Raw genomic sequence first — 54,920 nt, forward strand, 5'->3', positions numbered from 1 at the left:
TGCTCATGTTCCTCAATCAGGGCTTGCAAAACGGCACGAGCCATGAACAGGGGGTAGCGGCGGGAGTCTATATAATCGTCAGGGATGCGACACCTAGCGACCCGAACATAACGATGGAGGAAAAGGGGGCCAGGCCATTGAACCCATCGATGATGTTGACGGCATTGACAAGGGCGCCGACGCAGAGCGCGGTTACCACAATGGGTGCAATGGGGATTTGCAGCAAGAAGTCCAGAGACGGAATGTCCAAGCGAGTGACTGTTGCATTCAACAGCACAGACCCGAGCACCGCCGATACGAAGCTGCTGGCCAGCCTAATGCCGGGTTTGATACTTTTGGTCAGGTCCTCCATCAGGCCCATCGCGAATACCGGCGCGGCGCAAAGCGCCAGCAGTCCGATTGGTTGGCCGAACTCAGGCGCGCGCCGGCATAGATCAATGGATGTGAGTCCCAACGCTGCGGCAATGGCAAGGCCGCCAATGCGCGGGACCGGCTGCGTATGAAATTTTTGTACGCCTTGCAAATCCGAGTCTGCACTTGCCTGTAGGTTGGACGCATAGCGGACAATGAGCATCGCGCTAATGAAGGCTATGGCAAAGCTGAGAGAGGTGGTAAGCATGCCAATCCGGAATGGGGTTGGGGCCGAGTTGTGTTGAGGCCGGCTGAAATGTGTATGTCAGCGTAGCGGGTCAAACGTTTTTCATGTGTGGATATGTGCAAGAAGCTGCATCGTATCTAGCAATGTGGGATTTTGAAACAAATTATTTCTTGCTGCAATCGATACACGTATGGCTCATAGGATAATAACGGCTGTTTTTTGAATTTCTGAACCCCGCGCACAAAAAAATCGATGCCGGGGATGGGACTGGGGCGGCGCGGCCGTATCGGCAGCGTTACGCGAAGCAATGCCACGTATTTGGAGCAACAAAGGCTCGACCGGGCCGATGGAATTATGGAAACCGTCAATCTTGCTGAAAGCGCCTTCAAGGCCTATGACATCCGCGGCGTGGTCCCGTCTCCGCTCAGTCCGGAGTTCGCGCGTCGCCTGGGCGCGGCGCTGGCGCTGGAAGCGCAGCGGGCCGGCGTGCGGCAGGTGGTGGTCGGCCGCGACGGGCGCCTGAGCGGACCGGATCTGTCGCGGGCCTTGCAGGCCGGGCTGATGGCCGGCGGCATCGACGTGCTGGACGTGGGCATGGTGCCGACGCCGCTGGTCTATTACGCGGCCAACGTCAGCGGCACCGGGTCGGGCGTGGCGATTACCGGCAGCCACAACCCGCCGCAGTACAACGGGTTCAAGATGATGCTGGGCGGCACGACGCTGTACGGCGATGCCATTACCGCGCTGCGCGAGCCCATGGTGCAGAATGCCGGCGGCGACGCCGCCACGCCGGGTTCCCGCAAGGAATGGGACGCGGTGCCGGAATACCTGCAGCGCATCGTGGGCGACGTGAAGCTGGCCCGCAAGATGAAGATCGCGGTGGATGCGGGCAACGGCGTGGCCGGTCCGGTGGCGGTGCAGTTGTTCAAGGCGCTGGGCTGCGAGGTGGTGGAGCTGTACTGCGACGTGGACGGTACCTTCCCCAATCACCACCCGGATCCGGCCGATCCGCACAACCTGGAAGACCTGGTCCGCTGCCTGGCCGAGACCGATTGCGAGATCGGCCTGGCCTTCGACGGCGATGGCGACCGCCTGGGCGTGGTGACGAAGTCGGGGCAGATCATCTGGCCCGACCGGCAGTTGATCCTGTTCGCGCGCGACGTGCTGTCGCGCAATCCGGGCGCCGAGATCATCTATGACGTGAAGTGCAGCCGCTACGTGGCGCGGGAAGTGAAGGCCGCGGGCGGCAAGCCGCTGATGTGGAAGACCGGGCATTCGCTGGTCAAGGCCAAGCTCAAGGAAACCGGCGCGCCGCTGGCGGGCGAGATGAGCGGGCATATCTTCTTCAAGGAGCGCTGGTACGGTTTCGATGACGGCCTGTATACCGGCGCGCGGTTGTTGGAGATCGTGTCCCGCTCGGACAATCCGTCGGCCGTGCTGGAAGCCTTGCCGCAGGCCAAGTCCACGCCCGAACTGAAGATGGAGACCGCCGAGGGCGAGCAGTTCGAGGTGGTCAAGCGCCTGCAGCAGCAGGGGCAGTTCACCGGCGCGCGCGAGGTCATCACCATCGACGGCGTGCGGGTGGAATACGCGGATGGCTTCGGGCTGGCCCGTCCTTCGAACACGACGCCCGTGGTGGTGGTGCGTTTCGAGGCGGATGACGATACCGCGCTGGCCCGCATCCAGCAGGATTTCCGTACGCAGTTGCTGCGCGTCGCCCCCGACGCCAAGCTGCCGTTCTAAGGAGGGAGGCCATGCAGGAAGGGGCTCCCGCCGATCTGGCGTCCGTTGCGCCGTTGGCCGAGACGGCCGAATGGCGCGCCTTCGTCGAGGCCGCCCATCGGGCGGATCGCCGGGCGGGCACGCTGCGGGTGGTGGAGGCGGCCGGTCTGTCGGTGGACCTGAGCACCCAGGCGCAGTCCGACGAACTGGCGGCGGCCGGCGCAGCGCTGCTGGCCGCCCGCGACTTCGAGGCTGCGCGCGCGCGGCTGCTGGAAGGCGGTATCGCCAATTGCACGGAAAATCGCGCGGCCTGGCACACCGCGCTGCGGGCGGAAGAGCCGCCCGGGCGCGTGGCGGGCCGGGTGCTGGCCGAGCGCGACCGCGTGCGCGCCTTCGTGCGCCACGTGGACGCGGAAGGGCGCTTTGACAGCGTGGTGCACATCGGCATCGGCGGCAGCGACTGGGGCCCCAAGCTGGTGGTGGCCGCGCTGGGCTACGCGGGTACGCGCAGGCAGATGCGCTTCGTGTCCAATATCGATGGCCATGCCATCGAGGCGGGCCTGATCGGGCTGGACCCCAGGCGCACGCTGGTGGTGGTGTCGTCCAAGTCGTTCAACACGACCGAAACACTGCACAACGCCGACTGTGCGCTGCGCTGGCTGCGCGAGGCCGGCATCGCCGATCCGTGGGAGCAGGTGGTGGCCGTGACGGCCAATCCCGACGCGGCGCGGGACATGGGCGTGGCGCCCGAGCGCACCTTCACGTTCTGGGACTGGGCCGGGGGCCGCTATTCGGTCTGGTCGGCCATCGGGCTGCCGATCGCGCTGGCCTTGGGCGCCGAGGCGCTGGACGGGCTGCTGCAGGGCGCGGCGGCGATGGACGTGCATTTCGCCACGGCGCCGCTGGCCGCGAATGGGCCGGTGCAATTGGCATTGGCTGGATTGGCCAACCGCAACGCGTTCGGCTATGCGTCGCTGAACATCGCGCCCTACGACGCGCGGCTGGTCCATCTCGTGCCCTATCTGCAGCAGCTGGAGATGGAGTCCCTGGGCAAGTCGGTCGACCTCGAGGGGCGGCCGGTCACGGTGCCGACTGGGCCCGTGGTCTGGGGCATGCCGGGCACCGATGGCCAGCACACGTTCTTTCAATGGCTGCACCAGGGGCCGGAAGGCGCCCCGGTGGATTTCATCATCTGCCGCGAGGCGGATCATCCCTATCCGGAGCACCATCGGCTGCTGGTGGCCAATTGCCTGGCCCAGCGCGAGGCGCTGTTGCGCGGCAAATCGGCGTCCGTGCTCGAGGCGGAACTGGCGCCCGAGGAAAGCGACCCGGCGCGCGCGGCCTGGCTGGCGCGCCACAAGATGCATCCCGGCGGCCGGCCGTCTACGCTGATCGTGCTGCCGCGCCTGAGCGCGCATGCGCTGGGGGCGCTGCTGGCGCTGTACGAGCACAAGGTGTTCGTGCAGGGGCTGGTGTGGGGCATCAACCCCTACGATCAGTGGGGCGTCGAATACGGCAAGGTCCTGGCCTCGGGCATCGCCCGGGAACTGGCCGGCAAGGCGCCGGCCGGCGGCCACGATGCGTCCACCGCGTACTGGGTGGCGCAGTGGGGCAATGGCGGGATGTAGGCAAGGCGCTCGCTTTCGGCTATCGTGAAACCATTGTGTTGCGAGAGAGCGTATGAAACCCTCCGAAGCCTTGGCCTTGAACCGCGCCGCGATCCGGCGTGTGGTCGAGTCTCATCGCGCCCGCAATGCTCGTGTATTCGGCTCCGTACTGCGCGGGAAGGATACGGCTAGCAGCGATCTGGACATCCTTATCGATCCGACGCCGGAGACGACCCTATTTGATATCGGTGCGATCCGACACGAGCTGGGCAAGCTGTTGGGTGTGCCAGTGGATGTTCTCACTCCCAACGCGCTGCCGGATCGTTTCCGGGCCAAGGTGCTCGCGGAGGCTCGCCCGGTATGACTCGTGACCAGCAACGCTTGGTCGACTATCTCACGCATATCGTAGAAGCCATCGAACGGATCAACTGCTACACCGGCGGCATGGACGAGGGTGCGTTTCTGCGCGACAAACTCGTGCAGGATGCGGTGATTCGCAATTTCGAGATTATCGGCGAGGCCAGTAACAACATCGAAAAACGCTATCCCGAATTTGCAACGGCGCATCCGGAATTGCCTTTATCGTTTGCCTACCAGATGCGCAACGCTCTTGCTCATGGCTATTTCAAGGTCGATTTTGAGATTGTCTGGAAGACGATCCAGCGCAGTCTTCCAGGGTTGCTCGTTCAAATTCGCGAGGCCTTGACCAGTATCCTTGGCCGGGACATTGAAGGAATGGGGCCATGACGGCCCAGGTGGATCGGGTCCTTCTTACCAGTTAAAGCCCGCTCTTTCCTCTCAATCCAGCAGCGCGGGGTCCCAGGCGTGGACGACCTGGCGCTGCTCGCCCAGGCCGGGAATGCCCAGCGTGACGACGTCGCCCGCCTTGAGGTAGACCGGGGGCTTTTGTCCCAGCCCGACGCCGGGCGGGGTGCCGGTGGCGATCAGGTCGCCGGGTTCGAGCGTGGTGAAGCGGCTGATGTAGCTGACCAGGAAGTCCACGCCGAAGACCATGTTGCGCGTGCTGCCGTCCTGGCGGCGTTTGCCGTTCACGTCCAGCCATAGGCGCAGGTCCTGCGGGTTCGGCACTTCATCGGCCGTCACCAGCCACGGGCCGATCGGGCCGAAGGTGTCGCAGCCCTTGCCTTTGTCCCATTGGCCGCAGCGCTCGAGCTGGTACTCGCGTTCCGAGACGTCGTTGATGACGCAGAAGCCTGCGATATGCCGGCGGGCATCCGCGGGGTCGACGTAGCGGGCGCGCGTGCCGATGACGATGCCCAGTTCGATTTCCCAATCGGTCTTGGTGGAGTCGCGCGGCATGACGATGGGGTCGTCGGGACCCTGGATGCAGCTATTCCATTTGGCGAACAGCACCGGTTCCTGGGGGACGGGCTGGTTGGACTCGGCCGCGTGATCGCTGTAGTTCAGTCCGACGCAGATGAATTTCCCCGTGCCGCGGTAGGGCGCGCCCAGGCGCGTTCCGGCCGGGACGATGGGCAGGTGCTCGGTGTCCAGCGCGCGCAGGCGGCCGAGCTCGGCGGGAGACAGGGTGGCGTTGGTGATGTCGTCCAGATGCGAGGACAGGTCGCGCATCGTGCCGCGCGCATCCACGAGGCCGGGTTTTTCGCGGCCCTTGGGGCCATGGCGTAGAAGTTTCATGGGTGATGGATGATGGGTTGCGCCGGCGCGGTCAAAGCGCGACGCGCGGAATGTGGGCCTGTTCGATGACGCCGGCCCATTTGCGGATTTCCTGGCGCGTCTTGTCTTCCAGTTCCTGTGGCGTGGAACTGGCGGCGATGGCGCCTTGCGCATTCAGCTTTTCCTTGACGGCCGTATCCGACAGGGCAAGCGCGGTTTCGCGGGCGAGGCGATCGACGATGGCGCGCGGCAGGCCGGCGGGGCCTACCAGCGCCGTCCAGGTGTAGGCCTCGAAGCCGGCCATGCCCGATTCGACGAAGGTGGGGACGTCGGGCAGCGAAGACAGCCGCTGGTCGGCGCCGATCGCAAGCGCGCGCACCTTGCCGCTTTTGATGTGCTGGTAGGAGGCGAGCGCATTGTCGAACATCACGGAGACCTGTCCGCTGATCAGGTCGGCCAAGGCCAGGCTGCTGCCTTTGTACGGCACGTGCACGATGTCGAGTCCCTGCTGGCTCTTGAGCAGTTCCATCGTCAGGTTCGGCGGGGAGCCCACGCCGGGCGAGGCGTAGTTCAGCTTGCCCGGGTTGGCCTTCACCCATCGAATGAATTCCGCCAGGGTCTTGGCCGGGACCGAGGGATGCACGTTCAGTACCAGCGGCAGGATGGACGTGAGCGAGATCTGCGTGAAATCCTTCAGCGGATCGTAGGGCATGCGTTCGAACAGGCTGATGTTGACCGCATGCGGGCCGTTGCCGGTCAGAAGCAGGGTATAGCCGTCCGCGGGGGCCCGGGCGGCGGCTTCCTGGCCGATGATGCCCGAGGCGCCGGCCCGGTTGTCGACGATGAAGCTCTGGCCCAGCGACGCGGACAGCTTGTCGGCCAGGATGCGGGCGATGATGTCGGTCGCCCCGCCGGCGGGGAAGGGGACGATCATGCGTACCGGCCGATTGGGCCAGCTGTCTTCCTTGGCCTGCGCGGCCTGCATGACGGGGGCGATGGCCGCGGCAGCCGTCAGCCCGAGAAGAGTTCGGCGTTTCATGATGGCGGTTTCCTTGGAGGTTGCGGCGCGGTCCGCGTCAATGCCCGGCAGGGCGATAGAACGGCGCATCGCCCTGGATCGTCGTGCGCCGCATCAGCCGGCGGTAGGTATTGTCGAAGTCGGTGGCCCGGTGCATGGTCGACCGGTTGTCCCAGAAGACGAGATCGCCCGGCTGCCATTTGTGGCGATAGACGAAGGCGGGTTGGGTCGCGAAGTCGCTCAGTTCCACGACCAGGCGCCGGCCGGCATCGTCGTCCATGCCTTCGATGCTGCGGGTCAGGCCTTCGCCGACGTACAGCGCCTGCCGCCCCGTGGAGGGATGGGTGCGCACCAGCGGATGCGCGACGGGCGGCGTCTTGGCTTCTTCTTCCGGCGTGAGCGGCTGGCGGTGGCTCAGGTAGGTGCGGTAGTGCCACGGATAGTCGTGGATGCCGCGCAGGCCGGCCAGGCGCTGCCGTTCTTCGGCGGGAAGCGCGTCGTAGGCGGCGAACATGCTGGCGAACTCCGTATCCGCGCCTTGCGGCGGGCATTCGACCCCGTACAGCAGCGAGCCCATGCTCGGACGGGGCAGGAACGACATGTCGGAATGCCAGAGCATGCCCGCGCGGTCGGCGCCGATCTTTTCCCCTTTCTCGTTGGTGATGTTGGAAAGAATGGTGACTTCCGGGCAATCGGCCATGTTGAAGCGATTGACCACGTGGCCGATCAGCGGACCGAAGTGCGCGCTGAAGTCGCGGTGGGCGGCGGCGGGCAGGTCCTGGTCCCGGAAGATCACCACGCCGTGCCGTTCCCAGGCGCTGCGGATGTCCGCGACGGCGTCTGCGGGGATCGGCCGGGACAGATCGGCGCCCACGATCTGGGCGCCGATGTGCTCGGTGAGCTTGCGGACGGTAAGGCCGCTGGCGGTGCGATAGCTGTCTGCGAAATTCGTCTCGTCCATCATGTCTCCTCGTTTTGTTTGATTGTCGACAATAAATGGCCGTGATGTCAATCTAGGGGTTTTCACTGAAAATTAAGGGATCAAATGCGCATCAGGATGAATTCGAAGATGCATTCCGATTTATTGTGTTGCTTTGTCGACAATGAGCCCGACGTGCGGCGCTGTCAGGCGGCGAGCACGCTCAACGCATAGGCCAGGTTGTCCTGGACCAGTTTTTGGCCGCAAAGATTGGCGCCGGCATGGTCCTGCCTGCGCAGCGCATCGAGCAGCCTGCGCCAGTTGTCCAGCGACTGTTCGCGACGAGTGGCGGCGGACAGGCCGAGGTTAGTGTAGCGGGCGATCTGCAGCGACATCTGGTTCAGCATGCTGGCCAGTTTCCTGTTGCCGCAGTGTGCGCAGATCAACTGGGCCATGCTGGCGGACAGCGCGGCATGCTCCAGCGCGCGCGCCTGTTCGTCGGTGCCTTCGAGCGTGGCCATGCGGGCCAGCGTATCGTCCAGGCGGCGCAGGTGGGCCTCGGTGCGGGACCGGGCGAAAAGATCGCACGCGACGCCCAGCAGCGCGGCACGGATCTGGTAGATCTCGACCATTTCGTCGTGGCTCAGCGCGGTGACCTTGGCGCCGTGCCGCGGCTGTATGGACACCACGCCGTCGCGTTCGAGAATGCGCAGGGCCTCGCGCACGCTGCTGCGGCTGACCCCGAAGTAGCTTGCCAGCGGGATTTCGCGCAGGCTGGCGCCGGGCGCGATCTCGTTCTTCATGATCGCTTCGGCGATGGCTTCGGCGACCTGTTCGGGCAGGCTCGTGAGATTGGGGGGAGACCGTAGCAGCAGGGAGTCGAGAGCCATGAAGCAGTTCGCTGGAGAGGGAAAATGGGGGCGGTCCAGCCGGACGTATCTCCGGGACTGCACACCGGGGTATTGTCCAATAAATCAGTGTGAGAGGGCTTGCCGATGCTGAGCGAGCTCGTTTTCTGCTAGGCCAGTTGCACGTCCAGTCGCCGGCCGAGCTGCCGCAGTGCTGCTTCCACTGTTTCTATCTTGGACGAATGACGCAAGTCGAGAAGGCGGTCTATCTGCGGCATGTGCATGTCCATTTTGTGCGCCAGTTCGGTCTTGCGTATTCCCTGGACGATCATTTCATTGGCCAGGAGGACCTTCGCGGTGACGAGCGCGGGCAGGAGGATGGATTCGTCTTCGCGTCGGCAGATCGACGGCATCGGAATGGGACGTTTCTGATCGAAGTAAATTTCCAGGGCAGCCTCCAGCGCTTCTTTTGCGTTGAGGCGGGCTTCCTCGGGAGTGTCTCCGACAGTCAGGGCTTCCGGTACGTCGGGAAACTGGACAAGAAGTGTTCCGTTCGTGTCGGGTATCAGCGTATAGGGATACTTCAACATGACAGGCTCCGGCGGATTACTTGAGTCCCAATTGCTTCTTGATGGCTTCGACCAACCCCTTGCCGATTTCTCTTGCTCCATGATCGGGAAAAATCGTGGACTTTCCGTTCAGGGTGATGCGGTAGTGGCTGCTGCCGCTGCGGTGCCGTTGAAATACGGCGCCCTGATCTCGCAGCCATTTCCTGAATTCGGAGTATTTCATTTGAGGGCATCTTGAGAGAATACAACAAAAATGTTGTGCGAAATCTTGAATCAATTGTGAGTCGAGGGGCCGCAGGTGCACAAGGGTACGGGTGGGGGTTTTATGTCCCATGCCAGGACGACGAAGAGCAAATTCAGGATGCGAGTTCCGCGTCTGGTTGATGCCTGCCCGCACCGGTTAAAATCCGCCCTTTCCACGCAGCCGGTTTCCCGCCGGCTTCCGTCCGTGCCCCGAATTCTCCTCGTCAAGACCTCGTCCATGGGCGACATCGTCCATGCGCTGCCCGCCGTCTCCGATATCGTCCGCCACATGCCGGACGCGCGGATCGACTGGGTGGCCGAAGAGGCATTCGCCGCCATTCCCGCCCTGCATCCGCGGCTGAACGCCGTCATTCCCGTGGCGTTGCGCCGTTGGCGCAAGGCCTGGTGGTCGGCGTCGGTGAAGGCCGAGCGCGCGGCCTTTCGCAAGCGGCTGCTCGAACATCGGTATGACGCCGTGATCGACATGCAGGGGCTCTGGAAGTCGGCGATGGTGGCGCGCATGGCGAATGGGCCGCTGCACGGCTGCGACCTGCGCTCGGCGCGCGATCCTTTCGCTTCCTTTTTCTACCGCTATCGCTACCGGGTGGTGTTCGAGCAGTCGGCGGTGGTGCGCATGCGGGAACTGGCCGCGTTTTCGTTGGGATACGAGCTGGCGGGGCCGCCGGATTTCGGCATTCGCGCCGAGCCGCCCGCGGGCCTGCCTGCCCGCTATGCCGCCATCATGCCGTCGGCCAGCCGGCCGACCAAGCTGTGGGCCGAGACGTCCTGGCGCACGGTGCTGGAGCGGCTGGCGGTGGCGGGGCATGCGCCGCTGGTGTTTGCCGGCACGGAAGACGAGGCGGCCCGGGCGCAGCGCCTGATCTCCGGCATACCCGGTGCCCGGGCGCTGCCGCGCATGGGGCTGGCCGAGGTGGCCGGCGTGCTGGCGGGCGCATCGGTGGTGGTGGGGCTGGACAGTGGGCTGACGCATCTGGCCGGTGCGCTGGGGCGGCCCACCATCGGCATCTATGCGGACTACGATCCGGCGCTGGCGCCGGTGACCGGCTCGGCCTATACGGCCAGCCTGGGCGGGCGCGGGACGCCGCCCTCGTGCGAACAGGTGCTGGCGGCCGTCGGGCAGGCCCTGCCGGCCGAGGCGGCCGTGTCCGGAGCGGTACGTTGATGCGGGGCGCGGTGCTGCAGGCCGTGTATTCGTCGTTGTGGCGGCTGGCCACGCCCTTCCTGTTGTGGCGCATCTGGCGCCGCGCGCGGCGCGAGCCGGTGTATGGCGTCCACCCGGCCCAGCGCTTCGGTTTCTATGGCAGTGGCCGGCATGCGCCGGCGCGCGGCGGGTTCCGGGCCGCGCCGGTCTGGGTGCATGCGGTTAGCCTGGGCGAGACGCGGGCGGCGCAGCCGCTGGTCCGGGCGCTGCTGGATCGTGGCCTGCCGGTGCTGTTGACCCACATGACGGCCACCGGCCGTACCGAAGGGGCGCGCCTGTTCGAGCAGGACATCGTGCAGGGCCGGTTGCGCCAGGTCTGGCTGCCTTACGACATGCCGGGCGCCGTGCACCGCTTCTACCGGTATTTCGCGCCGCGCTGCGGCCTGCTGGTCGAGACCGAGGTCTGGCCCAACCTGGTGGCGGGCGCGCGGCGCTATGCGGTGCCGATCGCCCTGGTCAGCGCGCGGCTGTCGGCCTCGTCGGCGCGCAAGACCATGCGGGTGGCCAGTCTGGCGCGCCGCACCTATGGGCGCCTGGATGCGGTGCTGGCGCAAACCCGGGCCGATGCCGAACGGCTGCGGCAGGTGGGCGCGCGCGATCCGCAGGTGGTGGGCAATCTGAAGTTCGACCTGCAACTGCCCTACGATCTGATGCAGGCTGGCGCCGCCTGGCGCCAGCGCCTGGGTCGGCCGGTCATCGCCTGGGCCAGCACGCGCGAGGGCGAGGAAGAGTCCATCCTGGCGGCGCTGCGCGACATGCCCCGCACGAAGGGCGGACAGGCGCCGCTGGCCGTGCTGATTCCCCGGCATCCCCAGCGGTTCGACGAGGTGGCGGCCATGGTGCTGGCCTCGGGCCTGTCCATGCGGCGCCGCTCGTCCATGCCCGGCATGCCGTTCGGTCCGATCGATCCGGACGCCGCCGTGCTGCTGGGCGACAGCCTGGGCGAGATGCCTTTCTATTACACCGGCGCCGACGTGGCCATCGTGGGGGGCAGCTTCGCGCCGCTGGGCGGGCAGAACCTGATCGAAGCCGCTGCCTGCGGTGTTCCGGTCATCGTCGGTCCGCATACCTTCAATTTCGCGCAAGCCTCGGAAGATGCGATCGAAGCGGGCGCCGCATTGCGCGCGGACAGCGCCCAGGCGGCCTGGCGGCTCGCGCTGGAACTGATCGACGACAGCGACCGCCGCGCCGGCATGCGGGCCGCCGCGGGCCGGTTCAGCGCCACGCATACCGGCGCGACGCAGCGGGTGATGCGGGCGGTGGGGCCCTGGCTGGGGTGAGGGCGGGTTTCGGCCGGTTATCTCCGCCGTGAATGGCGGTCGGCGTGCTTGCGACATAGTTCGCTGAAGTGCGCGGTACTGGCGTTCAAGGAACGGCCTCGCAGCGTGACGGTACAGATGCGTCGTCGCGGCCGCACCGCGCGGGTGAACGGTTTGACGGCCAGGCCGTTCAGATTGAAAGACACTGTGGACGATCGCGGAAACACGCCGCAGCCCAGGCCCGCCAGGATCAGTCCCAGCATGGTGCCGACGTTGTCGACCTCGAACGCGGGGCGAAAGACTTCGCCGCGTTGCAGGTAAGCCTCGTCAATGATGTGGCGCACGCCGCTGCCGCCTTTTTTGGCGATATGGCCGGTGTTGCGCAAGTCGTCCCAATCGATGGAGCGCTTGCTAGCCAGGGGATGCGACGCGCTGCACAACACCACCAGGTCGTCGATCATGACTTCCTGTTGCACGAGATCGTCGGCGTCGTCGCGCCATGCCGTCAGTGCCAGATCCACGCTGCGGTTCCGCACCATTTCCACCGCGTTGTCGGCCAGGACATCGTAGAGGGTCAATTCCACGCCGGGCCGCTCTTTCCTGAATGCTGCGATCGCAGCGGGCAGGAAGCTGCCCGCCAACGAAGGCGCTACCGCGAGCGCAAGCGTGCCGCGCTCACCCGAGACGAAACGCTGGATATGCGCCAGGCCGCTATCGACGTTCTCCATCAGCGATGCAGCCACGGCGGCGAACTCGATCCCTATGGGCGACAGGGCGACCGTGCGCGTGTCGCGGTCGAACAGGCGTGCGCCGATGGTCTCTTCCAGCCGCCGGATGTTTGCACTAAGCGCGGGTTGCGACAGGTGCACCAGATCGGCCGCCTTGCTGAAGCTTAGCGTGCGGGTGACCGCGAGAAATGCATCGAGTTGCCGGAGCGTGATATTCATTACTTGAATGAATAGGTATATAGAAAAATGAAAATTCAAGAATGAAAGGCACTTTACTACGATAGCTCCGACGATGTTGATCGAGTCCATATCGGAGACCAATTTCATGAGCGCCGTTTCATCCTCTCGGACCGCACAATCTGCCGTTTCCGTCGTGCCTGTCGGGGCGGCATTGGGAGCCGACATCGTCGGCTACGACATGCGTCGTCCACCCACGCCCGAAGAGCTGGCTGTGATCGAGCAGGCGTGGGCCGATCATCTGGTTTTGCGGTTTCGCGGCCATGCCGGGCTGGAGACAGAGCAACTGATCGCTTTTTCCCGGAGCCTGGGGCCGTTGGACAAGCGGCCCGTCAAAGGGGCCATCCGCGGCGGCATCAACGATCTGCCGCTGGAGGTCAATGTCATCTCGAATATTGTCATCGATGGCAAACCCATTGGTGGGCTGGGGGCGGGCGAAGCGGAATGGCACTCGGACATGACCTATAAGGACCAGCCGCCCAAGGCCAGTTGCCTGTTCTCGCTGGAGATTCCCGCCGACGGCAGCGGCGGCACCAGCTTCGCGAACATGTACAAGGCATATGACGGGCTTCCGGAACCGCTGAAGCGGCGAATCGAGACGTTGAAGTGCGTGCACGATGCCAGTCGCAACAGCACCGGCGAACTGCGTCAGGGCTATGTCGACGTGGATGATCCACGCAAGACCGTGGGCGCGATCCATCCGGTCGTGTCGGTCCATCCGGTGACGGGGCGCAAGTGCCTCTTCCTGGGGCGGCGTCGCAATGCCTATCTGGTTGGCCTGTCGTTGGAAGAAAGCGAAGCCCTGCTCGACGAATTGTGGGCGCGGGCGACGCGCCCGGAACTGTGCTGGACACAGCGCTGGCAAGTGGGCGACGCCATTCTGTGGGATAACCGGTGCACCATGCATCGGCGCGACGCCTTTGATCCCGACAGCCGCCGCCTGATGTACCGCACACAGATCAGCGAGCGAGCACAGACTGTCTGACCCCGCGTGCGAAGAACGACTATTGCCGACATCAAGGAGACATTTCATGACTACACGGGTCCGTGGCCGGGGGCCTGCCGGCGTCCGCTCGCAATGGTGGACGGGCGGGCGCAGCGGTTTGGGCGTCCGGAACTCCGATCGTCTGTTCTGCGCCGTGCTGGTCGCTTGCGCCGTCCCGGCGGGGGCGGGTGCCCAGGACGCCTATCCGGCGCATACCATCAGCATGACCGTTCCCTTCGCGCCAGGTGGTCCGACAGACGTCTTTGCCCGCATCCTGGCCGAGAGGTTGGGACAGGAGCTCGGGCAATCCATCGTCGTCCTGAATCGGGGCGGCGCAGCCGGCAACATCGGCGTAGCGCAAGCAGCGCGTACGGCGCCGGACGGCTACAACCTGCTGTTCGGCACCGCGTCCATCGCCGTTGCGCCGTCGGTCTACAAGAAGCTCAACTATGACGCACTGACGGATCTGCAACCGGTCGCGCTGCTGGGGTCGTGTCCCGCCCTGGTGCTGGTTTCGCCTGATGGGCCGAATTCCGTCGAGCGACTCGTGTCCATGCTCAAGGCGGCACCTGGCAAGTACAGCTATGCCACGTCCGGTTACGCCAGCGCCACGCACCTTGTCACCGGGTTCTTCAACCACAAGGCCGGCATCGATGCCTTCGTCGTGCCCTACACGGGTTCAGGGCCCGCTCATCAAGGCATGATCGCCAAGCGGCATCTCTACACGTTCGAAACGGCCAGTTCGGCGATGCCGTTGGTGCAGGGGGGTACGCTCAAGGCCATCGCGATCGCGTCGGATCATCGCTCGCCCATCCTGCCCGACGTGCCGACCATCGAAGAGGCCGGTATCTCCGGTGTGAACGCTTCGACCTGGAACATGGTGTTCGTCCCGAAGGGAACGCCGGCGGGAATCGTAGACAAATTGAACAAGGCGATCAACAAGGTCCTGTCCGACCCCGCCACAGTCACCAAGCTGAAGGGGCTCGCCATCGAAGTGACATCGGATTCGACGCCGGCTTCATCGGAAAAATATCTGAAAAGCGAAATCACTCGCTGGGCGGATATCGCTCGGATTTCGGGGATTCAGCCGAATGAATGATGCCGATCGGGAGCGTGCATGGCCATCGATGCCGTAGTCGTCCGTCAAATTTCTTTTCCGCTGATCCAGCCCTACAAACTGTCGAACGGCCCCAAGCTCTTGTTCGATCCCTATCTCGTCGAAATCCGGTCCGGCGAGTCGGTGGGTTGGGGCGAATGTATGGTTTCGGTGGGGTACACGAACGAGTCCCGCGAGGATTCCTGGCGCGCGGCGCTGGCCATCGCGCCGCTTTTGCCGGGTTGCGAGGTGGAGGTGGCGCGCGAGCGCGTCGCCTCCCGTTCGATCGCGCTGCCCGGCATGCGCAGCGCCTTTTACGGTGCACTGGACATGCTGCGTGGAAACGCACTGCTCAGGACTACGCAGGATCGCCGCGTACCTTTGTTGGCGCCGTGCCAGGAGAGCGAGATAGGTGCCCTGCGCGACGAAGTGGAAGGGCTGCTCGGACAGGGATTCCGGACGCTCAAGGTCAAGGTCGGATTCGACTGGCAAGACGATCTGGCGCGTGTGGAGCGTATCCAGTCAGTGGTGGGCGCCCGCGCGAGCCTGCGTCTGGACGCGAATCGCGGTTTCGATCTGGCCGCGGGCATTGCGTTCGCCAGCCGGTTGGATCCCACCGGCATCGAATTGTTCGAGCAACCCTGCGCGGCCGACGATTGGGAGGCGAACGCCGCCGTTGCGGCCCGCTCCACGGTGCCGCTGATGCTGGACGAGTCCATTTATGACGTCGGCGATATCGATCGTGCCGCCAAGCTGCCGAATGTCGGTTTCGTGAAGTTGAAACTCAAGAAAATCGGTAGCGTGGACCAGTTGCAAGCAGGGCTCGAGCGCATTCGGAATCTGGGGATGACACCGGTGCTGGGCGATGGCGTGTCACTGGAGATCGCCTGCTGGATGGAGGCGTGCGTGGCCGTGCATGGCATCCGCAATGCGGGCGAAATGAATGGCTTTCTGAAGGCGCGTAGCCGTCTGCTGGAAAATCCGCTCGTTTTCGACCGCGGCGACATCGTGCTGCCCGCCGGCTATTGGCCGCAGGTGGATCATGATGCGCTGGCCCGGAACACCGTCCGGCAAGCGTCGTTCTAAGAAAATCTTGGAGAGGTACGGGCGTGCAAGCGCGGAAGGTGATAGGCGGCCCACTAAGGCAGGGGCCGGAAAGCGTTTTCTGCCCGATGGGGGACGTGTCTATGAGCGGAGCTTAGGGCTCGCCTCTATGCTGCATCCCCGCCGCCGCTTCTTCCAGGCAGGCGATCATCAACTCCGCCCCGGGCGTCAGCCCTCGGTTCCGATTCCATAGCACGCCGCGCGGCCGCATCAGGTGCGGGAAGCTTAGCGGCAGCACCGCCAGCGGTTCCGACGCGTCGGCCGCGACGGCACCGGCCATGACGGCGATGGCGTCGGTGACGTGCAGGTAGGCGCACGCCAGGTGCGTGGACAGGGTCTCGACGTAGTTGTTGGGCAGTGTCATGCCGTGTTCCTCCAGCGTGCGCTCCAGCGGCGCGCGCAGGATGCTGCCCGCCGGCGGCAGGATCCACGGGTAGGGTTGCAGGTCGGACCATTTCAGGCGCCTGCGGCGGGCCAGCGGGTGCTGGTGCCGCGTCATGAGCTGCACGGGGTCGTCCAGCAGTTCCCTTTCCTCGAAGCCGTCGGCGGCGCTGCGCAAGGGCAGCCGGCCGACCACGAGGTCGACGCGGCCCTGCCAGAGTTCGGGCAGCAGGGTCTGGGCGGTGCCTTCGGTGACCAGCACGTTGGTGTGGGGGGAGCGCTGCTTGAGGATGGCGATGGCCTGCGGAAGCAGCATGGAGGTGGCGGCGGGGAAGGCGCCGATGTGGATCTTGCCCACCGCGCCCGAGCTGAGCGAGTTGAGTTCGTCGCGCGCCTGATGCAGTTCGGTCAGCAGGGTACGGGCATGGCGCACCAGGCATTCGCCGTAGGCCGTGGGGCGCAGGCCCTGGGCGGTGCGGGTGAAAAGCTCCAGGCCCAGGCCTTTCTCGAGTTCGGCCAGGGCCTTGGAGACCGCGGGCACGGTGACGTGCGAGCTTTCGGCCACCTGCTTCAGATTGCCGTGGTCGTACAGCGCGGTGATGAGTCGGAGGTGGCGTGCCTTCAAGTTGATCTGGAGATACCAGTCGATCTGCGTCATGCCGCCCCCCGGGGTAAGGTCCGTTGCCGGTTGTCCAAGCGGGGGGATTTTACTCAACCGGCACCGGTGTGCCGCATCAACCCAGCGCGCCGGTGACGTCGTCGAACAATTCGTCCACCGTGAACCGGCGTGGAATGATCTTCTGTTCGTACGACCACTCGATGGCCATCTCCAGGCCCTTGCGGTTGGCTTCCAGGCCCAGCGGCGGCAGGGTCTCCAGCGCGGCGGCCGGGGCAAGCGCGCGGCTTTCCGAGATCATCCGGTAGATCTCGCGCACGGCCTCGGGATGCTTGCGGGTGACGTCCTGGTGGACGGCAAAGACGTGGTTGATGGGCACGACGCCTTCGCGCTGGTACCAGGCTTTGGCGGCCACGATGGGTTCCGGGACCAAGGTCTGCACCCGCGGGTCCTTGGGCATGTCGTTGCCGAGGATGGCGGCGGCCAGTTCGCCGTTCAGCATCATCTCGGGAATCGACGACCCCTTGGGCAGCATGTGGCAATTGGGCGGGTCGCGGTATTCGGCCAGGTGGGATTCGTCCACGGTGTACCACTCGACCTTGTTGGGATCGACGCCGTATTCGTGCTGCAGGATGCCGCGCACCCACAGGCCGGTGGTTTGCGCATAGGTGCGCACGCCCACCTTCTTGCCTTCGATGTCCTTGGGGTCGAGGTGGCCGAGTTCCTTGTTGAAGCCGACGCAATGGTGCTGGAAGCGGCCGACCATGGGCGCGGGCAGGATCACGAACGGCTTGCCGTAGGCCTTGGCCTGGAGGTAGGTGACGATGGCCAGTTCGCCCGCGTCGAAGGCGTTGTCGCGGATCATCGGCTTGAAGCCGTCGTGCGCGGTCTTGGGACCGCAGAAGTCGAGCCGGACGATGTCCGAGGCGACGCGGCCGTCCTTCATCGCCGCGGCCACGGGAGAGTCGGCCAGGTTGGTTTTCAGCGTGACGTGCGTGGCGTGTGCGGTGGTCATGGGGTCAGTCCTTCAGCACGGGGTAGAGCTTCTGCGCGGTGCCGGCCATGATCCAGTGCTGGTCGGCGGCGGGCAGGAAGGCGATGTAGTCCTTGAGCGCCTTGACGATGTCGGCCAGGCTGTCCTCGGCGGCGGGGAAGTTGGAGCCCCAGGCGATGCGGTCGGCGCCGAATTCCCGGACCACGCGGCCGAAGAAGGTCTCGGGGGTGGCCTTGCCGGAATACGCGGACTCGGTGTTGCGGCTGCTGAGCTTGAGGTAGAGGTTCTTGAAGCGGGCCAGGTCGAACAGGTGCTGGGCGCCGGCATAGGGCGGGCCGCTGCTGATGTCCGGCTTCATCATGTGGTCGACGATGGCAAGGGTCTGGGGGAAGGCGGTCAGGAGTTTCTCCAGGGCGGGGATGGCGGCCTTGGTGATCTGCACGCACACGGGAATGCCCAGTTCGCCCGCCAGGCTCCAGGCGGGGTGCAGGGCGGGATCTTCCAGCGTGGGCGCCTGGCCCGGCATGGTGCTGCCGGTGGTGAAGACGCGCAGGCCGGCCAGGCCGCGTCCGCGCCAATAGCGGATTTTCTGCGTGGCGTCGGGGGCGAGCATGTCGACCGAGTAGACGCCGGCGTAGCGCTTGGGCTGCGCGGCGATGGAGTCGGCCACGTAGGAGTTGTCGAAGCCGTAGGTGGTCGAGGAATGGACGATGGCGGCCTTGTCGATGCCGACGGCGTCCATGGCGGCGGCATATTGTTCGAAGGTGACGGGCCGGGTGGCGGACCAGCCCGAACGTTCGCCGCCCAGCGGGTCGAGCGGGTAGCGGGTGGTGTCGGGCGAGATGATGTGCGGATGGATGTCGATCAGGCGTGTGGTCATGGCGGTGTCGAGCAAGAAATAGGTGTCGTCGGGGAGTCGCGCGGGGTCAGGCGCCGACGTCGATGAACATGTCGTCGACGGCGTAGCGCTTCTTGAGCAGGCCCTGTTGGCGGCAGTAATTCATCATGGCCTCGATGGACGGCCGGTTGGCCTCGATGCCGTAGGGCAGGGGGTCGCCCACGATGCGGCCCATGGCGCGGTAGTGCTCGTCCTTGTCCGACACCGATTCGCCGGCGGCGAGCTGGCGCAGGTAGATGTTCTTCGAGGCCAGGAAGGCGTCGTACAGGGCCTTGCCCACCCACGGGTGTTTGGCCAGCACGTCGTCCTTGACGGTGATCAGGCCGTGCACGGGATAGATGCCGGTCTTGCGGTACCACTCGGCCTCGAGCCGGTCGGCGTCGGGGAACATTTCGAGGTATTCCGGCGGCTTGATCCGCCCGCCCGCCTGCCAGCCGTCGGCCGGCGCGCCGGCGCGGCCGATGCCGGCGTTGTCGGTGAAGGCGGCCGAGAGGTAGCCGCTGGCCATCAGGTCCACCAGCGATTTGCCGTCCCTGGCCTGTTCGACGTTGGGCGGCAACTGGAGCGAGGAGACGTGTTCCTCGTCGTCCACCACCCAGGTGATGCGCGCGTTGTCGACGCCGTAGTCGTTGGTCAGGATGCCGCGCGTCCAGATGCCGGTGGTGACCGAGTAGGCGCGCACGCCCGCGCGCTTGCCTTCGAGGTCGCGCGGTTCGCGGATGCCGGCATCGTCGCGGTAGACCAGGCCGGCATGGTGGAAGCGGCGGAAAATGAATACGGGCAGCGCCTTGAACGGGGCGCCGGCCTCGCGGGCGATCATGTAGGTGGCGGGGGCCATTTCGCAGACGTCGAACTCGACGTCGCGCACCATGCGCCGGAAGGCCGCGATGATGGGCTTGATCTCGACGAAGTCCGGCTGGACGCCGTCGATGGAGACGTCGCCGCGCTTGAGCGCCGCGGTGTGGCCGTAGGTGGCGATGGCGATTTTCAGGGGCAGGGGTTGCTTGGATGTCATGGCTGCTGATTGGAGAGAAAGCGGGAAGGTGTGTCAGTTATCCCAGGACGCCGCGGATCCGGCTTCGCCGGTCCGCCAGCGTCGCCCCCTGGGGGGCGCCCGAAGGGCGTAGGGGGGGGTCATATCTCGCTGTAGACGTAAAGGAGACCGGCGGCTTCCAGGCCCTGGCGCATGTTGGCCACATCCAGCGACAGCTCGCCGGCCAGATAGCGCTTTGGCGGTACGCTGGCGCGCCAGCTCCAGCGTGCGGGCGATCTCCAGGCGCGGCACGACCACCACGCCGTCGTCGTCCGCCACGATGGCGTCGCCCGGGTTCACGTTCATGCCGGCGCACACCACCGGCAGGTTGACGTGGCCCAGCGTGGCCTTGACCGTGCCGCGCGCCGAGATGGCGCGCGACCAGACGGGAAAGCGCATCTCGGTCAGCGTGCGCACGTCGCGGCAGCCGGCGTCGATGACCACGCCCTGGACGCCGCGCGTCTTGAGCGAGGTGCAGATCAGGTCGCCGATCATGCCGTCGGTGTTCTCGCACATGACGCCGACCACCAGGATGTCGCCGGGCCGGCATTGTTCGATGGCCACGTGCAGCATCCAGTTGTCGCCCGGCGCGGTCAGCGCGGTCACGGCGGTTCCGGCGATGCTGGCGCCGGCGTAGATGGGACGCAGGTACGGCGCCATCAGGCCGGCGCGCCCCATGGCCTCGTGCACGGTGGCCACGCCGTGCGTGGCCAGTTCGGCGATGAGGTCCTGCGGGCCGCGCGGGATGTTGCGTACGACGACGTTCTTCATGTTGCCCTCGGTCAGTTGATGGGGATGTTCGCCTTCTCGATCACCGCCTTCCATTTGGCGATGTCGGCCTTCATCAGGGCGCGCGACTCGTCCACGCCCAGGGCGTAGGGTTCGGAGTTCATCTCGCGCAGCTTCTGCGCGACCTCGGGCGAGTTGACGGCGGCCACGAAGGCCCGGTTCAGCTTGTCGATGATGGCGCGCGGCGTGCCCTGGCGGATCGACACGCCGTTCCACGACGCCACCACGTAGCCGTCCAGGCCGCTTTCGGCGGTGGTGGGCACGTCGGGCAGGTTGGGGTTGCGGCCGTCGGCCGCGATGGCCAGCGCGCGCACCGCGCCGCTCTTGATCGAAGACAGCATGGGTGGCACGAAGTCGAAGCCCACGTCGATGTCGCCGGAGCGCACGCCGGTCAGCAGCGCGGCACTGGTCTTGTAAGGAATGGTCTCGGCCTGGATGCCCGCCACCGACTTGAACAGCTCGGCGCCCAGGTGCTGGCTGGAGCCGACGTTGGTGGTGCCCAGGCTCAGCTTGCCGGGATTGGCCTTGGCATAGGCGATGAGCTCCGTAAGATTGCGAAAACGTGAATCGGGCTTGACCGTCAGGATCAGGTTGAACCGGGACAGGGTGGCGACCTGGGTGAAGTCGTCCACGATGCTGTAGGGCAGGTCCTTGACCAGCGTCTGGGTGATGGCCGTGCCGTTGCCGCCCTGCACGAGCGTGTAGCCGTCGGCGGGGGCCTGCAGGCCGGCCTGGAACGACTGCACGCCGCCCGCGCTGGGCTTGTTGTCGATCACGATCTGCTGGCCCAGGATCTCGCTGACCTTTTGCGTGACCACGCGCGCCGTCAGGTCGCCGATGCCGCCGGGGCCGTAGGGCAGGTACATCCGGATCGGCCGATCCGGATAGTCGGCCGCGGCGGCGGGAGCGATGGCGCCGGCCGACAGTGCGGCGGCGAAGAGGACTGCGGCGTACTTCGGAATTCGCAATGCGGGGAGTGTCACGGCTCGTCTCCTTGTCCCGGCGTTCAGGGGGCGCCGATGTGGATGTCGTACTGGCGAGGATGGTTGCATGCGAGGCCCCGCCGGGTCTATTGAGTAAAACTTCCGCGGGGTTGAGCAGATGGTTAAGACGGTCTGGCGAAACGGCCTTGGTTGAGCGTTTCCTCAAGTCACCGGAAGCATTACTCAATGGATGCGCGCGCCTTGCTGTCGGCAGAATGCGGGAATGCCTGCGCGGGCCGATGCCGGCCCGGCCACGACTCACGACGACAGGAGCAAGGAGTCCGCATGATCATCGATTGCCATGGGCACTACACGACCGCGCCCGAAGCCTTGAACGAGTACCGGCGCCTGCAGGTGTCGGCCTGCGAATGCGGCAAGTGCGAGATCTTCCCGCGCCCCGTCATCTCGGACGACCAGATCCGCGAAAGCCTGGAGACCAAGCAATTGCGCATCCAGCGCGAGCGCGGCACCGACCTGACGATCTTCTCGCCGCGCGCGGTCGGCATGGGCCACCACATCGGCGACCAGCAGACCAGCAGCGAGTGGGCCATCGTCTGCAACGACCTCATTCATCGCATCTGCCAGCTGTACCCGGACAATTTCGCCGGTGTCTGCCAGCTGCCGCAGAGCCCGGGCGTGGAGCCGGCCAGGTGCATACCGGAGCTGGAGCGCTGCGTGAAGGAACTGGGCTTCATCGGCTGCAACCTGAATCCCGATCCGACGGGCGGGTACTGGAAGGATCCGCCGCTGCACGACAAGTGGTGGTATCCGCTGTACGAGAAGATGGTCGAGCTGGACGTGCCGGCCATGATCCACGTCAGTGGCTCCTGCAACCCGCATTTCCACGCGACGGGCGCGCACTACATCAATGGCGATACGACGGCCTTCATGCAGTTCCTGACGTCCTCGCTGTTCAAGGATTTCCCGACGCTCAGGTTCATCATCCCGCATGGCGGCGGCGCGGTGCCGTATCACTGGGGGCGCTATCGCGGGCTGGCGCAGGACATGGGCCTGCCGCCGCTCAAGGAACTGCTGCTGCAGAACGTGTTCTTCGATACCTGCGTCTACCATCAGCCGGGCATAGACCTGCTGCTGAAGGTGATCCCGCCCGAGAACATCCTGTTCGCGTCCGAGACCGTGGGTGCGGTGCGCGGCGTGGACCCCGAGACCGGCCATCATTTCGACGACACGCGTCGCTACATCGATGCCGCCGGCCTGGGCGAGGCCGACAAGGCCAGGATTTATTCGGGCAATGCCTACCGGGTGTACGGAAGGCTGAGGAAACGCGGGTAGTGCCTTGGCCGCCGCGTGGCCCTAGCGTAGCAGCGCGTTGACCTGGCGCACGTCGTCTTCCGACAGGATGCCGGAGGCGGCCTTCAGGCGCAGGCCCGACAGCAGGGCGTCGTAGCGTGCCTTGGCCAGGTCGCGCTCGGTGGAATAGAGCTGCTGCTGGGCGTTCAGCACGTCGATGTTGATGCGCACGCCCACTTCGTAGCCGGTCTTGTTGGCATCCAGCGCGCTGCGGCTGGAGACCTGCGCGGCCTCCAGCGCGCGGACCTGGGCCAGCCCCGCGTTCACGCCCTGGAAGGCGACGCGGGTGTTCTGGATGGCGGCCCGGCGGGCGACCTCCAGGTCGTTGCGGGCCTTCTCGGACAGCGCGACGGCCTCGTCCACCCTGGAGGTGGTGCCGAAGCCGGCGAAGATGGGTACCGAGACCTGCACGCCCACCGAGCGCGTGGTGTAGAAGTCGTTGACCACCGTCTGCCCGACCAGCCCGCGCGTGCGCGCCACGTTGGCGGCCAGGTCGACCGAGGGGTAGTGGCCGCTCTTGGCGATTTCTATGCCGCGCTGGGCGATCTCGCTGTTCAGCGTGGCCTGGGCGACGGCCAGGTTGTTGGCGGCGGCCTGTTCGGTCCAGGCCTCGATCCGGGGCGGCTGCGGCGCCGGCACGTTGACCGCGGGCGGCAGCTTGGCGAGGTCGCCCGCTGGCGTGCCGATGATCTGCTGCAGCGCGCCGATGCGGACCGCCAGGTCGGATTCGGCCTGGATTTCCTGGGCCTGGGCCAGGTCGTAGCGCGCCTGGGCCTCGTAGGTGTCGGTGATGGTGGCCGTGCCGATCTCGAAGTTGCGCTTGGCCGATTCCAGCTGTTCCGAGATGGCGATTTTCTGGGCGCCGATGAAGGCCAGGTTGTCCTGCGCCGCCAGCACGTCGAAATAGGCCTGCGCCACGCGCAGGATCAGGTCCTGGCGCCCCTGGGCGAGCTGGGCTTCGCCGACGGCCAGTTGCAGCTTGGACTGCTCGTAGGTCTGCCAGCCCGACCAGCGGAACAGCGGCTGGATCAGTTGCAGCGTATAGCTCTCGTTCGTGTAGGTCACGCCCGGCAGGCGCGTCGTGGAGGCCTCGGCCCGGCTGCCGGCCAGCGAGATGGCCGGCAGCAGCGAGGCGCGCGCCTGGGGCAGTTTTTCAAGCGTGGCGGTATAGGCCGAGCGCACCGACGCGAAGGTCGCGTCGTTGGCCAGCGCCGCCTGGTAGGCCTGCTCCAGGTCCAGCGCCGCGACCGCGGGAACGAAAGCGCAGGCGCCCAACAGCGCGCACAGCGTCTGGACGTAGTACGGCCTGGCGCGCATGGGCACGAAGCTCCGCTTAGAACTTGAACTTGGAAACGGTGACGCCGCGCAGGGGCTTGACCAGGGTTTCGAACAGCGAGGTGGTCTCGAAGCTGGCGGCCGTGGTCCGGGTGATGAGCAGGGTGGTCATGACCGGCGCCTGGCCGACGATGATGGCCAGCCGGCCGCCCACGCGCAACTGGTACTTCAGGCTGTCGGGCACTTCGGGCACCGAGCCGGTGACCAGGATGGCGTCGTATTCGGTCGAGCCCCAGCCCTTGCTGCCGTCGCCGACCTGGACCGTGGCGTTGGCGATGCCGGCGCGCTTGAGGTTGGCCTGGGCGAAGGCGGCCAGCTTGGGCAGGATCTCGACCGACGTCACCGTCTGGGCCTGGCTGGCCAGCAGCGCCGTCTGGTAGCCCGAGCCGGTGCCGATTTCCAGCACGCTGTCGGTGGGCTTGAGCGCGAGTTCCTGCAGCAGGCGCGCTTCGACCTTGGGGGCGAGCATGCATTCGCCGCTGTCGTAGTCGTCGATCCGCAGCGGGATCTCGGTGTCGGCGAAGGCAAGGGTGCGCAGCGCGGGCGGCACGAAGTCCTCCCGCTTCACCTTGAACAACAGTTCCAGCACCTTGGGGTCGAGGACGTCCCAGGGGCGGATCTGCTGTTCCACCATATTGAAGCGGGCGTGTTCGACGTCGGGAAGGGAAGCAGCGTTCATGGCAGGACTTGGCAGGAAAACGTAACAAAACAAACCATTCTAACCGGCTCAGAACGGCTTGGCGACCGTCGTTGCGTGGCGGACCTCGGGCGGCTTGGCGAAGTAGCTGCCCACCAGCGCGCGCCAGGCCTTGAAGTCTTCCGAGCCCCGGAAGTGCACGGTGTGGTCTTCCAGCGTTTCCCACTGGACCACGAGCAGGTAGGCGTTGGGGTCTTCCAGCGTCTGGTGCAGTTCCATGCCGTGGCAGCCCTTCGCCCGCTGGAACAGCGGAGCGGCTTCCTGGACGCCGGCCTCGAATTTTTCCTGGGTGCCGGGCTGGATTTCGATGTGCGCGAGTTCGTAGATCATGGTTGGCCTTCCACAGAATGGTCTGCCATGTTACCCGCGTTCGCGCGGGCCGGACATGCCGGCGCGGGGCGGGCCGGCGGGCGGACTATACTGGCGGCGTGCGTCGCCCGGGGGGCGGCGCGTTTCGTTTCCAGAGGATCGCCATGTCTGCCGTTCGTCCCATTCCCAAGGCCCTGACCATCGCGGGCGTGGACCCCTCGGGCGGCGCCGGGGTGCTGGCCGACGTCAAGGCCATGAGCGCCCTGGGCGCGTACGCCTGCGGCGTCATCGCGGCGCTGACCGCGCAGAACACCCAGGGCGTGACGGGCGTGCAGCCCGTCGATCCCGCCTTCGTCGCGCAGCAGATCGACACGCTGTTCGCCGACGTGCCCGCCGACGCGGTCAAGATCGGCATGCTGGGCAGCCGGCCCGTCACCGAGGTCGTGGGCGAGCGGCTTGCCCACTGGAAGCCGCCGCACGTGGTGCTCGATCCCGTCATGATCGCCAAGAGCGGCGACGCCCTGCTGGCGCGCGACGCCATCGGCGCGCTGCGCGAAGCGTTGATGCCGCAGGTGACGATGATCACGCCCAACCTGCCGGAGGCCGGCGTGCTGCTGGAGCAGCGGCCGGTGGAAACCGTCAAGGAAATGCGGCGCGTGGCCGAGCGGCTGCGCGAACAATTGGCCCACACCGGCCAGCGCTGGGTGTTCCTGAAGGGAGGGCACCTGCCGGGCGACATGGCGATCGACCTGCTGCACGACGGCGACCGCATGATCGAGCTGGCGGCGCCGCGCATCGACACCCGCAATACCCACGGCACGGGCTGCACCCTGTCGGCCGCGCTGGCGGCGCTGCTGCCGCAGGCGCAGGACGTGCCCGAGGCGGCGCGCCGGGCCAAGCACTACCTGACCGAGGCCATCCGCCACGCCGACCGGCTGGGCGTCGGGTCGGGGAACGGGCCGGTGCATCACTTTCACGGGTGGTGGTAGCGGCTACGCTCCCGGCACGGGAGCGGCCGGCGCGTCCGCCCCGGGGGGCTGTTCCTGCGCCCGCAGCCGGATCGGCCGGGTAAGTAAGCTTATGACTGGATCAGCCCGGTCATCGGCGAGCTGGGCGAGCCGCTGTACAGCTTCTTCGGCATGCGGCCCGCCAGGAAGGCTTCGCGTCCGGCTTCCACGCCTTTCTTCATTGCGCTGGCCATCAGCACCGGATCCTTGGCCGCGGCGATGGCGGTGTTCATCAGCACGCCGTCGCAGCCCAGCTCCATGGCGATCGCCGCATCCGAGGCCGTGCCCACGCCCGCGTCCACGATGATGGGCACGTTGGCCTGGTCGATGATCAGCCGCAGGTTCCACGGGTTCAGGATGCCCATGCCCGAGCCGATCAGCGAGGCCAGCGGCATCACCGCGACGCAGCCGATTTCTTCCAGCATGCGGGCCTGGATGGGGTCGTCGGTGCAATACACCATGACCTTGAAGCCGTCCTTGACCAGCGTTTCCGCGGCCTTCAGGGTTTCGGGCATGTTCGGGAACAGGGTGTGCGAGTCGCCCAGCACTTCCAGCTTCACCAGATCGTGTCCATCCAGCAGTTCGCGCGCAAGCCGCAGCGTGCGCACAGCGTCGTCGGCGGTATAGCAGCCGGCGGTATTGGGCAGGATGGTGTATTCGCTGGGCGGCAGGTAGTCCAGCAGGCTGGGCTCGCCGGCGTTCTGGCCGATGTTGGTGCGGCGGATGGCCACGGTGACGATGTTGGCGCCGCTGGCGTCGATGGCGGCCTTGGTCTCGTCGAAGTCCTTGTACTTGCCGGTGCCCACCAACAGGCGGGAGGAGTAGGTCTTGCCGGCAAGGGTGAATGTGTCTGTCATGGTTGGATCCTGAAATCTCTATCGATCATGCCCCGGCCACAGCCGTGGCATTACGTTGCTTCAACCGGCTTGGCCCGGCAGGCGGCGCAGCGGCATTGGGCCGGCCGCGATTCGGGCGGGATTCGGGGAAGCAAGGGCGAAACTGTTTGAGCGCGGCAGTAGGGACAGTCCGGGGGACTGTCCCCGCGCGAGTTTTTCGCCCGCCCCGAATCCCGCCCGAATCGCGGGAAGTCCCGGCGTAGCCGGGACCCGGACCTCTGCCGCTGCGCCGCCTGCCGGGCCGAGCCGGTTGCGTCAGCAAGAAACGCTCTCAATGCAGTGTAACCAAGGCGGCTTACGACCGGTGATAGATCTCCGCCCCCTTCTTCACGAACTCCACCGCCTTCTCCTGCATCCCCTTGTTCAGGGCCTCGGCCTCGCTGACGCCGATCTGCTCCGCGTATTCGCGCACGTCCTGCGTGATCTTCATGCTGCAGAAGTGCGGTCCGCACATCGAGCAGAAGTGGGCGACCTTCATCGAGTCCTTGGGCAGGGTCTCGTCGTGGAAGTCCTTGGCGGTGTCCGGGTCCAGGCCGAGGTTGAACTGGTCTTCCCAGCGGAATTCGAAGCGCGCCTTGGACAGCGCGTTGTCGCGGATCTGCGCGCCGGGGTGGCCCTTGGCGAGGTCGGCGGCGTGGGCGGCGATCTTGTAGGTGATGATGCCGTCCTTGACGTCCTTCTTGTTGGGCAGGCCCAGGTGTTCCTTGGGCGTGACGTAACAGAGCATGGCCGTGCCGTACCAGCCGATCTGCGCCGCGCCGATGCCGGAGGTGATGTGGTCGTAGCCGGGCGCGATGTCGGTGGTCAGGGGGCCGAGCGTGTAGAAGGGCGCTTCGTGGCAATGCTCGAGCTGCAGGTCCATGTTTTCCTTGATCATGTGCATGGGCACATGGCCGGGGCCTTCGATCATGACCTGCACGTCGTGCTTCCAGGCGACCTGGGTCAGTTCGCCCAGGGTGCGCAGTTCGGACAGCTGTGCTTCGTCGTTGGCGTCGTAGATCGAGCCCGGACGCAGGCCGTCGCCCAGCGAGAAGCTGACGTCGTAGGCCTTCATGATCTCGCAGATTTCCTCGAAGCGTTCGTACAGGAAGCTTTCCTTGTGGTGCGCCAGGCACCACTTGGCCATGATGGAGCCGCCGCGCGAGACGATGCCGGTCATGCGCTTGGCGGTCAGCGGCACGAAGGGCAGGCGCACGCCGGCGTGGATGGTGAAGTAGTCCACGCCCTGTTCAGCTTGTTCGATCAGCGTGTCACGGAAGATTTCCCAGGTCAGTTCCTCGGCCTTGCCGTCGACCTTCTCCAGCGCCTGGTAGATGGGCACGGTGCCGATGGGCACGGGCGAGTTGCGGATGATCCACTCGCGCGTTTCGTGGATGTGCTTGCCGGTGGACAGGTCCATGACGGTGTCGCCGCCCCAGCGGATGGACCACGTCATCTTCTCGACTTCCTCGGCGATGGAAGAGCTGACGGCCGAGTTGCCGATGTTGGCGTTGATCTTGACCAGGAAGTTGCGGCCGATGGCCATCGGCTCGATTTCCGGGTGGTTGATGTTGGCCGGGATGATGGCCCGGCCGCGCGCGACTTCGTCGCGCACGAACTCGGGCGTGATGCGCGCGGGGATCGAGGCGCCGAAGGACTGGCCCGGGTGCTGGCGGCCCAGCAGCTCGGCCAGGCGCTGGCCCTGCGGGCCGCTGGCGCGCAGGGATTCGATGTATTGCTCGCGCCGCAGGTTTTCGCGGATGGCGACGAATTCCATTTCCGGCGTGACGATGCCGCGGCGCGCGTAGTGCATCTGCGTCACGTTGGCGCCGGCCTTGGCGCGGCGCGGGGCGCGGTGCAGGTTGAAGCGCAGCTCGGCCAGCTTGGGATCGGCCAGGCGCTCGCGGCCGTAGGCGCTGCTGGGGCCGTCGAGCTGTTCCGTGTCGCCGCGTTCGGCGATCCAGTTCTCGCGCAGCGGCGCCAGGCCCGAGCGGATGTCGATCTTGACGTCGGGGTCGGTGTAGGGGCCGCTGGTGTCGTAGACGGTGATGGGCGGGTTCTTTTCGCCGCCGAACATGGTGGGCGTGTCGGCCTGCTCGATCTCGCGGAAGGGCACGCGGATGTCGGGGCGCGAGCCCTGTTCGTAGACCTTGCGCGACTTCGGCAGCGGCTGGATGGCGGCCTGGTCGACCTGGGCCGTGGCGGCGATGAACTTGGGATTGGCGTTCATGGAAGCTCCAAGAAAAAGGTTTCCGGAGCCGAACGAAGGAAGGGATTTTCCGGATGGCCCCCGGGGACGTCCGTGCACGGACTGGGGGGACGGCCTGGGGCCGCATGCCGGGAACGCGAGGTTCCGCCGGAAAACGCTCCCTGCATCGGCATTATCCGTACAGGTGCTGAGGGTGTCATCTCAACCCACGCCGAACCGGCGATGAGTACCCCTGCGTCACGGGCGTAAGTATAGGCCGGCGGCGGTCAATGTCCAGCGCGCGTTTCTTGCGCGTTGCACCATGAAGCGTGTCAGGACCGCAGGCCCGGCCTGGCCGACTCGGCCAGCAAGCGCTCCTGCACGCGCTGGGCGGTTTCCATCACGTGCTTGCGCATGAGGCGCGCCGCTTCGTCGGCCTGCAGGGACACCGCCGCCTGGAACAGTTTTTCGTGTTCGTTCTCGCGGCCCTTGCGGTACTCGGCCGTGATGCGGGAGTAGCGGCGGTAGTAGGTGGAGGCTTCGAACATCTGGTTGCAGTAGTCGATCATCCAGCGCGAGCGGCAGCCGGCGATCAGGGCGGTATGGAAGTCCCGGTGCGCGGCTTCCCACTCGGGATTCTCGTGGGGGCCGTCCTTGCCCTTCAGATAGCGGTCCAGCCGCGCCAGGCGGTGGTAGGCCTGGACCAGTCCCTGGACCCAGGTCTGGTCCGCGTAGTCGATGGACGCTCGCAGGGCGATGTCGTTGAGCCAGGACCGCGTGCGCGAGAGCTCTTCCAGGTGCGCGCCGCCGAAGTTGGGCACGGCGAAGCCGCGCCGGTCGTGCTGTACGACCAGGCCCTCGCGCGACAGCCGCGTCAGCGCCTCTCGTAGCGGGGCGAGGCCGACGTCGTAGCGTTCGCTCAACTGGCGGGTGCCCAGCTTCTGGCCGGGCGCGTAATGGGCGTCCACGATGTCGCGCCGCAGACGCTCGTAGGTCTGCGAGGCGAGGGTGGCGGGCACGATGCGGCCGGCGGGAAGGGCGTCGTCGGGTTCCAGCATGATGGTCGAATTTTATCGATAAATCATACACAGCCGGGAATGGCGGCTGGTGCCAAGCATATTCGGGTTTCTCCGTGGTTTTTCTTTTCTTTTGTGATCGATAAAAATAAAAAAGAAATGTTTTTTATCGATAAAAAAGGAGGAGCGATGAAAACGATCCGATGGTGGTGCCTGGCCGCGATGATGGCCCTGGGCCCGCTTGCCCATGCGCAGGCGCCTTATCCCTCGCATCCGATCCGGGTGGTGGTCCCGTTCGGGGCGGGCGGGACGCCGGACACCGTGGCGCGGCAACTGGCCGCGGAGATGGACAAGCGGCTCAAGGTACGCGTGGTGGTGGACAACAAGCCCGGCGCCAATGGCGTCATCGGGGCGGCCGACGTGGCCAAGGCCGCGCCCGACGGCTACACCCTGCTGCACGTGACGACCTCGTTCGTCATCAATCCCCATGTCTACAAGAAGCTGCCCTACGACATCGGCAAGGACTTCGTGCCGGTGGTGAACGTGGCGACCGGCACGGGCTACCTGCTGATGGTCAATCCCGCGCTGCCCGTGCGCACGGTGGCCGAGCTGGTGGACTATGGCCGCAAGGCCGCCAAGCCGATCACGTATTCGTCGCCCGGCATAGGCAACACCTTGCACCTGGCGGGCGAGCTGTTCGCCGCGCGCGCCGGCATGAGCATGCTGCACGTGCCGTACAAGAGCGCCTCGCAGGCGCTGAACGCGGTGGCGGCGGGCGACGTGGACATCATGTTCATTCCGCCCACGATCGCGCTGCCCTATGTCCAGTCGGGCAAGGTGCGCACGCTGGGCTTCACCGGCGAGCAGCGCACGCCCGAGTATCCGGATGCGCCGACCATGGCGCAGGCGGGCGTTGCCGACTTCGTGCTGCCGGCGGCCTGGCAGGGCCTGTTCGCGCCGGCCGGAACGCCGCAGGCGGCGATCGACACGATCGCGGCCACCGTGCGCGACATCGTTGCCCAGCCGGCGTTCGCCAAGATGCTGCGCGATGGCGGCTATGAACCCGACCCGCGCGCCGGCCAGGCGTTCGCGGAACTGGTGCGCGCCGATTCCGCCCGCTACGCGGAAGCCGTCAAGCGCGCCGGTATCGAAGCCCAATGATCCGATGACCATGACCGAACGAGGGAACGACATGGATGTATTGAACCTGCACGCCGGCGCGACCGAGATCCATCCGCCCGCCGGCTTCCTGCTGCCCGGCGGCAAGCGCATAGGCGTGGTGTTCCGCATGGCCTACGAGTGGTGGTCGGACGGCGCGTGGCCCGGCATCGGCCCGATGGGCAATCCGCTCAAGGGCGGCATTCCCGACCTGAACGCGGTCGGCTGGGCCGAGTACGGACATCGCCGCGGCGTGCACCGCGTGCTCGAGGCGCTGGCGCGCAACGGCGTCCGGGCCTCGATCCTGGTGAGCGGGATCATGGCCGAGCGCTATCCGGAAGAGGTGAAGGACATCGCCCAGGCCGGCCACGACGTCGTCGCGCATTCGTACGCAATGGACGTGATCCCCGCCTATCTGGACGAGGCGCAGGAGCGCGACAACATCCGCCGCACGACCGACCTGATCGCGGCGGCGACGGGCACGGCGCCGCTGGGGTGGATCAGTCCGCGCGGCACGCCCAGCCACCGCACGGCGCACCTGCTGGCCCAGGCCGGCTATCTCTGGCATGGCGACACGCTGAACGACGACATGCCCTACCTGGTGGATTTCGGCGACCACGCGATCGTGGCCGTGCCCGGCACCATGGAAGTGAACGACCTGCCGCTGGTGATGCGCCATGGCCAGCCGCCCAGCGCCATGGTGGACATCTTCGAGGACTGGCTCGACTACGTCCGCAAGTGGGAACGCACGCCGCAGAAGATCGATCCCACGGTGCATGCCCACGTATGCGGGCGCCCGGCCGGGATGGCGGCGTTCCAGCGGCTGCTGGAGATCGCCACGGCGGCGGACGACATCTGGATAGGCACGCGCGCCGAGCTTGCCCGGCACCTGATGCAGGCCATCGGCCGCCCCGTGCCGGCCCACCAACAGCCATAGGCGGAAGACTCATGGATCTGCAGATTCGCGGCCGCAAGGCCATCGTGTGCGCGTCCACGCGCGGGCTGGGGCGGGCTTGCGCCGCCTCGCTGGCGCGCGAAGGCGTGCATGTCGTGATCAACGGCCGCTCGCCGGATTCGGCGGCCGCCGCCGCCCGGGAGCTGGCCGCCGAAACCGGCGGCGCCGTGCGCGCGATCGCGGCGGACATCAATACCGACGCGGGCCGCGCGGCGCTGGTGTCGGCGTGCCCGGACGCCGACATCCTGGTGACGAACAACGAGGGGCCGGCGCCCGGGCGCTTCGTCGACTGGGAGCGTGAAGACTATCTGCGGGCGATCGAGGCCAACATGCTGGCGCCCGCCCTGCTGATCCGCGCGCTGTTGCCCGGCATGCGGGCCCGGAGATTCGGCCGCATCGTCAACATCACGTCGGCCATGGTGAAGTCGCCCAGCCCGGCCATGGGCTTGTCGACGTCCGCGCGCACCGGCCTGACGGCGTTGTGCAAGGCCATCTCGCGCGAGGTGGTGGCCGACAACGTCACCATCAACAACCTGCTGCCCGAGCGTTTCGACACCGACCGCCAGCGCTTCATGGCCGAGCGCATGGTGCGCGAGCAGGGCCTGGGTTATGAGGAAGCGCGGCAGCGCATCGTCGATACCATCGCGGCCGGCAGGCTGGGGCAGCCGCGGGAGTTCGGCGATGCCTGCGCCTTCCTGTGCAGCGCGCAGGCCGGGTATCTGTCGGGGCAGAACCTGCAACTGGACGGAGGATCGTATCGCGGCGTGTTCTGAGTAGGCCAGGCCGCCCGGTTTTCATCACAGGATCCTGTGATGCGCCGGGCGGCGCGATTTTCGAGAATGCCGACATTGCCTATTCATTCAGTAAGGAGTCGAGCATGTCGAAATCGTTGACCGCACTTTGCACCGCCTTGATGGCGGCATCGCTGGCCGCCTGCGGGGGAGGCGGCGGCGATGACTCGGGCGGCGGTGGCGGAGGTGGCGGAGGTGGCGGCGACAGCAAGACGCTCAGCGAGAAACAGATCTGGTACGGCCACGAGACGGCGTTCTCGGCCGTGTCCCTGCACCAGGCGTTCGAACCCATGCTCGAGAACGGAATCGTCATCGGCCGAGACGGCACGCCAGAGTGCCTGGACGGCGGGACGGTCTCGGGCGTCTGGACCGATGCGGACGACAGCGGCACCCTGTCGGCCGGGGACTCGGTGGCGTTGACCATGAACGACTGTCGCGTGTCCGACAACGGTATTCCGTTCACGGGCAAGGCGACGGTCGATTTCGACGAGGTGGACGGAGACCTGCTGGAAGAGGAGTCGGACTGGACGCTGGGCGCCAGGGTCACGCTGGGTGAGGGCGCGTCCTTCGACGGGACGTCCGCGGCGGGAACGGCATCGGTGAAGGCGTCCAACGACGTGAGTTCGGCCGAACCCAAGGGGCAGCGCGCCGAGTTCGATATTCCCGCGATCGTCCTGACCGAGGATGGCGGTGCCGTGACGATGAAGTTCAAGGACTACGCCGTGGCCGTGGCCTACGATCCCACGACGGATGCCGATACCTATTCGCGCATTTCGTTCTCGGTCAGCGGCTCGGATCCCGTGCTTGGCCCCGACTATGCCTACGACGCGAGCATGACCGAGACGGTCCGCTTTTCGCATGAGGCGGGTGGTTTCCTGGCGGGGGCGTTCGCCACGAAGACCGCGGCCGAAACGATCACCACCCGCTTCCAGGCGAATGGCAGCGCGCCGGGTACGGTCACCTTCTCGTCCAGCCTGGGCGGTAGCAAGACGATGACCTACCGGGAGTTCGACGACCTGTAATCGCGATCAGTCCCCCGGCGTCAGCAGGCCCAGGTGTCCCATCAGCCGGACCAGGTCTGCCTGCCGCCGGGTCTGGGTCTTGTCGAAGATCGAGCGCAACTGCGTGCGCAGCGTGTTGAGCGAAACGCCCAGGGTTTCGGCAACGGTGGGCAGCGGGTCGTCGTGCTGGGCCAGGTGATGGGCCAGGCGGATTTCCGCCGGCGTCAGCCGGAACAGGGTGCGCAGCAGCGTGCCCCGCGGGGTGGGACGCCATTGCGGCCCCTGCGCGGCGACCAGCGCCAGGGCGTCGCCGCCGCGCAGGTCTTGGGTGAGCGGACATGGCAGGACGATGAGCCGGCCGCCGTCTGGTAGCGCGAGCGAGCCGGCCGAGGGGGCCTCGGCGCCGTGGCCGCAGGCCCTGTCCAGCAGCCGGCGGATGGGCTGGGGCAGGCTGGAGGCGCGGGCGCCCAGGGGGCAGTCGGGCTGTTGCCGCCAGATGTCGCCCAGGTGGTTGGACTGCACGATGCGGCCGCGCGCGGAACAGACCAGCAGCGGGAAGCCGAGCCGGTCCAGCATGTGCCGCAGAAGCAGCGATTCGGCTTGTTGCTGGCGGAATCGAAGTTGCAGGTGCAAGGCGGTGCGCAGATGGGGCAACACGGCATGCATCAGCCGGGTCTCATCGTCGTCCAGCGGCGGACGGCCGTTTTCCCTTTGCACGGAAAAGGTGTACATGCGCTCTTCGTCCTGTCCCAGCGGGAGCAGGGCATAGGTGCCCAGGCCGTTCGGCTTCAGGAACTCCTGGTAGAAGGGTTCGCGCTGCAGGCGCGCCTGGCCATGGAATTCGTAGTCCAGGTAGATGCGGCCCGATGCGAGCAGCGACGATGCCGCGCGGCCAGGGTCCAGGTCCTGCATTTCGTTGAAATGCGCGATGACCTTGGGCGGCAGGCCGATGAGCTCGTCCAGTTCCAGCGAGTCCGTCGGCACGTGCAGGGCCACCTGACCGGCGCTGGCCGCGCCGAGCGACAGGCTGATGTCCCGCAGCGACTGCCGCCATTGGTCCTCCGAAAGGACGCCGTCATAGAGCCGCTCCAGCAAGTGGAGTGCAGTCCCTTTCGTATCCATCGGTATATCTATTCTGTGTCCGGGGCGGACCGCCGCGGCCGCAGATGCCTGGCGGAATTCCCGGGATGTGTCGAAGGGTAACGGTCACCATAGCCGCAAACGAGAGGCATGCGCAACTCGTGCGGTTCTACACCGGGCTGCCCAGTTCCCCCAGCCGCCCCGCGATCATGTCCACGCAGGCCCGGACGATGGGATCGGTCTGGTCGACATATTGGAGGCTGGCCTCGTCCGGCGCCTGCCGGCGAACGATGAACAGCGTGATGTGCATGCCCGGGTCGGTGATGGGGCGCGCGACGACCTCGCCCCGCTCCAACTCGCGGACGATGGCGCCCAGGGGCATGACGGCCGCCGCCGCGCCGCGCAGCACCAGGTCGCGCTGGCTGGTGATGGAGTGCGTCTCGCACTGGATGAGGGGCTGCGTGCCTTTCTCGAAGGCGCTGGCTTCGACCAGCCGGCGCGCGACGTCGCGTTCGTTGCCCAGCACCAGCTCGTGCGCCAATACTTCGTCCATGGTGACGGGGCCGCAGGAAGGCGCCAGGTCGGCCCGGACCGTCAGCAGCAGCCGTTCCTTCAGCACCGGGGTCGTGGACAAGCCGGGGTGGGGCGATACGGAATAGGCCAGCGCGGCATCGATGTCCTTGCGCTCGAGCGCGTCCACCAGCAGGAAGCTCGGGTTCTCGTACAGCTGCAGGTCGATGTGGGGGTACCGGCGCTTCAGGGTCAGCAGCAGGTCCGAGCCGATCAGCAGCATGGTGCTGGAGGTCAGCCCCAGGTTGAAGCGGACCGGCGCGGCCTGGTCGGCGCGCCGTACGTCATCCTGAGTCCGTGCGACCAGCTCGAAGATCTGGCGCGACCGTTCCAGCAGCAGGCTGCCGGCCGGCGTCGGATCCACGCCGCGCGAATGCCGCGACAACAGCGGAACGCCCAGGGCCGCCTCGAGCTCGCGCATATGGGTGCCCAGGGCCGGCTGGGCGATGTGCAGCTGTTCCGCGGCGCGGGTGATGTTTCTCGTCTCCACGACCTTGGCGAAGTATTCGAGTCGCTTCAGCGTGATCATAGGCGGCAGGCATGGGGGATTCCGCCCTATAGTAGGCCGATTCCGCCGCGGCCGGCACCGCGGCGGAAGGTGGCGAGCTATTGGGTGCCGGCCAGCCCCGCCCGCTGGACCATGCCGCCGAACCGGTCGATCTCTCGCCGCATGTAGTCCCCGTACTCGGCCAGGACGCGGCCGTCGGGGACGATGCCCAGGTCGGCCAGTTTGCGCCGCACGTCGGGCTGGGCCACGGCGTGGCGGGCGGCTTCGGCCAGTTTGCGCAGGTGTTCGGGCGGCGTCCCGCGCGGTGCCAGCAGGCCGATGTCGGCGGTGAATACGTAGCCGGGCAGGCCGCTTTCCTCCAGCGTCGGCACGTCGGGCAACTGCGCGACGCGCGCCTTGCTGGTCACGCCCAGCAGCCGCAGGCGGCCCGCCCGCACCAGCCCTTCTATCGAGGGCAGGCCGGCCAGCAGCATGTCGGCCGTCCCCGCCGCGACGGGGGCGGAAGGCTGTTCGCGGAACGGGACATGCATGATGTCGATGCCGGCCGAGCGGCGGATCTCCTCGAACATGACGTGGTGCAGCGAACCGATGCCTATGGTGCCGTAGGTGAGCTTGCCCGGAGCGGCCTTGGCCTGTGCCACCATCTCCCGGAACGAGTTGGCCTTCAGCGAGGGGCCGGCCGTCAGGAACAGCTGGGCGGCGCCCAGGAAGGCGATGGGCTCGAAACTGTCCATGCCCTGGTAGGGCAGCTTCTTGTACAGCGTGGGGTTGATGGTAAGCGGGCTGGAGTCGGCCACCAGCAGGGTGTAGCCATCGGGATTGGCCTTGGCCACCGATTCCAGGGCGATGATGCTGCCCGCGCCGGTCTTGTTCTCGACGGCGATGGGCTGCCCCAGCGAGGCGGACATGTGCTGGCCCACCAGGCGCGCGATGACGTCGGGCACGCCGCCGGTGGGCGCGGCCACCACCATCTTGATCGGACGGCTGGGAAACCCGGCGTCGGCATGGCCAGCGGCGGGAGCCATCGCCAGCAGCAGGGCGGCGAATAGAGCTGGCTTTTTCATGTCAGGCCTCCACCGGTTGCGCGATGCGGGAAAGATGGGCGATGACCTCGTCTAGCGGGACGACGTCGCCGTACTTCGCATCCATGTCGAGCAGACTCTGGCGATGGGCCGCGCCGGAGCGGTCGCCCACGGCTTCGGGCGCGACGATGGGGCGGAAGCCGCTCTGCACCGCGTCCACCACCGTCGCCCGCACGCAGCCGCTGGTGGTGCAGCCCGTCACGATGACGGTATCCACGCCTTGCGAGACCAGGCGCGCGGCCAGGTCCGTGCCGGCGAAGCAGCTCGCGTATTTCTTGGACATGATGGAGTCGCCATCCACCGTGTCCAGGCGCGGATCGAGCCGGACGTTGTCGCTGCCTTCCAGCAGGCTGGCCATGCCGCCCATCTTGCGCTGCCAGACGCCGGCGTCGGACAGGTCGGCCCGGTAGCCCACCGTGAAGAAATGAATGGGCGCGCCGATCCGGCGGCATGCGGCGACGAGGCGGTTGGTGGCGAGCACCGCCTGCTTCAGGTCGGCGCCCAGGGGCTGCGCCGGGTCCGTGAAGCCGCGGATCATGTCGACGACGATCAGCGCGCAGTGGCGCCCGAAACCGATGCGGCGCCCGAAGCCCTTTTCCTTGAACAAGGGGTCGTCGATCTGCAAGTCCTGGTCCATTTCTCCTCCATGGAATGTGAACGGCCACTCGGTGGCTCTGGAGGAGAATTGGACCGCGCGGGAGGCGGCCCTGTCCAAGACGGGTTTCGGCTGGAAGCCATACGTGCGGGGTATGGCTGGCGCCGGCGGCTAGAACTTGTAGGTCGCGCTGGCGATGATGCTGCGGCGCGCGCCGTACCAGCAATCCCCGCGCGACAGGCACGTCGCCACGTAGGTCTTGTCGGTCAGGTTGTTCAGGTTGAGCGCGTAGCGCCAGTGGTCGGTCTCGTACGAGACCATGGCGTCGAACAGCGTGACCGATGGCGTGGTGGGGGCCACGCCATCGCGGAACGAGCTCATCCAGCGCACTCCGGCTCCCAGCGCGAAGCCGTTGACGCCACCCAGCGCGAAGCGCCACTTGCCCCAGGCCGCGGCCTGGTGGCGCGGCATGCCTTCGAGCGACTTGTCCAGGTCGATGTAGTTGTAGTGTGCGATCAGATCGAAGCCGCGGGTGATCGCGCCGCGATACTCGAGCTCCAGGCCTTTGGTCTTGGTCGCGCCCACCTGGATGGAATAGAGCGGATTGGCCGGATCGCCCGCCAACTGGTTCTTTTCCTTGAGCTGGTAGACCGAGGCGGTGGCCATCCGCCGGCCGTCGGCCGACTGATGCTTGACGCCCAGCTCCCACTGTTCGCCGCGCAGGGGCTTGAAGCGCGCGCCGTCCTTGTCGGTGCCCGGCACGGGCGTGAAGGATTCGCTGTAGTTGATGTAGGGCGCCAGACCGTTGTCGGCCACGTACATCACCCCCAGGCGCTTGGTCGTGGCGTTGTCTTTTTCGTCGGCGCTGCCCGCCAGTCCGGCGGTTGTTCGATCGTGGCGCACGCCCGCGGCGACGATCCAGTGCTTGCCTATCTTCATCTGGTCCTGCAGGTACAGGCCCGCCTGGCGCAGCGTATAGCGCGGCTCGTCGGTCAGCACGGGCGGCGTGTAGTTGCCGTAGACCGGATCGTAGGCGTCGATGGTGCCGCCGTCTGCGGCGCCGCTGCGGCGATCGCGGCGGTAGCGGGTCCAGTCGAAGCCCAGCAGTACCTGGTGCTGCACGATGCCGGTCTGCAGCTTGCCGGTCAGGTGCTGGTCCAGGGTGTCGATGCGCACCTTGGTAAGCGCGTCGTCCGCGTAGCGGCCGATGCGGCGCTGGTTGATCGGGTCGGCGGCCCAGCCCCCGGGTTCGGTGAACGAGTCCGCATAATGCGTCAGGTAATCCACCTTGTTGTTGGCATGGCGGAAACCCTGGCTGAAGGACCACTGGTCGTTGAAGCGGTGCTCGAACAGCCAGCCGAACGAGGTGCGGCGCGAATCGTAGCGATCATGGCCGGGTTCGCCGATGAAGCGGCTGGTGGGGATCCTGCCGTTGGGATTGTCGGTGCGCATGCCCGACCACGGCATGAACTGCGCGGTCGAGCCGCTTTCATCCTTCTGCCACAGGCCTTGCAGCGTGAGCGAGGTGGACGCGCCGGGGCGCCACGTCAGCGAGGGCATGACCAGGCTGCGGTTGTCCTTCACGTAGTCGACCTGCGTGTCGGCATCGCGCTTGAGCGCGACGAGCCGGTACAGCCACTGCCCGTCAGCCGTCAGCGGCCCGGTCAGGTCTACCTGGGCCTGCTTGCGGCCGCGGTTGCCCAGTTGTATGCCCGCTTCGCCCTGGAACTCGGCCTGCGGGCGCTTGCTCACCATGTTGATGATGCCGCCGGTGCTGCCCTGGCCATACAGCATGGCGGCGGGACCGCGCAGCACTTCCAGGCGCTCCAGCGTATAGGGCTCGGTGCGGGTGGTGCTGGTGTAGTAGTCGTAGTGCTGGCGCAGGCCGTCCAGGTACAGGGTGGGCTCGGTGCCGCGTATGCGGACCGAATCGGCGCGCGAGTCGATGCCATAGGCGTCCGATCGCACGCCGGCCGCGTAGCCCAGCGCGTCCTGCAGGTTGGTGGCTCCCTGGTCCGTCAACTGGTCGCGCGTGACCACCGTGACCGACTGCGGCGTCTCGTGCAGCGGCGTGTCTGTCTTGGTGGCGGTGGCCGAACGCTTGGCGGCGTAGCCGTAGACGGGCCCGCTGGCGGTCTCGCGCTCGGGAGTGGCTTCGACGCGGATTTCCTGCAAGGTGGCCGGTTCGGTGGTCTGCCCGAGCAGGGCGCCGGGAAGCGTGCCCAGCGCGGCGGCCAGGCCCGCGCGGCGCAGTGGGGTGGAGAAGGGTGGCATGGGGTGCGATTTCCGGTGGCTATGGGGAATAAATTTTTTAATGATAATTATTATCAATTCTATTTCAATAGTGAATTTGTAAACGCCGGAGTGGTCGGCACAAGGTGCCCAGACGAAAAAAAAGCGGCCTGGAAAGGCCGCCCGGGTCAGGCGTGGCAAGTGCCCGGCGCGAGGCCGGGCCGGCCGTCACGGTTTGGCGTTGGGGAAGAACAACTGCTGGCCGTCGATCTTGTAGCTGGCGATGGTTTGCTGGCCGGCGGGGGAAATGACCCAATCCACGAACTTCTGCGCGGCCGCGACCTTGACGTGCGGATGCTTGGCCGGGTTGACGACCATCACGCCATACTGGTTGAAGAGGCGTTCGTCCCCTTCCACGAGGATGGCCAGGTTGCCCCGGTTCTTGAAGCTGAGCCAGGTGCCGCGGTCCGACAGCACGTAGGCGCCGGTGGACGAGGCCATGTTCAGCGCGGGCCCCATGCCGCAGCCGCAAGCCTTGTAACCGCCGCCCTTTTTGTCGTCCAGGCCGGCCTCCTTCCAGTAGCGCAGCTCGGCCGAGTGCGTGCCGCTCTTGTCGCCGCGGGAAATGAATTCGGCGTTCGCCGCCGACAGCTTCTTCAGCGCCTGGACGATGTCCTTGCCCTTGACGCCGGCGGGGTCGGCGGCGGGGCCGATCAGCACGAAGTCGTTGTACATGACCGGATAGCGCTTCACGCCATAGCCCTCGGCGATGAATTTCTCCTCGGCGGCCTGGTCGTGCACGAACAGGACGTCGGCATCCCCGCGCCGACCGGTGTCCAGCGCCTGCCCCGTGCCTTGCGCGACGACCTTGATGTCGATGCCGCTGGCCTTCTTGAAGGCGGGCAGCAGGTGGGCGAACAGGCCGGACTGCTCGGTCGAGGTGGTCGAAGCCATGACGATGGTTTCGGCGGCCGCGGGCAGGCTGGCCAGGGCGGCGGCCGCGGGCAGCAGGCAGCCCAGGACCAGCGGACGCAGGCGGTGGAAGAGCTTCATATTTTTTCTCCTTTGACGAAAAGACCGGCTTCCTCGGGCAGCGGCCCGTTGAAGAAAGCATGGACGGGAAGGTCCGCCAGGACGCGGCCCCTCTCCAGATAGACCACCCGGCTTGCCAGGCGCTTGACCTGGCCCAGGTTGTGGCTGCTGAACACCATGGTCATGGTGCGTCCCGAACGCGGCTGCGCGAATTCCTGCATCAAGGCTTCCACTTCGCGCTTGGCGTGCGGATCGAGATTGGCGGTGGGCTCGTCCAGCAGCAGGGCGTCCGCGTCCATGGCCCACGCCTGGGCCAGGGCCACCCGCTGTTGCTGTCCGCCGGACAGCGCCTTGGCGTTGCGGCCGGCCAGTTCGGCCATGTCGACGCGCGCCAGCGCGCCCATGGCGGCCTGCCGCGCCCGGCGCCAGCCCATGCCCCGCAGCCACAGCCCCAGCGCGACGTTGTTGCGCACCGAGGTGCGCATCATGTGCGGCCGCTGGAACACCAGGGCCTGTCGGTTGCGCGGCAGACAGGAAACGGTGCCCGAGGAGGGAGCGAGCAGGCCATGCAGCACGCGCAGCAGCGTGCTCTTGCCGCTGCCGTTGGTGCCGACCAGCGCGACGCGTTCCCCCGCATGAATGGACAGGTCGACATCGTGCAGCGCGCGTACCGGCCCGTAGTGCAGGTCGACGCCGCGCAGCGAGAACAGGACCGGGGCAGGGGCCGGCGCCCGCAGGTCCGGCACGGCCGGGAGCGCGGCATCCGTGTCGACGCCCAGGGGCATGATCGAGGCCGCGCGCTTCATGCGGCCGGGTCCGGCATGCGCAGCCAGGCGGACAGGCCCGCGTCGCGCCGTTCGCGCCAGCGGCGCACCAGCGAGATCAGCGTGTTCAGCAGCAGGACCACGGTCAGCAGCACCATGCCCAGCGCCACGGCCAGCGGCAGGTCGCCCTTGCTGGTCTCGAGCGCGATGGCCGTCGTCATGACCCGCGTATAGCCTTCGATGTTGCCGCCGACGACCATCACGGCGCCCACTTCCGAGACGGCGCGGCCGAATGCCGCGATGAGGATGGTCAGCAGCGCGAAACGCTCGTCCCAGGTCAGCAGCAGCCCGCGCATGAAAGTGCCCGCGCCCAGCGAACGCAACTGTTCGCCATGGCTGCGGTCGGCATCCTCGACCGCCTGCCGCGTCAACGCCATGACCACCGGCAGCACCAGGATGGATTGCGCCACCACCATGGCCTGGAACGAGAACATCCAGCCCAGAAAGCCCAGGGGGCCCGAACGCGACAGCAGCAGATAGACCAGCAGCCCCACCACGACGGACGGCAGCGCCAGCATGGTATTGAGCAGCGTCAGCACGGCCCCCCGCCCGGGGAACCGCGCCACCCCCAGCCATGCTCCCAGCACCAGCCCGGCGGCACAGGCCAGCAGACAGGCGCAGGCGCTGACCGCCAGCGACAGCCGGACGATGTCGAGCAGGACGGGATCGAGAGAAGTGATAAGGCGCAGCGCTGTGCCCGCGCTTTCCGCAAGAGTGTTCATGCCGTCTTCAAATGTGCCGCCCCAGCGTAACGGAGTGCGACAGCCGAAGCGATATGAAGCAGCGTGCATAGGTGTCCCACCCCCAAGCGGCCTTTGGCCGCTCCCCCTCAAGGGGGCGGCGCTGGCGGACCGGCAGGAGAGCCCACCCCACGCGGCCTATGGCCGCGCCCCTCAAGGGGCGGCACTAGCGGACCGGCAAAGCCGGATCCGCGGCGCCCTGGGTCTAGTACCCGTTTCTTGGTACGCCACACCGTTGCTACCGCTGGCAGCCAGCGAAGCACCGGCGCCACAACTCAAGACAGCGGTACTAGACCCAGGATGCGGTGGATCCGGCTCCGCCGGTCCACCCGCATCGCCCCCTGGGGGGCGCGCGAAGCGCGTAGGGGGGGGTCATATATACTCCTTCAGTGCATCAAATCGAACTCTCCTACACCTTCGGCGTACTGCGCGCCAACGCCGCCTCCATCCGCAATCCGCTGATGGACCTGCTGCATGCCATACGCGAGCAGGGTTCGATCTCGGCCGCCGCCAAGGCCCTGGACCTGTCCTATCGTCACGTCTGGGGCGAGCTCAAGCGCTGGGAAAAGAGTCTCGGGCACGCGCTGGTGGTCTGGGACAAGGGCCAGCCGGCCCGGCTGTCCGAGTTCGGCAACAAGCTGCTATGGGCCGAGCGGCAGGCGCAGGCGCGCCTGGCGCCGCAGATCGGCGCCTTGTACGCCGACCTGGAGCGCGCCTTCGCGGTGGCGTTCGACGATGCCGCCCACGTGGTGGCCCTGCATGCCAGCCATGACGACGCACTGGCATCGCTGCGCGAGCACGCCGTGGCCAGCGACAAGCTGCACCTGGACATACGTTTCACCGGCAGCGTCGATGCGATCAAGGCGTTGAACGAGGGCCGGTGCGTGATGGCGGGGTTCCATGTCCCCGCCGATTCCCCGCCGGGGTCGTTGGCCGAGCGCACGTACAAGCCGCTGCTGCGGCCCGGGCAGCACAAGATCATCGGCTTCGCGCGCCGCAGCCAGGGGCTGATGGTGGCGCGGGGCAACCCGCTGGGCATTGTGTCGCTGGCCGATCTCGCGCGGCCCGCTGTGCGCTTCGTGAATCGTCCGCTGGGCACCGGCACGCGGGTGCTGCTGGATGAACTGCTGGCCAGGCACGACTTGCCTGCGTCGGCCATCCAGGGCTATGCTCACACCGAGCCATCGCACGCGGCGGTGGCGCATGCGGTGGCCTCGGGCGCCGCGGACGCGGGCCTGGGCATCGAGGTCGCGGCGCGGGCCAGCCGGCTGGATTTCATCCCGCTGGTGTCCGAGAACTATTTCCTGGTGTGCCTGAAATCCACGCTGGAGCTGCCTTCGACCCAGGCCTTGCTGGGCATCCTGCGCAGCGAGTCCTGGCAGCGCAAGCTGGCGGCGATGCCGGGGTACCAGCCGCAGCAAAGCGGCGAGGTGTTGTCGATGCGGCGCGTGCTGCCCTGGTGGAGTTTCCGCACGCCCAAGGCCGGCAAGCGCGCCTGAGCCCGCGCGGTCAGGCGCCCTGCGGCGCGGTGCGTGCGGGGCGCGGCGCCGCCGCCAGTTCCGGCTGCAGCGTCAGGCGCCAGGGCGCCGTATAGCAAAGGAAATGCTTGTTGGTGGCCCGGCCGATCGCGCACAGGCCCAGCCGCTCGGCCAGCTCGTAGCCCATCTGCGTGATGCCGCTGCGCGAGACGACGATGGGGATGCCCATCTGCGCCGCCTTGATGATCATTTCGCTGGTGAGCCGCCCCGTGGTGTAGAACACCTTGTCGTCGCCCGCCATCCGGGCCGGGTCCTGCAGCCACATCCATCCGGCGATGGTGTCGATGGCGTTGTGGCGTCCCACGTCCTCGACGAACATCAGCATGCGCTCGCCCTGGAACAACGCGCACCCGTGCACGGAGCCGGCGGACTTGTAGGTGGTTTCCTGCAGCCGTATGGCATCCAGCAGGCCGTAGAGCTGGCCCTGGGTGAGACGCGCGTCGCCGGGCAGGCGGATGTCGTCGATCTCGTCCATCAGCCCGCCAAAGACGCTGCCCTGGCCGCAGCCGGTGGTGACCACGCGCTGGGAGGTGCGGGCTTCCAGGTCCTGGATGCCGTCGCGTGTCTGCACGGCCGCCGCCTGGACTTCCCAATCGACCGTGACCGCCTCGACCTCGTCTATCGAACGCACCAGGCGCTGGTTGCGCAGATAACCCAGCACCAGCAGTTCGGGCATGGCGCCCAGGGTCATCAGCGTGACCAGTTCACGCTTGTCGACGTAGACGGTCAGCGAGCGCTCGGCCGGGATGGAAACCGTATCGCGTATGCCGTGTTCGTTGACGACGGCGATCTCGCGCGTCAGCGGGGCACGGGCATCGGTCAGGAAAGGACGGTGGCGGGGCGATGCGGTCACTGTTTGGGCGTGGCGGCGTCGGGCGCGGCGGTGTTGTGCGGCGCCTTGGCCGTTTCCGAAGGAGAGTGCGCGCCTGCGGCCTCCAGCGGCTTGGCTTCGGGCGGCGTGTAGACGAACGGGCCCGGATCGGCGCAGGGCGGCGTGGACGCGGATGCGTGGACGGGCTTGCCGGCGGCGCGCGCGCTGGCGAAATAGGCGGCCGCGGCCTTGTCCTGCGCCTGGCAGAGCTTGTAGCCGTCGACCTTGGCGGCCCAGGCCGTGCGGGCGGCCGCTTCGGCCGCCTTGGCCTGGGCCTCGGGGCTGGGTGGGGGCAGCTTGGCCAGGGAGGCGGTGGAGAAGACGGCCAGCAGCAGCGCGAGGGCGGTTTTCATGCAGGATCTCCTGGTCGGGGCCGGCGGTTCAGGCGTTCGCCGGCCGGGTGTCCGGCTTCTTCTGGGCGGGCTGGGTGCGCTGGGCGGGGATCTTGCCCGCCTGGATGTCGTTGTACCAGAGTTCGTGGTGCTCGCGGGCCCAGGCCTCGTCCACGTAGCCGGTCTTCATGGCCTTGTAGGCGCCCTTCATGCCTATGGTGCCCAGGTAGATGTGGCCCATGAACATGCACATCATCAGGATGGTCGCCACGGCATGGACCATGTGCGCGACCTGCATGGTGCCGCGGGTGTAGACCAGGCCGGGGATGACCCGGTCCAGCACCAGCCCGGACCCGATGACGATGAAGCCCAGGAACAGCACGCCGCCCCAGAACACGAGCTTTTCCCCGGCGTTGAAGCGGCCGGTGGGGATGTGCTGGCCGTTGAACAGTCCGCCGCCCTTGCGCAGCCAGACCATGTCGTCGCGCGTGGGCAGGTTGTCGCGGATGAAGGTGAGGAAGACCACCACCAGCGAGACCGCGAACAGCGGCCCCACGAAGTTGTGGGCGGTCTTGAGCAGCCAGGTCATCCAGCCGAACAGGGCACTGCCCATGATGGGCAGCAGGAAGAACTTGCCGAAGGCCATGATCAGGCCCGAGACCGCCAGGATCACGAAGGCGATGGCGTTGACCCAGTGGGCCGCCCGTTCGAAGTACGTGAAGCGTTCGATCTTGCGGCCGGTCTCGGCGCCGTGGACGGTGAGCGGGCCCTTGGTGAAATAGAACAGCGCGATGGCCACCAGCACGATCAGCAGCAGCGAGCCGCCGTAGGGGATCAGCCAGTTGTTGCGCACCTGGCGCCAGGCTTCGCCGGCCGAGGTGTATTTCGAGCCCGGGTACTGCACGAAACGCTGGATCAGCACGCCGGCTTCCGGAGCTTCGCTGCGCGGCAGGCTGCTATAGCCCGGCTGCCCGGAGTTGACCAAGCGCCAGTTCGGCGCGTTGTTGCCCGGCTGGACCTTGGCGCGTTCGGCGTTGGTCTGGTCGGCATAGCCCGGGTCCTGGCTGGCGTCGGGCTTGACCTCGAAGATGTTGGCGCTCTGGATGGCACCCATCGAGGTGCCGGCGGGGGGCTGCGCGGCATCCGCCGCCTGGGCGGCGGGGGATCCCAGCATGGCGCCGAACAGCGCCAGCGCGGCAAGTAGCGACCGTAACATGGCGACCTCCGGTCAGTTCACCCGGGTGTATTCGTTCTGGCCTTGCTGGGCCCGGGTCTTGAGTTCCTGCTCCCAGCTGTTCCGGTCGCCCGGCGACCAGCCCGGCGCGGTGAAGGCCGAGACGCCCGTGCCCTTGTACGCGGGCTCGCCGTTCTGGACCTTGCCCTGGTAGAGCGACTGGTCACGTTCGGTACAGGCGGCCGTGCCGAAAACGAGCAGGACGGCGAGAAAGATGCTGGCTTTCATCACTTGCCTCCGGTGTTCGTGCCGCCCGGCTGCGGGTTCTGCGGCGGCTGGCCGGCCTGCTTGGAGCCGTAGGCCGTGCCCCAGCCCCAGACTTCGGCGCCCTTGCCGCGCGTGACCACGCGGGTGCGGAAGATGTCGGCGATCACGTCGCCGTCGCCGCCCAGCAGCGCCTTGGTCGAGCACATCTCGGCGCAGGCGGGCAGCTTGCCCTCGGCCAGCCGGTTGCGGCCGTACTTCTTGAACTCTTCCTCGCTGCCGTGGGCCTCGGGGCCGCCGGCGCAGAACGTGCACTTGTCCATCTTGCCGCGCACGCCGAAGGTACCCTGCGAGGGGAACTGCGGTGCACCGAACGGACAGGCGTACGAGCAGTAGCCGCAGCCTATGCAGGTGTCCTTGTTGTGCAGCACCACGCCTTCGTCGGTGTGATAGAAGCAGTTGACGGGGCAGACCGCCATGCAGGGCGCGTCGCTACAGTGCATGCACGCCACCGAGATGGATTTCTCGCCCGGCACGCCGTCGTTCAGCGTGACCACGCGGCGGCGGTTCACGCCCCACGGCACCTCGTGCTCGTTCTTGCACGCGGTGACGCAGGCGTTGCATTCGATGCAGCGCTCCGCATCGCAGATGAACTTCATTCTGGCCATGGCGCGCTCCTTATGCCTTCTCGATGTTGCAGATGGTGGTCTTGGTTTCCTGCATCATGGTGACGCTGTCGTAGCCATAGGTGGTTGCGGTGTTGACCGCCTCGCCGCGCACGATGGGGGCCGCGCCCTCGGGGTAGTAGGCCAGGAGGTCCTTGCCCTGCCAGCGGCCGGCGAAGTGGAAGGGCATGAACGCGGTGTCCGGCCCGACCCGTTCGGTGACCAGGGCCTGCACGTTGAGCCGTGCGCCGGTGGGCGTGACGACCCAGCAGCGCGAACCGTTGGTGATGCCGCGCTCGGCGGCCGCCTTGGGGTTGATCTCGACGAAGCTCTCCTGCTGCAGCTCGGCCAGCCAGGGGTTGGACCGGGTTTCGTCGCCGCCGCCCTCGTATTCGGTCAGGCGGCCGGACGTGAGGATGATGGGGAATTTCTCGTACAGCTTGTCCTCGACGTTCTTCTGCTGCAGCGACTTGTACAGCGTCGGCAGGCGCCAGAAGGTCTTCATGTCGTCGTGGGTGGGGTACTTGGCGACCAGGTCGGGACGCGTGCCGTAGATCGGTTCGCGATGCTGCGGGATGGGATCGGGGAAGTTCCACACCACCGCGCGTGCCTTGGCGTTGCCGAAGGGGTGGCAGCCGTGGTTCTTCATCACCACGCGGATGATGCCGCCCGACAGGTCGGTCTTCCAGTTCTTGCCCTCGGCCGCCGCCTTCTCGGCGTCGGTCAGTTCGTCCCACCAGCCGAGCTTCTTCATCAGCACGTGGTCGAATTCCGGATAGCCGGTGGGGATGTCGGCACCCTTGGAATGGGAGCCGTCCTCGGCCAGCAGGTTGACGCCGTTGCGTTCCACGCCGAAGTTGGCGCGGAAGTTGCCGCCGCCGTCCATGACGTGGCGGGAGGTGTCGTACAGGTTGGGCGAGCCGGGGTGCTTGAGCTCGGGCGTGCCGAAACAGGGCCAGGGCAGGCCGAAGTAGTCGCCCTGGATGTCGTAGCCGGTTTCCTTGTCGACCACGCTGCCCTTGGCGCGCAGGGTCTTGACGTCGAAGGCGTGCATCAGCCGCATGTGGGCCTTGAGCCGTTCGGGGCTCTGGCCGGTGTAGCCGATGGTCCAGTTGCTGCGGTTGATCTCGCGCAGGATGTCCTCGATCACGGGCTCGTCCATGCCCTTGACCTTCTGCATCTTGTAGTTCTTGCACAGCTCGGCGCCGAAGCCGAGTTTTTGCGCAAGCTGGTACATGATCATGTGGTCGGTGCGGCTCTCCCACAGCGGCTCGATGACCTTCTCGCGCCATTGCAGCGAGCGGTTCGAGGCGGTACAGGAGCCGCTGGTCTCGAACTGCGTGGCCGCGGGCAGCAGGTAGACGGCGCGGTTGGGGTTCAGGTCCTCGCTCTTGCCGGGCATGGCCGCCATGGCGGCGGTGGCCGAAGGGTAGGGATCGATCACGACCAGCAGGTCGAGCTTGTCCATGGCCCGCTTCATTTCCAGGCCGCGCGTCTGCGAGTTGGGCGCGTGGCCCCAGTAGAAGACGGCGCGCAGGTTGGAATCCTGGTCGATGACGTCGTTCTTTTCCAGCACGCCGTCTATCCAGCGCGAGACGGTGATGCCCGACTTGGTCATCATCGCCGGCGAGGCGTAGCGGCTCTTGATCCAGTCGTAGTCGACGTCCCAGACCTTGGCGTAGTGGCGCCACGAGCCCTCGGCCAGGCCGTAGTAGCCCGGCAGCGAATCGGGGTTGGGGCCGACGTCGGTGGCGCCCTGCACGTTGTCATGGCCGCGGAAGATGTTGGCGCCGCCGCCTGAGACGCCGATGTTGCCCAGCGCCAGCTGCACGATGCACGAGGCGCGCACCATGGCGTTGCCGATGGAGTGCTGGGTCTGGCCCATGCACCACACCAGCGTGCTGGGACGGTTCTCGGCCATGGTCCTGGCCACTTCGTACACCGTGGCCTCGTCCACGCCGCAGACGTCCTGCACCTTGTCCGGCGTCCACTTGGCCATGACGTCGGCCTTGACCTGGTCCATGCCGTAGACGCGGGCGTCGATGTACTTCTTGTCTTCCCAGCCGTTCTTGAAGATGTGATAGAGCACGCCGAACAGGAAGGCGACGTCGGTGCCCGAACGGATGCGGATGTACTTGTCGGCCTTGGCGGCGGTGCGGGTGAAGCGCGGATCGACCACCATGACCTTGCAGCCGGTTTCCTTGGCGTGCAGCAGGTGCAGCATGGACACCGGATGGGCCTCCGCGGCGTTCGAGCCGATGTAGAGCGCCGCCTTGGCGTTCTGCATGTCGTTGTACGAGTTGGTCATCGCGCCGTAGCCCCAGGTGTTGGCGACGCCGGCGACCGTGGTCGAGTGGCAGATCCGAGCCTGGTGGTCGCAGTTGTTGCTGCCCCAGAAGCTCATGAACTTGCGCAGCAGGTAGGACTGCTCGTTGTTGTGCTTGGACGAGCCGATGACGTAGACCGAGTCCGGGCCGCTTTCCTTGCGCAGCTGCAGCATGCGGGCCGAGATTTCCTCGAGCGCGGTGTCCCAGCTGATGCGCTGGTACTTGCCGTCGACCAGCTTCATCGGATAGCGCAGGCGGTGCTCGCCGTGCCCGTGCTCGCGCACCGAGGCGCCCTTGGCGCAATGCGCGCCCAGGTTGATGGGCGAATCGAACACGGGTTCCTGGCGGACCCAGACGCCGTTCTCGACCACGGCGTCGATCGCGCAGCCCACCGAACAGTGGGTACAGACGGTGCGCCGGACCTCGACCTTGCCCTTGCCGGTGCCGGCCTTCTGGTCGCCGTCGGCGGCGCCGGCCTTCCTGACCAGGCCGAGCTGCGTGGCCGCGAGCCCCGCGCCCACGCCCAGGCCCGAGCGGCGCAGGAAGGTGCGGCGGTCCATGGTGGGCAGCGCGTGGGCCATGCCGCGGCGCAGGCTGTGGACGAACGAGGAAGAGGATGCGCCGGAGTCGCCGGCGCCCGTTTTCTTGGTCAGCAACATGCCGTGCTCCGGTGGTTAGACCAGCGTGGACTTGTAGTAGCGCTTGACGTGGTCGGTCACGCTGTAGCCGCCGCCTCGTTCGGGGGCGGGCTTGGCGTCTGCCTGCGGGGCCGGATCGGGGCGCAGCGAGGGCGCGACGGCCGCCCCGACGGCGGCGGCGCCGGCGGTGGCGGCACCCACGAAGAAACCCCGGCGGGATAGGTTGGCGGCGGTCTTGGGCATCTCTGTCTCCGTTGGGGCTGGCAGATATGAAGTGCTGTGCATACTGTACCCCCGGTAACCAGTTACAGGCAATGCCGCCAGCCGCGCCACGCCTCGGGTATACCCTCGACCGTAGCCCGGTCAGGGCAGCATGTCGAAGCCCTGCGCCTCCACGCTGGCGAAGGCCCGCGTGAATTCGCCCAGCGCCGCGTAGAAGCGGGCGCGCGGGTGGGCCGACAGGGCGTCGCACATGGCGGGCACCCACGGCAGCAGGTGGTCGCCGAAGAATTTCCGCTGATTGGCGAGATGGCACTGTCCGGCGTCGTCTCCGGCGATCAGGTAGCGCATGACCTCGCACAGGTAGGCGATGTGATCCTCGGTCTCGGGCATGGCCGGATTCCGGGCCAGGCCCAGGGCGGCCAGGTCGTTCCTCAGCGCGATCAGCGATTTTTCGTTCAGGAAGCCGTTCAGGTAGTGCGACCCGTACAGGTAGACCTCGGGCTTGCCCAGGCCGCCGAACAGCGTTTCGTACTCGTCGCGCAGCGACGGATCGTCGGCGGCCCGGGCCGCGGCCACGAGGTCGCGCCACGGAGCTTCCAGGAAGGCGCCCGCCATCGGCGCCTCGGTGGCCGCCGCGCGCAGGCCGGCCGCGAAGTCCGGATCCGGCGGGGCGTAGAACAGGCGCGCCAGCACGCCGTACAGCTCGGCGCGGGCGATTTCCTCGTCGAGCGAGGCCGAGCCGATGTCGGCGGGGGAAATGGAAGCGTTCATAGATCGGTGATGCGCGTTTCGTTGGCGCCGGAGTACAGGTCGATCACGCGGCAATCGCCGCACATCTTCAGCCGTTCCAGGCCGGCGCCCTGGAACATCGGGTGGCCGCTCAGCCGGGCCAGCATGGCTTCGATCGCCTTTTGCGTGCCGAAGGGCTTGCTGCAACGCACGCAGTGGTAGGGGGCCGTTTCGTTCAGCACGCGCGGCCGGGTGCGTTCGGGCGTGGAAAGCAGGCGCGGCACGAGGGCGAGCGCGTCCTCGGGACAGGTCTCGACGCACAGCCCGCACTGCACGCAATTCTTTTCCAGGAAACGCAGCTGGGGCGCGTCCGGATTGTCGAGCAGGGCGCTGGACGGACAGGCGCCCACGCAGCTCATGCACAGCGTACAGGCGTCCTTGTCGATGGCCAGGCCGCCGAGGGGCGAGCCGGTGCCCGGCGGGCCGCCGGGCAGGGCAATCTCGTCGCGTGCGGCCGGGGCGTGGGCGATCAGGTGGTCCAGCGCGAGGTCCAGCGTGCTGCGTTTCTCGCGCACCATGGCGAAGCGCGCCGGCGCGGCCGGCACCCCGGGACGCCGCGCCGCCAGCTCCCGCAGCGCCGCGTCCAGCGCCTGCGGCGTATCGGGGCGCAGCAGGTGCAGGTGCGGTCCCGCATAGCCCAGGCCGTCGAGGATGGCCTGGCCCACCGCGAGCTGCGCGGCCAGGTTGTCCAGGTACTGCGGCGCTTCCTCGGCCGTGGCCAGGATGGCGACCTGCGAGGCGCCCAGCGCGACGGCGCCCAGCCACGCTTCCAGGCCGAGGCTGGCGGTGTGCCAGACTCCCAGCGGGATGACGTTGGCGGGCAGGCCGTGGAGCCTGCCCAGGCTGGCGTCGCGGCCCAGGCGTTCGACCATCGCGCGGCCGGCCTCCTGGCTGTGCACCAGCAGGACCGGGGCCTGGCCGCCGGCCCGCGCATAGGTGGACAGCAGCGTGCGCAGCACCGCGCCCTGGTCCGTCATGCGCGGATAGGCGTAGGTGATCGCGCCGGTCGGGCAGGCGGTGGTACAGGCGCCGCAGCCCACGCACAGGTTGGGATTGACCTTGATCTGCTGGCGCGCCTTGTCGCTTTCGATGGCGAGGGCCGAGCAGATGTCGACGCAGGCGCGGCAGCCTATCGTGTCGTTGCGGCTGTGCGCGCACAGCGATTGCTTGTAGTCGAAGAACTTGGGCTTCTCGAATTCGCCCACGAGCTCGCGCAGGCGCAAGAGCGGGGCCGGGTCCGCGCCGTTCCAGGCGAAGTAGCCCTGCGGCGGCGCATGCTGCGCGAACAGCGTGCCGCCACCCAGCTCCAGGACCAGGTCGAAGCGCGCTTCCTGCCGTTCGGGGGCGCGGGCGAAGTCGATGGCGCCCGCGGTCGTACAGGCCGCCATGCAGGCGCGATGGTCGCGGCACCGGGCGCGGTCGATCTGGTAGTCGAGCCCTATGGCGCCTTCGGGACACGCGGCAAGGCAGGCATTGCAGCGCGTGCACAGGTCGAGATCGATGGGGTTGTCCTGCACCCATGCCAGGTCGAATGCGCCCAGCCAGCCTTGCAGCGATTCCAGGCGGCCCGCCAGCACGGGATGGCGCCGTTCCTGGCTCGCGTCCGCCGTGCCCGGGCCGCGCGCGAAGATGGTGACGTCAAGCGTGTCCGCCAGCATCGCCGCGGCGCGTTCGGCCTCGTCCAGCGGGCCGACGATGAGCAGGCGCCCCGCGCTGCGATAGCTGACGGTGGGGACCGGTTCGGGGTCCGGCAGCCGGGCGGCCGCCAGCAGCGCCGCCAGCTTGGGCGTGGCTTTCGGGGCCTCGCGGCTCCAGCCTCCGGTCTCGCGGATGTTGACGAAGCGCACGGGGGCGACGGCGGCCTCGGTGTGCTCGCCTATCTGCGCGAACAGGCGCTTCTCCTGCGTACAGGCGACGATGACGGAAGCGGTGCCCGTGACGGCCTGCTGGAACGCGCCGGCCTCGTGGCGGCAGAGCGTGGAGTGCAGAACCAGCTTTTCGTCCAATGCCGCGCCGAGTGCATCGGCGTCCAGGGGCATGGTGTTGTTGCAGTCGCAGATCAGTGTGGGCATGGGCGCTCGAGGGAGCCCGGCTACCTGGGAGGATCGGGCTCGGGAAAGTCGAAATGCGTCTGGCCGTCGCTGGGCGCTTGGCCTGTGGATGCGCCAGACTCTAGCACGGAACCCCGCGCGCCATCATCGGCCGGCTCCTTGCTTGCGGGGGCGTGGCCGGGCGCCGCATCGCCCGCAGGCGGGGCGGGATCGTCCTGGACCAGGGCCAGCACGCGCGCGCTCACCATCTGCCTGAGCGTGGATGCGGGCAGCTTCTCGGGCGAGGAATAGTCGTCGATGTAGACGTCCAGCCCGTCCATGACGTTGTAGTGCGGGTCGGAGAAAAGTTTCTTGAGCGCGGCCAGCTTGACGTCGGGCTCGACCGCCGGCCGCATGAAGGGCGAGAAATCGGAGTCATGCGTCAGCGCGGCCAGGTCTTCCCGCGTCGGGGCGGGCGCTGCCTTGGCGGCGGTGTCCGGCGCCTGCGCCGCGCCGGCGTCGTGGGCCTCGCCCTGGGGATGGTCCTGCGGATGCGTGGACGGCGCGGCGGGCACGCCCGGCGAGGCCTCGAGCGGCCCCGGCTCGGCCTCGGGAGCGGAAGCGGCGTCGACCGGCCGTTCGTCCCCCATGCCTGCCCGCGACCGGGCCTTGCGCCGCGACCAGCGGCCGAGGAAGCCTTCGCCGTCGCCGCTCATGGTTCTTCGCCGTGCTTGCGCCGGCCGGTGCTGACCGACGCCGGGTTGCCGAAGCGGTCCTGCAACGGCACGAAGCTGACCGGGCGCCGCTTGCGCTTGGGTTCGGCCACGTAGTGTTCCACCACGAAGGCCCGCAGCCAGCCCACGACGTCGGCGGGGGCGGGCACCTGTTCGACCGTTTCCTGGGCGTCCAGCAGCCGGCCGGCGTGGTAGTAGCTGAGCGTGACCAGCTCCGGTCGCGCCAGCGGTTCATCGTCCGGGCCCGCCGCTTCCTGCATGCGCCACATCACGAACCAGCAGGGCGCCTCGGTCGTGGCGTTCAGGTAGTAGCCCTCGGCGTCGTCCTTGAACAGCTCGACCGCGAAGCCGGGATGCAGCCACAGTTCGCCGTGCGCGTCCTGGCGCAGCCGGTGGGGCGCGCCGCCGAACGCCGGCTCGTCGGCCACCACGTCCGCCAGGGTCCACCGCCAGGGCTGCCACCGGCTCATCGGGCCGTGGACCCGCTCCTTGCGCATGATCACGGCGACGTCGATGCGGGGAGCCTGGCTGGTCATGGCGGCC

At 67.1% G+C, this 54,920-nt stretch carries 54 protein-coding genes and 1 pseudogene; 16 read left to right on the forward strand and 39 right to left on the reverse strand.

Going from position 1 to position 54,920, the window contains the following annotated elements; all coding sequences use genetic code 11:
- Positions 1-67 precede the first annotated feature (67 nt).
- The gene (locus ABD104_RS26360; RefSeq protein ID WP_343928496.1) at positions 68-619 is read right to left on the reverse strand and encodes an MraY family glycosyltransferase; all 552 of its coding nucleotides are present in this window, start codon (positions 617-619) and stop codon (positions 68-70) included.
- A gap of 333 nt (positions 620-952) precedes the next feature.
- Between ABD104_RS26360 and ABD104_RS26365 the strand changes: the two genes are divergently transcribed.
- The 4 genes from ABD104_RS26365 to ABD104_RS26380 are packed head-to-tail and all read left to right on the forward strand — an operon-like array spanning position 953 to position 4,674.
- Positions 953-2,341: a phosphomannomutase/phosphoglucomutase gene (locus ABD104_RS26365; RefSeq protein ID WP_343928497.1), complete on the forward strand. Its 1,389-nt coding sequence runs from the start codon at positions 953-955 to the stop codon at positions 2,339-2,341.
- A gap of 11 nt (positions 2,342-2,352) precedes the next feature.
- On the forward strand, positions 2,353-3,948 hold the full coding sequence (pgi, locus tag ABD104_RS26370) for a glucose-6-phosphate isomerase (RefSeq protein WP_343928498.1): 1,596 nt from the start codon (positions 2,353-2,355) through the stop codon (positions 3,946-3,948).
- Between the two features lie 52 nt (positions 3,949-4,000).
- Positions 4,001-4,291: a nucleotidyltransferase family protein gene (locus ABD104_RS26375; protein WP_343928499.1), complete on the forward strand. Its 291-nt coding sequence runs from the start codon at positions 4,001-4,003 to the stop codon at positions 4,289-4,291.
- Positions 4,288-4,674: a HepT-like ribonuclease domain-containing protein gene (locus ABD104_RS26380; RefSeq protein ID WP_343928500.1), complete on the forward strand. Its 387-nt coding sequence runs from the start codon at positions 4,288-4,290 to the stop codon at positions 4,672-4,674. The genes ABD104_RS26375 and ABD104_RS26380 overlap by 4 nt, the downstream gene beginning before the upstream one ends.
- 51 nt (positions 4,675-4,725) lie before the next feature.
- Here the strand turns inward: ABD104_RS26380 and ABD104_RS26385 are convergent, their stop codons facing one another.
- From ABD104_RS26385 to ABD104_RS26410, 6 genes are all read right to left on the reverse strand, one after another.
- Positions 4,726-5,586, reverse strand: a complete 861-nt coding sequence (locus tag ABD104_RS26385) for a fumarylacetoacetate hydrolase family protein (protein ID WP_343928501.1) — start codon at positions 5,584-5,586, stop codon at positions 4,726-4,728.
- 31 nt (positions 5,587-5,617) lie between these two features.
- Positions 5,618-6,604 (reverse strand): Bug family tripartite tricarboxylate transporter substrate binding protein, encoded by a 987-nt coding sequence (locus tag ABD104_RS26390; protein ID WP_165404521.1) that lies wholly within the window; start codon positions 6,602-6,604, stop codon positions 5,618-5,620.
- A gap of 37 nt (positions 6,605-6,641) precedes the next feature.
- Positions 6,642-7,544 (reverse strand): TauD/TfdA dioxygenase family protein, encoded by a 903-nt coding sequence (locus ABD104_RS26395; RefSeq protein WP_343928502.1) that lies wholly within the window; start codon positions 7,542-7,544, stop codon positions 6,642-6,644.
- A gap of 164 nt (positions 7,545-7,708) precedes the next feature.
- Positions 7,709-8,392, reverse strand: coding sequence for a GntR family transcriptional regulator (locus ABD104_RS26400; protein WP_343928503.1), 684 nt, complete (start codon positions 8,390-8,392; stop codon positions 7,709-7,711).
- A gap of 128 nt (positions 8,393-8,520) precedes the next feature.
- On the reverse strand, positions 8,521-8,940 hold the full coding sequence (locus ABD104_RS26405; protein ID WP_343928504.1) for a type II toxin-antitoxin system HicB family antitoxin: 420 nt from the start codon (positions 8,938-8,940) through the stop codon (positions 8,521-8,523).
- A 16-nt stretch (positions 8,941-8,956) separates the two neighbouring features.
- Positions 8,957-9,142, reverse strand: a complete 186-nt coding sequence (locus ABD104_RS26410; RefSeq protein WP_343928505.1) for a type II toxin-antitoxin system HicA family toxin — start codon at positions 9,140-9,142, stop codon at positions 8,957-8,959.
- 258 nt (positions 9,143-9,400) lie between these two features.
- Here ABD104_RS26410 and waaC point away from each other — a divergent pair, with 258 nt between their 5' ends.
- The gene (gene waaC / locus ABD104_RS26415; protein WP_343928534.1) at positions 9,401-10,345 is read left to right on the forward strand and encodes a lipopolysaccharide heptosyltransferase I; all 945 of its coding nucleotides are present in this window, start codon (positions 9,401-9,403) and stop codon (positions 10,343-10,345) included.
- 11 nt (positions 10,346-10,356) lie between these two features.
- Complete coding sequence (locus tag ABD104_RS26420) at positions 10,357-11,664, forward strand: 3-deoxy-D-manno-octulosonic acid transferase (RefSeq protein ID WP_425543360.1); 1,308 nt, start codon at positions 10,357-10,359, stop codon at positions 11,662-11,664.
- A gap of 17 nt (positions 11,665-11,681) precedes the next feature.
- Here ABD104_RS26420 and ABD104_RS26425 read toward each other — a convergent pair whose 3' ends face one another.
- A complete protein-coding gene (locus ABD104_RS26425; protein ID WP_343928507.1) occupies positions 11,682-12,698 on the reverse strand; it encodes a LysR family transcriptional regulator in 1,017 nt (338 codons plus the stop codon).
- Here ABD104_RS26425 and ABD104_RS26430 point away from each other — a divergent pair.
- From ABD104_RS26430 to ABD104_RS26440, 3 genes are read left to right on the forward strand one after another with little or no spacing between them, the layout of a single operon-like run.
- Positions 12,697-13,593, forward strand: coding sequence for a TauD/TfdA dioxygenase family protein (locus ABD104_RS26430; protein ID WP_343928508.1), 897 nt, complete (start codon positions 12,697-12,699; stop codon positions 13,591-13,593). The genes ABD104_RS26425 and ABD104_RS26430 overlap by 2 nt on opposite strands.
- 46 nt (positions 13,594-13,639) lie before the next feature.
- Entirely contained in the window at positions 13,640-14,692 is a 1,053-nt protein-coding gene (locus tag ABD104_RS26435) for a Bug family tripartite tricarboxylate transporter substrate binding protein (protein WP_343928509.1), read from the forward strand.
- An 18-nt stretch (positions 14,693-14,710) separates the two neighbouring features.
- Entirely contained in the window at positions 14,711-15,775 is a 1,065-nt protein-coding gene (locus ABD104_RS26440) for a mandelate racemase/muconate lactonizing enzyme family protein (protein WP_343928510.1), read from the forward strand.
- A gap of 112 nt (positions 15,776-15,887) precedes the next feature.
- On the opposite strand, the gene ABD104_RS26445 is transcribed toward ABD104_RS26440, so the two are convergent.
- The 6 genes and pseudogenes from ABD104_RS26445 to ABD104_RS26470 form a co-directional block, all read right to left on the reverse strand.
- Positions 15,888-16,832, reverse strand: coding sequence for a LysR substrate-binding domain-containing protein (locus ABD104_RS26445; protein ID WP_343928511.1), 945 nt, complete (start codon positions 16,830-16,832; stop codon positions 15,888-15,890).
- 76 nt (positions 16,833-16,908) lie between these two features.
- On the reverse strand, positions 16,909-17,805 hold the full coding sequence (locus ABD104_RS26450; RefSeq protein WP_343928512.1) for a substrate-binding domain-containing protein: 897 nt from the start codon (positions 17,803-17,805) through the stop codon (positions 16,909-16,911).
- 4 nt (positions 17,806-17,809) lie between these two features.
- Positions 17,810-18,664, reverse strand: a complete 855-nt coding sequence (locus tag ABD104_RS26455; protein ID WP_130357133.1) for an amidohydrolase family protein — start codon at positions 18,662-18,664, stop codon at positions 17,810-17,812.
- A 46-nt stretch (positions 18,665-18,710) separates the two neighbouring features.
- Positions 18,711-19,697 (reverse strand): ABC transporter substrate-binding protein, encoded by a 987-nt coding sequence (locus tag ABD104_RS26460; protein ID WP_343928513.1) that lies wholly within the window; start codon positions 19,695-19,697, stop codon positions 18,711-18,713.
- 119 nt (positions 19,698-19,816) lie between these two features.
- Positions 19,817-20,486: pseudogene (locus ABD104_RS26465) on the reverse strand (4-carboxy-4-hydroxy-2-oxoadipate aldolase/oxaloacetate decarboxylase).
- 11 nt (positions 20,487-20,497) lie between these two features.
- Positions 20,498-21,487, reverse strand: coding sequence for a Bug family tripartite tricarboxylate transporter substrate binding protein (locus tag ABD104_RS26470; RefSeq protein WP_343928514.1), 990 nt, complete (start codon positions 21,485-21,487; stop codon positions 20,498-20,500).
- Between the two features lie 285 nt (positions 21,488-21,772).
- Between ABD104_RS26470 and ABD104_RS26475 the strand changes: the two genes are divergently transcribed.
- Positions 21,773-22,780, forward strand: a complete 1,008-nt coding sequence (locus ABD104_RS26475) for an amidohydrolase family protein (RefSeq protein ID WP_343928515.1) — start codon at positions 21,773-21,775, stop codon at positions 22,778-22,780.
- 21 nt (positions 22,781-22,801) lie between these two features.
- Here ABD104_RS26475 and ABD104_RS26480 read toward each other — a convergent pair whose 3' ends face one another.
- The 3 genes from ABD104_RS26480 to ABD104_RS26490 are packed head-to-tail and all read right to left on the reverse strand — an operon-like array spanning position 22,802 to position 25,160.
- Positions 22,802-24,115 carry a TolC family outer membrane protein gene (locus ABD104_RS26480; protein WP_132978973.1) on the reverse strand — a complete coding sequence of 438 codons (1,314 nt, stop codon included), beginning with the start codon at positions 24,113-24,115 and terminating at the stop codon, positions 22,802-22,804.
- 16 nt (positions 24,116-24,131) lie between these two features.
- The gene (locus ABD104_RS26485; protein ID WP_087840876.1) at positions 24,132-24,812 is read right to left on the reverse strand and encodes a protein-L-isoaspartate O-methyltransferase family protein; all 681 of its coding nucleotides are present in this window, start codon (positions 24,810-24,812) and stop codon (positions 24,132-24,134) included.
- A 48-nt stretch (positions 24,813-24,860) separates the two neighbouring features.
- Positions 24,861-25,160, reverse strand: coding sequence for an antibiotic biosynthesis monooxygenase family protein (locus ABD104_RS26490; RefSeq protein WP_087840875.1), 300 nt, complete (start codon positions 25,158-25,160; stop codon positions 24,861-24,863).
- A gap of 143 nt (positions 25,161-25,303) precedes the next feature.
- Here ABD104_RS26490 and thiD point away from each other — a divergent pair, with 143 nt between their 5' ends.
- A complete protein-coding gene (gene thiD, locus ABD104_RS26495; protein ID WP_087840874.1) occupies positions 25,304-26,128 on the forward strand; it encodes a bifunctional hydroxymethylpyrimidine kinase/phosphomethylpyrimidine kinase in 825 nt (274 codons plus the stop codon).
- Between the two features lie 89 nt (positions 26,129-26,217).
- On the opposite strand, the gene ABD104_RS26500 is transcribed toward thiD, so the two are convergent.
- The 3 genes from ABD104_RS26500 to ABD104_RS26510 form a co-directional block, all read right to left on the reverse strand.
- Positions 26,218-27,003 (reverse strand): thiazole synthase, encoded by a 786-nt coding sequence (locus tag ABD104_RS26500; RefSeq protein WP_132978971.1) that lies wholly within the window; start codon positions 27,001-27,003, stop codon positions 26,218-26,220.
- 334 nt (positions 27,004-27,337) lie between these two features.
- Positions 27,338-29,251, reverse strand: coding sequence for a phosphomethylpyrimidine synthase ThiC (gene thiC, locus ABD104_RS26505; RefSeq protein ID WP_279817709.1), 1,914 nt, complete (start codon positions 29,249-29,251; stop codon positions 27,338-27,340).
- Between the two features lie 290 nt (positions 29,252-29,541).
- Positions 29,542-30,267: a GntR family transcriptional regulator gene (locus ABD104_RS26510; RefSeq protein ID WP_343928516.1), complete on the reverse strand. Its 726-nt coding sequence runs from the start codon at positions 30,265-30,267 to the stop codon at positions 29,542-29,544.
- 147 nt (positions 30,268-30,414) lie between these two features.
- Between ABD104_RS26510 and ABD104_RS26515 the strand changes: the two genes are divergently transcribed.
- The 4 genes from ABD104_RS26515 (at position 30,415) to ABD104_RS26530 (ending at position 34,151) form a co-directional block, all read left to right on the forward strand.
- On the forward strand, positions 30,415-31,386 hold the full coding sequence (locus ABD104_RS26515; protein WP_343928517.1) for a Bug family tripartite tricarboxylate transporter substrate binding protein: 972 nt from the start codon (positions 30,415-30,417) through the stop codon (positions 31,384-31,386).
- A 10-nt stretch (positions 31,387-31,396) separates the two neighbouring features.
- Positions 31,397-32,320 carry a polysaccharide deacetylase family protein gene (locus ABD104_RS26520; RefSeq protein ID WP_343928518.1) on the forward strand — a complete coding sequence of 308 codons (924 nt, stop codon included), beginning with the start codon at positions 31,397-31,399 and terminating at the stop codon, positions 32,318-32,320.
- Between the two features lie 11 nt (positions 32,321-32,331).
- Positions 32,332-33,111: an SDR family oxidoreductase gene (locus ABD104_RS26525; protein WP_087837269.1), complete on the forward strand. Its 780-nt coding sequence runs from the start codon at positions 32,332-32,334 to the stop codon at positions 33,109-33,111.
- A 104-nt stretch (positions 33,112-33,215) separates the two neighbouring features.
- Positions 33,216-34,151 (forward strand): hypothetical protein, encoded by a 936-nt coding sequence (locus tag ABD104_RS26530; RefSeq protein WP_343928519.1) that lies wholly within the window; start codon positions 33,216-33,218, stop codon positions 34,149-34,151.
- Positions 34,152-34,157: 6 nt separating this feature from the next.
- Here ABD104_RS26530 and ABD104_RS26535 read toward each other — a convergent pair whose 3' ends face one another.
- From ABD104_RS26535 to ABD104_RS26570, 8 genes are all read right to left on the reverse strand, one after another.
- Positions 34,158-35,252: a helix-turn-helix transcriptional regulator gene (locus tag ABD104_RS26535; protein ID WP_343928520.1), complete on the reverse strand. Its 1,095-nt coding sequence runs from the start codon at positions 35,250-35,252 to the stop codon at positions 34,158-34,160.
- Between the two features lie 127 nt (positions 35,253-35,379).
- A complete protein-coding gene (locus ABD104_RS26540; RefSeq protein WP_343928521.1) occupies positions 35,380-36,309 on the reverse strand; it encodes a LysR family transcriptional regulator in 930 nt (309 codons plus the stop codon).
- 77 nt (positions 36,310-36,386) lie between these two features.
- A complete protein-coding gene (locus ABD104_RS26545) occupies positions 36,387-37,352 on the reverse strand; it encodes a Bug family tripartite tricarboxylate transporter substrate binding protein (RefSeq protein WP_087779404.1) in 966 nt (321 codons plus the stop codon).
- Position 37,353: 1 nt separating this feature from the next.
- Positions 37,354-38,007: an isochorismatase family protein gene (locus ABD104_RS26550; RefSeq protein WP_087779405.1), complete on the reverse strand. Its 654-nt coding sequence runs from the start codon at positions 38,005-38,007 to the stop codon at positions 37,354-37,356.
- 129 nt (positions 38,008-38,136) lie between these two features.
- Positions 38,137-40,239 (reverse strand): TonB-dependent siderophore receptor, encoded by a 2,103-nt coding sequence (locus ABD104_RS26555; protein WP_132978964.1) that lies wholly within the window; start codon positions 40,237-40,239, stop codon positions 38,137-38,139.
- Between the two features lie 186 nt (positions 40,240-40,425).
- Positions 40,426-41,250 carry an ABC transporter substrate-binding protein gene (locus tag ABD104_RS26560; RefSeq protein WP_338617751.1) on the reverse strand — a complete coding sequence of 275 codons (825 nt, stop codon included), beginning with the start codon at positions 41,248-41,250 and terminating at the stop codon, positions 40,426-40,428.
- Positions 41,247-42,035 (reverse strand): ABC transporter ATP-binding protein, encoded by a 789-nt coding sequence (locus ABD104_RS26565; RefSeq protein ID WP_343928522.1) that lies wholly within the window; start codon positions 42,033-42,035, stop codon positions 41,247-41,249. Before ABD104_RS26565 ends, ABD104_RS26560 begins: the two co-directional genes overlap by 4 nt.
- The gene (locus ABD104_RS26570; RefSeq protein WP_343928523.1) at positions 42,032-42,775 is read right to left on the reverse strand and encodes an ABC transporter permease; all 744 of its coding nucleotides are present in this window, start codon (positions 42,773-42,775) and stop codon (positions 42,032-42,034) included. Before ABD104_RS26570 ends, ABD104_RS26565 begins: the two co-directional genes overlap by 4 nt.
- Positions 42,776-43,182: 407 nt before the next feature.
- Between ABD104_RS26570 and ABD104_RS26575 the strand changes: the two genes are divergently transcribed.
- Complete coding sequence (locus ABD104_RS26575) at positions 43,183-44,292, forward strand: substrate-binding domain-containing protein (RefSeq protein WP_343928524.1); 1,110 nt, start codon at positions 43,183-43,185, stop codon at positions 44,290-44,292.
- Between the two features lie 10 nt (positions 44,293-44,302).
- Here the strand turns inward: ABD104_RS26575 and ABD104_RS26580 are convergent, their stop codons facing one another.
- The 11 genes from ABD104_RS26580 to ABD104_RS26630 form a co-directional block, all read right to left on the reverse strand.
- The gene (locus ABD104_RS26580; protein WP_279817731.1) at positions 44,303-45,184 is read right to left on the reverse strand and encodes a formate dehydrogenase accessory sulfurtransferase FdhD; all 882 of its coding nucleotides are present in this window, start codon (positions 45,182-45,184) and stop codon (positions 44,303-44,305) included.
- On the reverse strand, positions 45,181-45,555 hold the full coding sequence (locus tag ABD104_RS26585; protein ID WP_343928525.1) for a hypothetical protein: 375 nt from the start codon (positions 45,553-45,555) through the stop codon (positions 45,181-45,183). The genes ABD104_RS26580 and ABD104_RS26585 overlap by 4 nt, the downstream gene beginning before the upstream one ends.
- 28 nt (positions 45,556-45,583) lie before the next feature.
- Positions 45,584-46,750, reverse strand: coding sequence for a formate dehydrogenase subunit gamma (locus tag ABD104_RS26590; protein ID WP_343928526.1), 1,167 nt, complete (start codon positions 46,748-46,750; stop codon positions 45,584-45,586).
- A gap of 12 nt (positions 46,751-46,762) precedes the next feature.
- The gene (locus ABD104_RS26595) at positions 46,763-46,996 is read right to left on the reverse strand and encodes a hypothetical protein (RefSeq protein ID WP_343928527.1); all 234 of its coding nucleotides are present in this window, start codon (positions 46,994-46,996) and stop codon (positions 46,763-46,765) included.
- The gene (gene fdh3B / locus ABD104_RS26600; protein ID WP_087837260.1) at positions 46,996-47,640 is read right to left on the reverse strand and encodes a formate dehydrogenase FDH3 subunit beta; all 645 of its coding nucleotides are present in this window, start codon (positions 47,638-47,640) and stop codon (positions 46,996-46,998) included. The genes ABD104_RS26595 and fdh3B overlap by 1 nt, the downstream gene beginning before the upstream one ends.
- A 10-nt stretch (positions 47,641-47,650) precedes the next feature.
- Positions 47,651-50,623: a formate dehydrogenase subunit alpha gene (locus ABD104_RS26605; protein ID WP_343928528.1), complete on the reverse strand. Its 2,973-nt coding sequence runs from the start codon at positions 50,621-50,623 to the stop codon at positions 47,651-47,653.
- Between the two features lie 15 nt (positions 50,624-50,638).
- Complete coding sequence (locus ABD104_RS26610; RefSeq protein ID WP_087837258.1) at positions 50,639-50,845, reverse strand: twin-arginine translocation signal domain-containing protein; 207 nt, start codon at positions 50,843-50,845, stop codon at positions 50,639-50,641.
- Between the two features lie 120 nt (positions 50,846-50,965).
- Positions 50,966-51,595, reverse strand: coding sequence for a TorD/DmsD family molecular chaperone (locus ABD104_RS26615; RefSeq protein WP_343928529.1), 630 nt, complete (start codon positions 51,593-51,595; stop codon positions 50,966-50,968).
- Positions 51,592-53,685, reverse strand: a complete 2,094-nt coding sequence (locus tag ABD104_RS26620) for a 4Fe-4S binding protein (protein ID WP_343928530.1) — start codon at positions 53,683-53,685, stop codon at positions 51,592-51,594. Before ABD104_RS26620 ends, ABD104_RS26615 begins: the two co-directional genes overlap by 4 nt.
- A gap of 20 nt (positions 53,686-53,705) precedes the next feature.
- Positions 53,706-54,359: a DUF3306 domain-containing protein gene (locus ABD104_RS26625; protein WP_343928531.1), complete on the reverse strand. Its 654-nt coding sequence runs from the start codon at positions 54,357-54,359 to the stop codon at positions 53,706-53,708.
- On the reverse strand, positions 54,356-54,913 hold the full coding sequence (locus ABD104_RS26630) for a DUF3305 domain-containing protein (RefSeq protein WP_343928532.1): 558 nt from the start codon (positions 54,911-54,913) through the stop codon (positions 54,356-54,358). Before ABD104_RS26630 ends, ABD104_RS26625 begins: the two co-directional genes overlap by 4 nt.
- Between the last annotated feature and the right edge of the window lie 7 nt (positions 54,914-54,920).

The sequence above is a fragment of the Pigmentiphaga daeguensis genome (genome assembly GCF_039523035.1).
GTDB classification, from domain to species: Bacteria; Pseudomonadota; Gammaproteobacteria; order Burkholderiales; family Burkholderiaceae_B; genus Pigmentiphaga; species Pigmentiphaga daeguensis.

Excerpts from the sequence above, each read along its gene's own strand:
- ABD104_RS26405 (WP_343928504.1), bottom strand. The coding sequence starts at position 8,940 with ATGTTGAAGTATCCCTATACGCTGATACCCGACACGAACGGAACACTT.
- ABD104_RS26510 (WP_343928516.1), bottom strand. The coding sequence starts at position 30,267 with ATGCTGGAACCCGACGACGCCCTTCCCGCCGGCCGCATCGTGCCCGCC.
- ABD104_RS26380 (WP_343928500.1), top strand. The coding sequence starts at position 4,288 with ATGACTCGTGACCAGCAACGCTTGGTCGACTATCTCACGCATATCGTA.
- ABD104_RS26560 (WP_338617751.1), bottom strand. The coding sequence starts at position 41,250 with ATGAAGCTCTTCCACCGCCTGCGTCCGCTGGTCCTGGGCTGCCTGCTG.
- ABD104_RS26475 (WP_343928515.1), top strand. The coding sequence starts at position 21,773 with ATGATCATCGATTGCCATGGGCACTACACGACCGCGCCCGAAGCCTTG.
- ABD104_RS26535 (WP_343928520.1), bottom strand. The coding sequence starts at position 35,252 with ATGGATACGAAAGGGACTGCACTCCACTTGCTGGAGCGGCTCTATGAC.
- ABD104_RS26595 (WP_343928527.1), bottom strand. The coding sequence starts at position 46,996 with ATGAAAGCCAGCATCTTTCTCGCCGTCCTGCTCGTTTTCGGCACGGCC.
- ABD104_RS26625 (WP_343928531.1), bottom strand. The coding sequence starts at position 54,359 with ATGAGCGGCGACGGCGAAGGCTTCCTCGGCCGCTGGTCGCGGCGCAAG.
- ABD104_RS26630 (WP_343928532.1), bottom strand. The coding sequence starts at position 54,913 with ATGACCAGCCAGGCTCCCCGCATCGACGTCGCCGTGATCATGCGCAAG.
- ABD104_RS26425 (WP_343928507.1), bottom strand. The coding sequence starts at position 12,698 with ATGAAATTGGTCTCCGATATGGACTCGATCAACATCGTCGGAGCTATC.
- ABD104_RS26400 (WP_343928503.1), bottom strand. The coding sequence starts at position 8,392 with ATGGCTCTCGACTCCCTGCTGCTACGGTCTCCCCCCAATCTCACGAGC.
- ABD104_RS26550 (WP_087779405.1), bottom strand. The coding sequence starts at position 38,007 with ATGGACCAGGACTTGCAGATCGACGACCCCTTGTTCAAGGAAAAGGGC.
- waaC (WP_343928534.1), top strand. The coding sequence starts at position 9,401 with ATGGGCGACATCGTCCATGCGCTGCCCGCCGTCTCCGATATCGTCCGC.
- ABD104_RS26460 (WP_343928513.1), bottom strand. The coding sequence starts at position 19,697 with ATGACATCCAAGCAACCCCTGCCCCTGAAAATCGCCATCGCCACCTAC.
- ABD104_RS26605 (WP_343928528.1), bottom strand. The coding sequence starts at position 50,623 with ATGTTGCTGACCAAGAAAACGGGCGCCGGCGACTCCGGCGCATCCTCT.
- ABD104_RS26590 (WP_343928526.1), bottom strand. The coding sequence starts at position 46,750 with ATGTTACGGTCGCTACTTGCCGCGCTGGCGCTGTTCGGCGCCATGCTG.
- ABD104_RS26445 (WP_343928511.1), bottom strand. The coding sequence starts at position 16,832 with ATGACGCAGATCGACTGGTATCTCCAGATCAACTTGAAGGCACGCCAC.
- ABD104_RS26365 (WP_343928497.1), top strand. The coding sequence starts at position 953 with ATGGAAACCGTCAATCTTGCTGAAAGCGCCTTCAAGGCCTATGACATC.
- ABD104_RS26410 (WP_343928505.1), bottom strand. The coding sequence starts at position 9,142 with ATGAAATACTCCGAATTCAGGAAATGGCTGCGAGATCAGGGCGCCGTA.
- ABD104_RS26440 (WP_343928510.1), top strand. The coding sequence starts at position 14,711 with ATGGCCATCGATGCCGTAGTCGTCCGTCAAATTTCTTTTCCGCTGATC.
- ABD104_RS26360 (WP_343928496.1), bottom strand. The coding sequence starts at position 619 with ATGCTTACCACCTCTCTCAGCTTTGCCATAGCCTTCATTAGCGCGATG.
- thiC (WP_279817709.1), bottom strand. The coding sequence starts at position 29,251 with ATGAACGCCAATCCCAAGTTCATCGCCGCCACGGCCCAGGTCGACCAG.
- ABD104_RS26620 (WP_343928530.1), bottom strand. The coding sequence starts at position 53,685 with ATGCCCACACTGATCTGCGACTGCAACAACACCATGCCCCTGGACGCC.
- ABD104_RS26435 (WP_343928509.1), top strand. The coding sequence starts at position 13,640 with ATGACTACACGGGTCCGTGGCCGGGGGCCTGCCGGCGTCCGCTCGCAA.
- ABD104_RS26395 (WP_343928502.1), bottom strand. The coding sequence starts at position 7,544 with ATGGACGAGACGAATTTCGCAGACAGCTATCGCACCGCCAGCGGCCTT.
- ABD104_RS26455 (WP_130357133.1), bottom strand. The coding sequence starts at position 18,664 with ATGACCACACGCCTGATCGACATCCATCCGCACATCATCTCGCCCGAC.
- fdh3B (WP_087837260.1), bottom strand. The coding sequence starts at position 47,640 with ATGGCCAGAATGAAGTTCATCTGCGATGCGGAGCGCTGCATCGAATGC.
- ABD104_RS26555 (WP_132978964.1), bottom strand. The coding sequence starts at position 40,239 with ATGCCACCCTTCTCCACCCCACTGCGCCGCGCGGGCCTGGCCGCCGCG.
- ABD104_RS26615 (WP_343928529.1), bottom strand. The coding sequence starts at position 51,595 with ATGAACGCTTCCATTTCCCCCGCCGACATCGGCTCGGCCTCGCTCGAC.
- ABD104_RS26485 (WP_087840876.1), bottom strand. The coding sequence starts at position 24,812 with ATGAACGCTGCTTCCCTTCCCGACGTCGAACACGCCCGCTTCAATATG.
- ABD104_RS26520 (WP_343928518.1), top strand. The coding sequence starts at position 31,397 with ATGACCGAACGAGGGAACGACATGGATGTATTGAACCTGCACGCCGGC.
- ABD104_RS26390 (WP_165404521.1), bottom strand. The coding sequence starts at position 6,604 with ATGAAACGCCGAACTCTTCTCGGGCTGACGGCTGCCGCGGCCATCGCC.
- pgi (WP_343928498.1), top strand. The coding sequence starts at position 2,353 with ATGCAGGAAGGGGCTCCCGCCGATCTGGCGTCCGTTGCGCCGTTGGCC.
- ABD104_RS26385 (WP_343928501.1), bottom strand. The coding sequence starts at position 5,586 with ATGAAACTTCTACGCCATGGCCCCAAGGGCCGCGAAAAACCCGGCCTC.
- ABD104_RS26540 (WP_343928521.1), bottom strand. The coding sequence starts at position 36,309 with ATGATCACGCTGAAGCGACTCGAATACTTCGCCAAGGTCGTGGAGACG.
- ABD104_RS26480 (WP_132978973.1), bottom strand. The coding sequence starts at position 24,115 with ATGCGCGCCAGGCCGTACTACGTCCAGACGCTGTGCGCGCTGTTGGGC.
- ABD104_RS26545 (WP_087779404.1), bottom strand. The coding sequence starts at position 37,352 with ATGAAAAAGCCAGCTCTATTCGCCGCCCTGCTGCTGGCGATGGCTCCC.
- ABD104_RS26610 (WP_087837258.1), bottom strand. The coding sequence starts at position 50,845 with ATGCCCAAGACCGCCGCCAACCTATCCCGCCGGGGTTTCTTCGTGGGT.
- ABD104_RS26375 (WP_343928499.1), top strand. The coding sequence starts at position 4,001 with ATGAAACCCTCCGAAGCCTTGGCCTTGAACCGCGCCGCGATCCGGCGT.
- ABD104_RS26490 (WP_087840875.1), bottom strand. The coding sequence starts at position 25,160 with ATGATCTACGAACTCGCGCACATCGAAATCCAGCCCGGCACCCAGGAA.
- ABD104_RS26515 (WP_343928517.1), top strand. The coding sequence starts at position 30,415 with ATGAAAACGATCCGATGGTGGTGCCTGGCCGCGATGATGGCCCTGGGC.
- ABD104_RS26565 (WP_343928522.1), bottom strand. The coding sequence starts at position 42,035 with ATGAAGCGCGCGGCCTCGATCATGCCCCTGGGCGTCGACACGGATGCC.
- ABD104_RS26570 (WP_343928523.1), bottom strand. The coding sequence starts at position 42,775 with ATGAACACTCTTGCGGAAAGCGCGGGCACAGCGCTGCGCCTTATCACT.
- ABD104_RS26430 (WP_343928508.1), top strand. The coding sequence starts at position 12,697 with ATGAGCGCCGTTTCATCCTCTCGGACCGCACAATCTGCCGTTTCCGTC.
- ABD104_RS26500 (WP_132978971.1), bottom strand. The coding sequence starts at position 27,003 with ATGACAGACACATTCACCCTTGCCGGCAAGACCTACTCCTCCCGCCTG.
- ABD104_RS26525 (WP_087837269.1), top strand. The coding sequence starts at position 32,332 with ATGGATCTGCAGATTCGCGGCCGCAAGGCCATCGTGTGCGCGTCCACG.
- ABD104_RS26585 (WP_343928525.1), bottom strand. The coding sequence starts at position 45,555 with ATGAAAACCGCCCTCGCGCTGCTGCTGGCCGTCTTCTCCACCGCCTCC.
- thiD (WP_087840874.1), top strand. The coding sequence starts at position 25,304 with ATGTCTGCCGTTCGTCCCATTCCCAAGGCCCTGACCATCGCGGGCGTG.
- ABD104_RS26530 (WP_343928519.1), top strand. The coding sequence starts at position 33,216 with ATGTCGAAATCGTTGACCGCACTTTGCACCGCCTTGATGGCGGCATCG.
- ABD104_RS26450 (WP_343928512.1), bottom strand. The coding sequence starts at position 17,805 with ATGACCACCGCACACGCCACGCACGTCACGCTGAAAACCAACCTGGCC.